At 69.8% G+C, this 56,124-nt stretch carries 53 protein-coding genes (2 of these 53 only partly in view); 23 read left to right on the top strand and 30 right to left on the bottom strand.

Annotated features, from left to right (window positions below):
• Window positions 1-1,426 carry the 5' portion of a sulfatase-like hydrolase/transferase gene (locus tag OWR29_RS23550; protein WP_267565354.1) on the bottom strand. 230 nt of this gene lie to the left of the window's left edge, so the window shows 1,426 of its 1,656 coding nt (coding positions 1-1,426); the start codon lies at window positions 1,424-1,426; its stop codon lies beyond the left edge, outside the window.
• A gap of 62 nt (window positions 1,427-1,488) precedes the next feature.
• Complete coding sequence (locus tag OWR29_RS23555) at window positions 1,489-2,940, bottom strand: aldehyde dehydrogenase family protein (RefSeq protein WP_267565355.1); 1,452 nt, start codon at window positions 2,938-2,940, stop codon at window positions 1,489-1,491.
• A gap of 34 nt (window positions 2,941-2,974) precedes the next feature.
• Here OWR29_RS23555 and OWR29_RS23560 point away from each other — a divergent pair, with 34 nt between their 5' ends.
• Both OWR29_RS23560 and OWR29_RS23565 read left to right on the top strand, forming a co-directional pair.
• Complete coding sequence (locus OWR29_RS23560) at window positions 2,975-3,757, top strand: IclR family transcriptional regulator (protein ID WP_267565356.1); 783 nt, start codon at window positions 2,975-2,977, stop codon at window positions 3,755-3,757.
• 45 nt (window positions 3,758-3,802) lie between these two features.
• Window positions 3,803-5,266 (top strand): benzaldehyde dehydrogenase, encoded by a 1,464-nt coding sequence (locus OWR29_RS23565; protein WP_267565357.1) that lies wholly within the window; start codon window positions 3,803-3,805, stop codon window positions 5,264-5,266.
• On the opposite strand, the gene OWR29_RS23570 is transcribed toward OWR29_RS23565, so the two are convergent.
• From OWR29_RS23570 to OWR29_RS23590, 5 genes are all read right to left on the bottom strand, one after another.
• Window positions 5,263-6,357, bottom strand: coding sequence for a hypothetical protein (locus tag OWR29_RS23570; protein ID WP_267565358.1), 1,095 nt, complete (start codon window positions 6,355-6,357; stop codon window positions 5,263-5,265). The genes OWR29_RS23565 and OWR29_RS23570 overlap by 4 nt on opposite strands.
• Before the next feature lie 374 nt (window positions 6,358-6,731).
• Window positions 6,732-7,847 carry a S1 family peptidase gene (locus OWR29_RS23575; RefSeq protein ID WP_267565359.1) on the bottom strand — a complete coding sequence of 372 codons (1,116 nt, stop codon included), beginning with the start codon at window positions 7,845-7,847 and terminating at the stop codon, window positions 6,732-6,734.
• 12 nt (window positions 7,848-7,859) lie between these two features.
• Window positions 7,860-8,189, bottom strand: a complete 330-nt coding sequence (locus tag OWR29_RS23580; RefSeq protein WP_267565360.1) for a CU044_2847 family protein — start codon at window positions 8,187-8,189, stop codon at window positions 7,860-7,862.
• 347 nt (window positions 8,190-8,536) lie between these two features.
• Window positions 8,537-8,905 (bottom strand): YciI family protein, encoded by a 369-nt coding sequence (locus OWR29_RS23585; RefSeq protein ID WP_267565361.1) that lies wholly within the window; start codon window positions 8,903-8,905, stop codon window positions 8,537-8,539.
• 90 nt (window positions 8,906-8,995) lie between these two features.
• On the bottom strand, window positions 8,996-9,802 hold the full coding sequence (locus OWR29_RS23590; RefSeq protein ID WP_267565362.1) for a helix-turn-helix domain-containing protein: 807 nt from the start codon (window positions 9,800-9,802) through the stop codon (window positions 8,996-8,998).
• Window positions 9,803-9,891: 89 nt separating this feature from the next.
• Between OWR29_RS23590 and OWR29_RS23595 the strand changes: the two genes are divergently transcribed.
• From OWR29_RS23595 to OWR29_RS23605, 3 genes are read left to right on the top strand one after another with little or no spacing between them, the layout of a single operon-like run.
• Window positions 9,892-10,620, top strand: coding sequence for an SDR family oxidoreductase (locus OWR29_RS23595; protein WP_267565363.1), 729 nt, complete (start codon window positions 9,892-9,894; stop codon window positions 10,618-10,620).
• A gap of 33 nt (window positions 10,621-10,653) precedes the next feature.
• Window positions 10,654-11,424 carry an RNA ligase family protein gene (locus tag OWR29_RS23600; protein ID WP_267565364.1) on the top strand — a complete coding sequence of 257 codons (771 nt, stop codon included), beginning with the start codon at window positions 10,654-10,656 and terminating at the stop codon, window positions 11,422-11,424.
• The gene (locus tag OWR29_RS23605) at window positions 11,414-12,541 is read left to right on the top strand and encodes an AAA family ATPase (RefSeq protein ID WP_267565365.1); all 1,128 of its coding nucleotides are present in this window, start codon (window positions 11,414-11,416) and stop codon (window positions 12,539-12,541) included. The genes OWR29_RS23600 and OWR29_RS23605 overlap by 11 nt, the downstream gene beginning before the upstream one ends.
• A gap of 4 nt (window positions 12,542-12,545) precedes the next feature.
• Here OWR29_RS23605 and OWR29_RS23610 read toward each other — a convergent pair whose 3' ends face one another.
• From OWR29_RS23610 to OWR29_RS23630, 5 genes are all read right to left on the bottom strand, one after another.
• Entirely contained in the window at window positions 12,546-13,205 is a 660-nt protein-coding gene (locus tag OWR29_RS23610) for an endonuclease V (RefSeq protein WP_267565366.1), read from the bottom strand.
• A gap of 72 nt (window positions 13,206-13,277) precedes the next feature.
• Window positions 13,278-15,254 carry a beta-galactosidase gene (locus OWR29_RS23615; protein WP_267565367.1) on the bottom strand — a complete coding sequence of 659 codons (1,977 nt, stop codon included), beginning with the start codon at window positions 15,252-15,254 and terminating at the stop codon, window positions 13,278-13,280.
• Between the two features lie 21 nt (window positions 15,255-15,275).
• On the bottom strand, window positions 15,276-16,619 hold the full coding sequence (locus OWR29_RS23620) for an ABC transporter substrate-binding protein (RefSeq protein ID WP_267565368.1): 1,344 nt from the start codon (window positions 16,617-16,619) through the stop codon (window positions 15,276-15,278).
• A 22-nt stretch (window positions 16,620-16,641) separates the two neighbouring features.
• Window positions 16,642-17,445, bottom strand: coding sequence for a carbohydrate ABC transporter permease (locus OWR29_RS23625; RefSeq protein WP_324291269.1), 804 nt, complete (start codon window positions 17,443-17,445; stop codon window positions 16,642-16,644).
• A 113-nt stretch (window positions 17,446-17,558) separates the two neighbouring features.
• Window positions 17,559-18,461: a carbohydrate ABC transporter permease gene (locus OWR29_RS23630; protein ID WP_267565370.1), complete on the bottom strand. Its 903-nt coding sequence runs from the start codon at window positions 18,459-18,461 to the stop codon at window positions 17,559-17,561.
• A gap of 188 nt (window positions 18,462-18,649) precedes the next feature.
• On the opposite strand from OWR29_RS23630, the gene OWR29_RS23635 reads away from it, so the two are divergent.
• From OWR29_RS23635 to OWR29_RS23655, 5 genes are all read left to right on the top strand, one after another.
• The gene (locus OWR29_RS23635; protein WP_267565633.1) at window positions 18,650-19,648 is read left to right on the top strand and encodes a LacI family DNA-binding transcriptional regulator; all 999 of its coding nucleotides are present in this window, start codon (window positions 18,650-18,652) and stop codon (window positions 19,646-19,648) included.
• A gap of 50 nt (window positions 19,649-19,698) precedes the next feature.
• The gene (locus OWR29_RS23640) at window positions 19,699-20,733 is read left to right on the top strand and encodes a toll/interleukin-1 receptor domain-containing protein (protein ID WP_267565371.1); all 1,035 of its coding nucleotides are present in this window, start codon (window positions 19,699-19,701) and stop codon (window positions 20,731-20,733) included.
• A 13-nt stretch (window positions 20,734-20,746) separates the two neighbouring features.
• Window positions 20,747-21,619: a GIY-YIG nuclease family protein gene (locus OWR29_RS23645; protein WP_267565372.1), complete on the top strand. Its 873-nt coding sequence runs from the start codon at window positions 20,747-20,749 to the stop codon at window positions 21,617-21,619.
• 5 nt (window positions 21,620-21,624) lie between these two features.
• On the top strand, window positions 21,625-23,070 hold the full coding sequence (locus tag OWR29_RS23650; RefSeq protein WP_267565373.1) for a hypothetical protein: 1,446 nt from the start codon (window positions 21,625-21,627) through the stop codon (window positions 23,068-23,070).
• A gap of 95 nt (window positions 23,071-23,165) precedes the next feature.
• Window positions 23,166-24,422 carry an RICIN domain-containing protein gene (locus tag OWR29_RS23655; RefSeq protein WP_267565374.1) on the top strand — a complete coding sequence of 419 codons (1,257 nt, stop codon included), beginning with the start codon at window positions 23,166-23,168 and terminating at the stop codon, window positions 24,420-24,422.
• Window positions 24,423-24,470: 48 nt separating this feature from the next.
• Here the strand turns inward: OWR29_RS23655 and OWR29_RS23660 are convergent, their stop codons facing one another.
• The 6 genes from OWR29_RS23660 to OWR29_RS23685 form a co-directional block, all read right to left on the bottom strand.
• A complete protein-coding gene (locus OWR29_RS23660; RefSeq protein WP_267565375.1) occupies window positions 24,471-25,067 on the bottom strand; it encodes a hypothetical protein in 597 nt (198 codons plus the stop codon).
• Complete coding sequence (locus OWR29_RS23665; protein ID WP_267565376.1) at window positions 25,067-26,716, bottom strand: hypothetical protein; 1,650 nt, start codon at window positions 26,714-26,716, stop codon at window positions 25,067-25,069. The genes OWR29_RS23660 and OWR29_RS23665 overlap by 1 nt, the downstream gene beginning before the upstream one ends.
• A gap of 61 nt (window positions 26,717-26,777) precedes the next feature.
• Window positions 26,778-27,140 (bottom strand): VOC family protein, encoded by a 363-nt coding sequence (locus OWR29_RS23670; RefSeq protein WP_267565377.1) that lies wholly within the window; start codon window positions 27,138-27,140, stop codon window positions 26,778-26,780.
• Window positions 27,141-27,149: 9 nt separating this feature from the next.
• Window positions 27,150-28,583, bottom strand: a complete 1,434-nt coding sequence (locus OWR29_RS23675; protein ID WP_267565378.1) for a flavin-containing monooxygenase — start codon at window positions 28,581-28,583, stop codon at window positions 27,150-27,152.
• Complete coding sequence (locus OWR29_RS23680) at window positions 28,580-30,160, bottom strand: AMP-dependent synthetase/ligase (protein ID WP_267565379.1); 1,581 nt, start codon at window positions 30,158-30,160, stop codon at window positions 28,580-28,582. Before OWR29_RS23680 ends, OWR29_RS23675 begins: the two co-directional genes overlap by 4 nt.
• Before the next feature lie 69 nt (window positions 30,161-30,229).
• Window positions 30,230-30,988: an alpha/beta fold hydrolase gene (locus tag OWR29_RS23685; protein ID WP_267565380.1), complete on the bottom strand. Its 759-nt coding sequence runs from the start codon at window positions 30,986-30,988 to the stop codon at window positions 30,230-30,232.
• Between the two features lie 52 nt (window positions 30,989-31,040).
• Here OWR29_RS23685 and OWR29_RS23690 point away from each other — a divergent pair, with 52 nt between their 5' ends.
• Window positions 31,041-32,681 (top strand): GMC oxidoreductase, encoded by a 1,641-nt coding sequence (locus tag OWR29_RS23690; protein ID WP_267565381.1) that lies wholly within the window; start codon window positions 31,041-31,043, stop codon window positions 32,679-32,681.
• Here OWR29_RS23690 and OWR29_RS23695 read toward each other — a convergent pair.
• Together OWR29_RS23695 and sigJ are read right to left on the bottom strand one after the other, a co-directional pair.
• A complete protein-coding gene (locus OWR29_RS23695; RefSeq protein WP_267565382.1) occupies window positions 32,606-33,745 on the bottom strand; it encodes an NAD(P)/FAD-dependent oxidoreductase in 1,140 nt (379 codons plus the stop codon). The genes OWR29_RS23690 and OWR29_RS23695 overlap by 76 nt on opposite strands.
• 64 nt (window positions 33,746-33,809) lie before the next feature.
• Window positions 33,810-34,742 carry an RNA polymerase sigma factor SigJ gene (sigJ, locus tag OWR29_RS23700; RefSeq protein ID WP_267565383.1) on the bottom strand — a complete coding sequence of 311 codons (933 nt, stop codon included), beginning with the start codon at window positions 34,740-34,742 and terminating at the stop codon, window positions 33,810-33,812.
• 56 nt (window positions 34,743-34,798) lie between these two features.
• Between sigJ and OWR29_RS23705 the strand changes: the two genes are divergently transcribed.
• Window positions 34,799-35,932 (top strand): HEAT repeat domain-containing protein, encoded by a 1,134-nt coding sequence (locus OWR29_RS23705; RefSeq protein WP_267565384.1) that lies wholly within the window; start codon window positions 34,799-34,801, stop codon window positions 35,930-35,932.
• On the opposite strand, the gene OWR29_RS23710 is transcribed toward OWR29_RS23705, so the two are convergent.
• Window positions 35,905-37,563: an alpha-amylase family glycosyl hydrolase gene (locus tag OWR29_RS23710; RefSeq protein ID WP_267565385.1), complete on the bottom strand. Its 1,659-nt coding sequence runs from the start codon at window positions 37,561-37,563 to the stop codon at window positions 35,905-35,907. The genes OWR29_RS23705 and OWR29_RS23710 overlap by 28 nt on opposite strands.
• A gap of 22 nt (window positions 37,564-37,585) precedes the next feature.
• Complete coding sequence (locus tag OWR29_RS23715) at window positions 37,586-38,440, bottom strand: NmrA family NAD(P)-binding protein (protein WP_267565386.1); 855 nt, start codon at window positions 38,438-38,440, stop codon at window positions 37,586-37,588.
• Between the two features lie 84 nt (window positions 38,441-38,524).
• Here OWR29_RS23715 and OWR29_RS23720 point away from each other — a divergent pair, with 84 nt between their 5' ends.
• Both OWR29_RS23720 and OWR29_RS23725 read left to right on the top strand, forming a co-directional pair.
• Window positions 38,525-39,238 (top strand): TetR/AcrR family transcriptional regulator, encoded by a 714-nt coding sequence (locus tag OWR29_RS23720; RefSeq protein WP_267565387.1) that lies wholly within the window; start codon window positions 38,525-38,527, stop codon window positions 39,236-39,238.
• Window positions 39,239-39,289: 51 nt separating this feature from the next.
• A complete protein-coding gene (locus tag OWR29_RS23725) occupies window positions 39,290-39,844 on the top strand; it encodes a nucleotidyltransferase family protein (protein ID WP_267565388.1) in 555 nt (184 codons plus the stop codon).
• A 150-nt stretch (window positions 39,845-39,994) separates the two neighbouring features.
• Here OWR29_RS23725 and OWR29_RS23730 read toward each other — a convergent pair whose 3' ends face one another.
• On the bottom strand, window positions 39,995-40,588 hold the full coding sequence (locus OWR29_RS23730; RefSeq protein ID WP_267565389.1) for a hypothetical protein: 594 nt from the start codon (window positions 40,586-40,588) through the stop codon (window positions 39,995-39,997).
• 179 nt (window positions 40,589-40,767) lie between these two features.
• On the opposite strand from OWR29_RS23730, the gene OWR29_RS23735 reads away from it, so the two are divergent.
• Both OWR29_RS23735 and OWR29_RS23740 read left to right on the top strand, forming a co-directional pair.
• Window positions 40,768-42,006, top strand: coding sequence for an acyl-CoA thioesterase/bile acid-CoA:amino acid N-acyltransferase family protein (locus OWR29_RS23735; protein WP_267565390.1), 1,239 nt, complete (start codon window positions 40,768-40,770; stop codon window positions 42,004-42,006).
• Window positions 42,007-42,081: 75 nt separating this feature from the next.
• Window positions 42,082-42,987: an alpha/beta fold hydrolase gene (locus tag OWR29_RS23740; protein WP_267565391.1), complete on the top strand. Its 906-nt coding sequence runs from the start codon at window positions 42,082-42,084 to the stop codon at window positions 42,985-42,987.
• Window positions 42,988-43,253: 266 nt separating this feature from the next.
• Here OWR29_RS23740 and mmsB read toward each other — a convergent pair whose 3' ends face one another.
• The 3 genes from mmsB to chvE are packed head-to-tail and all read right to left on the bottom strand — an operon-like array spanning window position 43,254 to window position 47,145.
• Entirely contained in the window at window positions 43,254-44,489 is a 1,236-nt protein-coding gene (gene mmsB, locus OWR29_RS23745; protein WP_267565392.1) for a multiple monosaccharide ABC transporter permease, read from the bottom strand.
• Entirely contained in the window at window positions 44,486-46,018 is a 1,533-nt protein-coding gene (gene mmsA, locus OWR29_RS23750; RefSeq protein ID WP_267565393.1) for a multiple monosaccharide ABC transporter ATP-binding protein, read from the bottom strand. Before mmsA ends, mmsB begins: the two co-directional genes overlap by 4 nt.
• Entirely contained in the window at window positions 46,018-47,145 is a 1,128-nt protein-coding gene (gene chvE, locus OWR29_RS23755; RefSeq protein ID WP_267565394.1) for a multiple monosaccharide ABC transporter substrate-binding protein, read from the bottom strand. Before chvE ends, mmsA begins: the two co-directional genes overlap by 1 nt.
• A gap of 202 nt (window positions 47,146-47,347) precedes the next feature.
• Here chvE and OWR29_RS23760 point away from each other — a divergent pair, with 202 nt between their 5' ends.
• The gene (locus tag OWR29_RS23760) at window positions 47,348-48,178 is read left to right on the top strand and encodes a class I SAM-dependent methyltransferase (protein WP_267565395.1); all 831 of its coding nucleotides are present in this window, start codon (window positions 47,348-47,350) and stop codon (window positions 48,176-48,178) included.
• A complete protein-coding gene (locus OWR29_RS23765) occupies window positions 48,175-48,579 on the top strand; it encodes a GNAT family N-acetyltransferase (protein WP_267565396.1) in 405 nt (134 codons plus the stop codon). The genes OWR29_RS23760 and OWR29_RS23765 overlap by 4 nt, the downstream gene beginning before the upstream one ends.
• Before the next feature lie 76 nt (window positions 48,580-48,655).
• On the opposite strand, the gene OWR29_RS23770 is transcribed toward OWR29_RS23765, so the two are convergent.
• Window positions 48,656-49,105 (bottom strand): hypothetical protein, encoded by a 450-nt coding sequence (locus tag OWR29_RS23770; RefSeq protein ID WP_267565635.1) that lies wholly within the window; start codon window positions 49,103-49,105, stop codon window positions 48,656-48,658.
• A 281-nt stretch (window positions 49,106-49,386) separates the two neighbouring features.
• On the opposite strand from OWR29_RS23770, the gene ybiA reads away from it, so the two are divergent.
• A complete protein-coding gene (gene ybiA / locus OWR29_RS23775; protein WP_267565397.1) occupies window positions 49,387-49,950 on the top strand; it encodes a riboflavin biosynthesis intermediates N-glycosidase in 564 nt (187 codons plus the stop codon).
• Between the two features lie 37 nt (window positions 49,951-49,987).
• Here the strand turns inward: ybiA and OWR29_RS23780 are convergent, their stop codons facing one another.
• Window positions 49,988-50,845: an MEDS domain-containing protein gene (locus OWR29_RS23780; RefSeq protein WP_267565398.1), complete on the bottom strand. Its 858-nt coding sequence runs from the start codon at window positions 50,843-50,845 to the stop codon at window positions 49,988-49,990.
• A 250-nt stretch (window positions 50,846-51,095) separates the two neighbouring features.
• On the opposite strand from OWR29_RS23780, the gene OWR29_RS23785 reads away from it, so the two are divergent.
• From OWR29_RS23785 to OWR29_RS23800, 4 genes are all read left to right on the top strand, one after another.
• Window positions 51,096-52,022, top strand: coding sequence for a glycosyltransferase family 2 protein (locus OWR29_RS23785; protein WP_267565399.1), 927 nt, complete (start codon window positions 51,096-51,098; stop codon window positions 52,020-52,022).
• On the top strand, window positions 52,015-53,106 hold the full coding sequence (locus OWR29_RS23790) for a glycosyltransferase (protein ID WP_267565400.1): 1,092 nt from the start codon (window positions 52,015-52,017) through the stop codon (window positions 53,104-53,106). The genes OWR29_RS23785 and OWR29_RS23790 overlap by 8 nt, the downstream gene beginning before the upstream one ends.
• Window positions 53,107-53,273: 167 nt before the next feature.
• Window positions 53,274-53,684, top strand: coding sequence for a hypothetical protein (locus OWR29_RS23795; protein ID WP_267565401.1), 411 nt, complete (start codon window positions 53,274-53,276; stop codon window positions 53,682-53,684).
• A 62-nt stretch (window positions 53,685-53,746) separates the two neighbouring features.
• Complete coding sequence (locus tag OWR29_RS23800) at window positions 53,747-54,181, top strand: hypothetical protein (protein WP_267565402.1); 435 nt, start codon at window positions 53,747-53,749, stop codon at window positions 54,179-54,181.
• A 194-nt stretch (window positions 54,182-54,375) separates the two neighbouring features.
• On the opposite strand, the gene OWR29_RS23805 is transcribed toward OWR29_RS23800, so the two are convergent.
• Together OWR29_RS23805 and OWR29_RS23810 are read right to left on the bottom strand one after the other, a co-directional pair.
• The gene (locus OWR29_RS23805) at window positions 54,376-55,821 is read right to left on the bottom strand and encodes a hypothetical protein (RefSeq protein ID WP_267565403.1); all 1,446 of its coding nucleotides are present in this window, start codon (window positions 55,819-55,821) and stop codon (window positions 54,376-54,378) included.
• Window positions 55,818-56,124, bottom strand: partial view of a hypothetical protein gene (locus OWR29_RS23810; RefSeq protein ID WP_267565404.1) — the 3' portion only. It continues 557 nt past the right edge of the window; the window shows 307 of its 864 coding nt (coding positions 558-864); its start codon lies beyond the right edge, outside the window — the gene reads right to left on this strand; its stop codon occupies window positions 55,818-55,820. Before OWR29_RS23810 ends, OWR29_RS23805 begins: the two co-directional genes overlap by 4 nt.

Genomic DNA, 56,124 nt, shown 5'->3' on the forward strand with positions numbered 1-56,124 from the left:
ACATGATGAGGACGGTGTTCTTGTCGCCGTGGTCGGCCGCCCACGAGGTGAGGCTGTCGACGGAGTAGGCGAGCGTTTTCGCGTACGCGGCCTGGGTCTTGACCGGGTCGGCCCAGAGCTCACTGCGCGGCGGCGCCCCGGCCACCTGCGCCTCGTACACCTTGCCGTCGCCGATCGCGTTCCACGGCAGCATCGACGGGATGTGCGTCCACGGCTCGTGGCTCGAGGTCAGCGTGATCTCGGCCATCAGCGGCTTGGTGGCCTTGGCGTACACGTCGCGCTGGAACTTGTCGAGCACGAACTGGTCGGGCATCCGCGACCAGCCGAAGTCGGGCCCCTTGTAGCCCATGTTCCGCGAGTCGTACACCTTGTCGTACCCGTAGAAACCGGCCTCCGGCCAGTCGGTGGTGTTGCCGGGTTCCATGCCCGCGGTCTGCCACCCGGCGTCCTTGAAGGCGCGGGTCAGCGTCAGCCGGTCGCCCTTGACCATCTCGTCGTACCGCCGCTGCGACGTGATCCACAGCCCGGACTGGAACGAGCCGTGGGCCAGCCAGCTGCCACCGCCGTAGGTCGACGACGTCAGCCAGCCCGTACGCGCGTGGAACCCCGCCTTCTCCAGCTTCGCGTTCGACGCGGCCAGGGCTGGGTTCACGATGGCCGACATGCCCGGGTCGGTCAGCGAGCTGTGTCCCAGGCTCTCGACCACGCCGATGATCACGTCTTTGCCCTGAAGACCGGAGACAAGGTCAAGGGCGGCAGTTCCCGCGTACGGGTCATGGCTCACAGCCGCAGCGAACTGCCGCTCGTCGCGGATCGTGACGGGGATCTGCCGCACTGTCGACTTGGCCAGCGTGAGGGCCGAGTCCGAGGCCACCGGCGCGTTGGGGAACAACGTCAGCCCGCTCAACGCCAGGGCGACCCAGGCCGCGCTCAGCCCGGCCAGCACCCGGCGCGCCGGAACCACGTGCCGCGTGCTCAGTCCGGCGAGGCGCACCGCCGACAGGACCAAGGCGGCGACCAGCCCGATCGTCAGCACGACAGCACCGATCACCGCGAGGTTCGCGTACGTGCGCCCATCCGTCTCGGTGAGCGCGTTGTACCCGTCGCGGAGCAGCGGCGTGTCGAGCACCGGGTCGAATTTGCGGCCGAGGACCGTACGGAAACCCGCATTGGCGATTTTGAGAACGACCAGCGCGGCGATACCGAGCCCGGCCACGACGGCGAACGGCTTGCGCCACCGGACGGGAAGAGCGAGCACGACAGCGCCGGCGAGGATCAGCTCGATCGGCAGACGCAGGAAAGCTCCCGGCAGGAACGCGCCCTCCTTGGCCCGGGCCACCGCGTCGGGCACGACCAGCGCGGCCACGATCAGCACGGCCGCGGCCACGGTCAGCAGGCCGCCGAGCAGGCGACGGATCTTCGGCAAAGCTGATCTCCCGGTTCGAGCGTGTGGCCTCGGTGGAGATACGGGCCGGAGCCGCTCAAGGTTCAGAACGGATAACCACGGCTTTTGTCGCGCATCGTGATCCATTGAAGATCGGTGAAGTCCTCGCTCGCGAACTGCAGCCCGAACCGGCCCCAGCCGCTGTCCTTGACCCCGCCGAACGGCATCTGCGGCTCGTCGTTGACGGTCTGGTCGTTGAGGTGCACGATGCCGACGTCGAGCCGCCGCGCGAGGTCGAGGCTGCCGTACGTGTCGGCCGAGATGATGCCGGCGGTGAGCCCGAAGCGCGAGGCGTTGGCCCGCTCCACCGCCTCGTCGCCGCCGGCCACCGTCTCGAGCAGCGCGACCGGCCCGAACGTCTCCTCGAAGGCGATCTCGGCGTCGGCCGGCACGCCGGTCAGCACCGTGGGCCGGTAGCAGGGCGGTTCGGCCACCCCACCGGTCAGCAGCCGGGCGCCCATCGCGACCGCCTCGTCGACCCGCCGCGCGACCAGGCTGAGCGCCCATTCGTTGATCAAAGGCCCGACCACCGTACGCGGGTCACCCGGGTCACCCACGGGCAGGGCGGCCACATTCGCCACGAACCGGGTGGTGAACTCCTCGGCCACCGGCGCCTCGACCAGGATGCGGCGGACGCACATGCAGATCTCGCCCTGGTGCACGAACGCGCCGTAGGTGGCGGCTTTGACGGCCAGATCGAGGTCCGCGTCGGCCCGCACAATGAGCGCGTTGTGCCCGCTGAGCTGCAGGATCGGCCGCTTGAGGTGCCGGGCCGCCAGTTCGGCCAGGCGTCGTCCGGTCACCGTCGAGCCGGTGAAACTGATACGCCGTACGAGCGGATGGGTCACCAGTTCCTCGGCGATCGCACCGGCGTCGCCCGGCGCGTGCGTGACCACGTTGACCGCGCCCGGCGGCAGCCCGGCCTCGGCGAACAGCTCCGCCCAGAGCACGCCCCCGGTGATCGGGGACTCCTCGGACGGCTTGAGCACCACCGTGTTGCCCAGCGCCAGGGGCCCGACGACCGCCCGCCCGGCCAGGCTCAGCGCCGCGTTCCAGGGGGCGATGGCCGCCACCACACCGACCGGCCGGCGCACGGCGAGCGCCCGGGTGCCCGGCACGTCGCTCGGCAGCAGTTGCCCGGTCGGCGCGTGCGCCAGGCCGGCCGCCTGCCGAAGCAGGGACAGGCAGAAATCCAGCTGCACCCGCCCGAAGTACGGCCCGCAGCCGGTCTCTGCCCTCAGGAGGTCGAGCACCTCGTCCTGCCTGTTTTCGAGGGCATCGGCTGCGCGCAGGAACACGTTCTGCCGCTCGCCCGGCGGCAGCTCGGCCCATCCCGGGAACGCGGCGTGGGCCGCCTCGATCGCGGCCCGCGCGTTGTCGGCATCCCCCGAGGCGACTTCGGCAATGACATCGCCGGTGTACGGGTCACGGTCCGCATGCCACCGGCCGTCGCTCACCGGGGCGCCGCCGATGTGATGCGAGACCTTGGCCGTCACGCCGGAAGCGTACTTCTGTGTTCGAATATTTGGAATGACGTCCCAGTCGCTCGAGCGCGGGCTGCGCATCCTCACCGAGTTCATCGAGAACGGCCCGGTCCTCGGCATCGCCGAGCTGTCCCGGGCGGTCGAGCTCAACCGCAGCACCACCCACCGGTACGTGGCGACGCTGGCCGGGCTGGGCTTCCTGCAGCAGGACCCGGACACCCGCAAGTACTCGCTGGGGCCGCGGGTGGTCGACCTCGGGTTCGCGGCGATCAGCTCGATGGAGATCACCGGGGTGGCCGCGGCTCATCTGCAGACACTGTCCGACGAGACCGGCTGCGCGGCGAGCATGGCGGTTCTCGACGGCGCCGACATCGTGTACGTCGAGCGAAGGCGCAGCCGGCGGCCGGCCGGGCTCGCCGTCGACCTGAACCTGCACGTCGGGTCGCGGCTGCCGGCGTACTGCACCTCGATGGGCAAGGTGCTGCTCGCCTACCGGGATCCCGTGTCGCTGCGGCCGCTGCTCGACCGCATGGACCTGGCCCGGCGCGGGCCGCGGACGATCACCGTACGCGAGCAGTTGGTCTCGGCCCTAGCTCAGGTGCGTCAGGCCGGGCTCGCGGTGAATGACGAAGAGCTCGCACCCGGGTTGCGGTCGCTGGCGGCGCCGATCCGCGACCGCTCGGGGCACGTCGTGGCGGCCATCAACCTCGCGGTGCAGCTGACGTCGTGGACCACCTCGGTCGACGCGGTGGTGGCCAAACTGTCCGAACCCTTGCTGCGTACGGCGGCCGAGATCTCGCACCAACTCGGCTACCGTTCGAACATGTGAAACACCGTATTGATCGGTGGGAAACGCGTGCTTAAAGTCGCGGCCATGGCGCTCCTGGACGAGAACCGATGGCACGACCTGATCTTCACCGACGGCGGGTGGCGAGCCGGCAGCGGCGAGACCATCGACGTCATCGAGCCGGCCACCGGCGGCGTATTGGGCCGAGTAGCCCTGGCCACCCCGGACGACGTGGCCGCGGCCGCCGATTCCGCAGCCGCAGCTCAGCGCGAGTGGGCCGCCAAGCCGCACTTCGAGCGGGCCGCCGTGCTGCGCCGGGCCGCCTCGCTCTGGGCCGAGCACGCTGAGGAAATTTCGTGGTGGAACATCCGCGAGGTCGGCGCCGTCCCGGGCATGGCCGGCTTCTCGGTGCACACCGCCGAGCAGGAGTGCTGGGAGGCGGCGTCGCTGCCCGGCCGCCCGTACGGTGAGCTGATCCCCTCGGGCGAGCCGCGACTGTCGATGACCCGGCGCTATCCGGTCGGCGTGGTGGGCGTGATCGCCCCGTTCAACGTGCCCATCATCCTGGCCATCCGGTCGGTCGCCCCCGCCCTGGCCCTGGGCAACGCCGTGCTTCTCAAACCCGATCCGCGTACGGCGGTGACCGGCGGCCTCGTTCTGGCGCGCATCTTCCAGGAGGCGGGCCTGCCCGACGGCCTGCTCCAGGTGCTGCCGGGCGGCCGGGACGTCGGCGAGGCCGTGGTCACCCACCCGCGCGTGCCGGTCATCTCGTTCACCGGCTCCACCACGGCCGGCCGCCGCGTGGGCGAGCTCGCCGGCAGCCACCTCAAGCGGGCCCACCTCGAACTCGGCGGCAACTCGGCCCTGGTCGTGCTGTCGGACGCCGACGTCGACACCGCGGTCAACCTGGCCGCGTGGGGCAGCTGGTTCCACCAGGGTCAGATCTGCATGACCACGGGCCGTCACCTCGTACACGAAAGCCTCTACGACGACTTCGTGGAGCGGCTGGCCGACAAGGCATCCAAGCTGCCGGTCGGCGACCCCGCCCGCGACGAGGTCGCGCTGGGCCCGGTCATCGACGCCGGCCAGCGCGACAAGATCCACGGTCTGGTCACCTCAAGCGTCGGCGGCGACGTGCGGCTGGCCGCCGGCGGCGAGTTCGACCAGCTCTTTTACCGCCCGACCGTGCTGGCCGGCGTGACCGCGTCGACGCCCGCCTTCGCCGAAGAGATCTTCGGACCGGTCGCGCCGGTGGCCCGCTTCGGCAGCCTGGACGAGGCGGTGGCCCTGGCCGGCGAGTCGGAGTACGGCCTGTCGCTGGGCATCGTCACCCGCGACGCCATGCGCGGCGTCGAACTGGCCGACCGCATCCCGACCGGGATCGTCCACATCAACGACCAGACGGTCAACGACGAGGCCAACGCGCCGTTCGGTGGCGTGGCCGCGTCCGGCACCGGTTCCCGCTTCGGCGGGGCCGAGGCCAACATCGAGGCCTTCACCGAGACCCGCTGGATCACCGTGCGCAGCCAGGCCGCCCAGTTCCCGTTCTAGGTTCTGATCTTCTGGATGCCGCGCTTGACCTTGCCGGCGGCGCGGCGGCGGAAGCGTTCGATCGGGCTCACGCGGGGCTCGGGCACCAGGCCGTGCAACTGCTCGGCGTGGCTGATCATGCCGATGATGGTCTCGATGGCCGTCTCGAGCAGCTGGTCGTGGCGCACCTGGCTCGGTGTGGGCTGCGGCTCGGGGTCGACCGGGCGCAGCTCGGCCAGGTCGCCGACCACCTCGCACGGGTAGTCGTCGAGGTCCTTGATCTGCTCCTCGGCCAGATCGAGGACCCACTCGGCGCGCTCCGGTCCGACGCCGAAGCGCAGCTGGTTCTCGCGGTTCTTGAGTACGGCGTCGACGAGGTGCCGTTGCACCGCGCGCTGGTAGGGCGCCCGGTGCGGGTAGCGGTCGCCCAGCGCCTGGTTGACCCGGCGCAGCACCTCGACCTCGGCCGCGCCCAGCGAGGTGTTCACGCCCATCGGCACGGTCAGGTCGCAGACGCCGTCCGGGATGCCGATGACCCCCGCGAACCGCCGCCACAACGTGTCCCGCGGCGCGCCCGGCCCCGGCACGGTGATCAGGTGCCGGTTCTCGGCGGGCACCAGGTCGCCCCACCGGCGCAGCATCCGGTTGGCCGTGTAGTGCTCCCAGAAGTCCTCGAACCGCCCCCGCTCCACGGCCGCGATGAAGTCGTCGAAGCTCCACACGCTGCGCGCCCGGATGCTCTGCTGCCACATCGACGGAAAGGTCCGCCACAGGTCCCGGGCCGCCACGATGATGTGCACCTCGGCCGGCTGCAGGCTGCGCACCGCCCGCGCCGCCTGCGCGCTGGTGGCCGCGCCCAGCCCCTCGTTGGTGATCACGACGTCCCCCGGCCACGACGCCGCCTTGGCCGTGAGCCGATCCCACGACCAGGCCGGCGTGGCGTGCCAGGGCAGTTCGCGCAGGTCGGCCATAGCCTCGTCGTGCGCTGAAAACTTGCCGGGCAGCAGGATGCCCGCACGCTGCAACGGCTCCACGTTGTTCCAGAGCACATTCTGGACGTAGGTACTACCCGTCTTGGGCGCCCCGATATGAACAAACACGCGTCGTGCCATGCCGCCCCCCAAAGCGCCGTCGTTCGCTTCAGCACAACGTGCGCGAACGCCCCAGGTGGCGGCTTTGAATGCATTGTGTAGAACCTGTGATCTTGCGCCTCCCCACAACCCAGCGACGCCCTTTGATCACAAGCCCACCACAGCCAGCGACCCCGCTCACGGCACACACCCAGCCGCCGCGCGGTCCTTCCTCCAACTTTCACCCACTCGGGTCGTACACACTCACGGCTCGACCAACTCGAGCAGCGCAACATTTCTCGGACGGCTTGGGCGTCGCAATCGACGTGGTCTTACTTATCGGCACCATGATCGCGGTGCTGTTCCAGTAACCCGCCCGCGGTATGTCGCAGTGCAACGCTTATTGCTCCCATCAGCTACGCAGAGGATTCCCTGGCGAAGAGGCCGCCGGAGGCCATGAGCGTGATGCGCCGAGCCGCATACTCGGCAATAGCAGGCCCGTTTCTTCGCGGATAGACGTGCGTCAACCAGACCGGCTTTTTACCCTTAGGCACGAGACGAAGGGATTCCGGGATGGGATAGACGCCGTGGGCACCGATAGGAGGCTTGTAAGTAACTCGGTGAAGGTCCTGATAGCGGTGATGACGGATGACCAGGCGCCCGAAGGGAATCTTGAAAACATACAGCAGGCGACGGTCGGACGCCGCGATCAGCCAAGGCACGAAGTCCCCTCCCGGCGTGAGCGCCGATGCCGCGGTAGCTAGAAATCGCACCAGCTCACCAGTCTCGAGTTCATTCGCCAGCGCCTCGAATGCGCCGGGTGCAACAGTCAACGAGGTGAACGTATCTGTGCGGTGCCGCTTGACTTCCGCTAACCGATCGGGATTGAAGGCTTCCACAAGATCGTCGACCGCGTGAGGTTGACTTTGCGAAGTCTTCGCTGCTTGAACAAGAGCAGCAGCGGGTATCAGGTAAGCAATCTGTCGATGCGGATCGCTATCCGCTGCCGCCGCAATTCCAACCGCAACCGCTCGTTGCGTGTCCCAAACCGGGGTCCCGCTGAAGCCAGGCCGAAACCAATATGCGGCAAGATTGCGTCCCTCAACCTGCACGTAGTTGTCCGTGCGAACTTCTCCCACAGTCCCAGACACCCATTGCCCCACTCCGCCACCCGAGCCGTCATGGGGAAAGCCAAGGGCGGCCACCTCAGACCCGAAGCGATGCACGCCGATGGATGCCCAGTCGTCGCTGCCAACGTTCGGCGACTCCAAAATCGCGATGTCGCCTCCAGATGTACCGTCACCCGGTATCCAGCCGACCACATCCGCGGCCATGCTGCCGCTATGTGGTGAGTCCCTGAACGGGAAGCGGATGGCGATGCTGGCGTTGGGACGTGCAACCTGCCCCCGGTGGCCGAGTGCGTAGGCGACCACATGCGCGCACGTGAATATCAGCCCGCCTTCGCAGAGTACCCCGGCGCCGACCACAGCCTGGTCCCCGCGGCGTAATACCTGGACGATCGCCGATCGCACTGTAACCTTCCTCTACCTCGACGTGGGCCGCACCCACTTGACTGCCACCTGAAACGTGGCCTCGCCAGTAGTTTTGGCAATGATTGCGCCCAGATCAGCGGAAAATTTGACGCCGAACGTCAGCTGAGTTTCGTCGGGATGCTGGGGGATTTCGCCGAGCTTTCGGATCGCAATCGTCGCTGCCGCCACCACTCGGTCGAGCGACTCGGCCAGGGATCTTTCAGCTCGCCGGGCTACCGTCCCGGGCTCGATACCGATCGGCACAACTCCAGCGTCGCGGCTGTCCACCTCGATCACCACAGCTCCGTCGTCATTCAGGTCAAAGCCGACCAGCGTGTCCATTCGCGCCTCCTTGGCTGCACCAGGAGACTAAGTTCCGAAAACTGAGCGAAGTGCCTCCTTTTTGTCTGCCCTTGTGTCAGATCAACGCGTCTGAACACCCAACCCGCCGTCAAGGTTTCCTAGACACAATGGCTCGGCGCTAAACGGCACGGCGATACAACGGCTTACCGGCCCGACGGCTTTCCGGTCCACGGTGCGCGCGAACCAGCGGTGGATGTCCGATCTTGGCTCGGCCAACGCAGAGTTCAGAGTGATCTTCGAGCAGTCCGCGATGGCGACCTCCAGCGACCGAGCACCCCCGTAAGACGAGGCCGGTCTGTCGCGTTTTCCAAGCCAGAGTGTGGCTGTCAGCCTTCGGCGCGGCGGAGTATTGCTTCCATCTCTGGGTCTGGCAGCAGTTCGCGCACTTCTTGGGGGCACTGGCAGGCGGCGGCGATCTTGGCTGCCCACTTCAGCGCCTCGTCGCGCGAAGGCACGTCTACGACTACCAGGCCGCCGATGACCTCCTTGGTTTCCGGGTATGGGCCGTCGGTTACCAGGCCGTCGGTGGCGACGATGCTCGCCCTTTGGCTTTCGAGGCCGGCGCCGAAGACGAAGACTCCTGCGGTCACGGCCTCGTCGATCACGGCGTGGGCGGTCTGGCCCACCTCGCCCAGGTCTTCGGGCTTGATGTGGTCCATGCCGCCGTCGTCGAACGTGATCAGGTACCGCGTCATGCCATGACTCCTTTGCCCCGGCGGCCTCGGCCGGCCGCCTCTCACCTGTTCCACGAACGAGCCACCGCGGACCCGACACCGCGCGACACATTAAACGGCGAGCGACGCCAGCAAGCGCAGCTTCTCGGCGCTTCCGCTGCCTTCGTCCGGGTAGTAGAGCACCAGCAGAACCTCGCCCACCGGCAGCTTGTCCCGGTTCAGCCGCAGCGCCCCCACCACCGGATGGTTGACCGTGATCGAGCCGCCCTCCAGTTCGCGGACGTCGTGCCGGGCCCACAGCCGCCGGAAGCGTTCGCTGGCCAGCGACAGCTCGCCGACCAGCTCGACCATTCGAGCGTCGTTGGCGCCGTCGCCGGCAGTTTTTCTGAAGGCGGCCACGAACCCGGCCGTCGCCGCCTCCCAGTTCTGGTGGAAGGCCCGCTCCTCGGGGTCCAGCAGCAGCGAGCGCAGCCGGTTCTCGCCCGGCCGCAGGCGTGGTGACAGTGCGACTGCCAGCGGGTTGGAGGCCAGCACGTCGAACGACCGGCCCTCGATGAACGCCGGCACCTCGACCGCCGCCAAGAGGTGACGCAGCCGGGCCGGCACCCTTTGCGGTGGGCGGCGGGGGCGGGGGCGGGCCGCGGTCAGGCCGAGCAGGTAGTCGCGTTCGACGTCGTCCAGTTCGAGCACCCGGGCCAGCGCCTCGAGGACCTGCGGGGACGGGTTCCGGTCGCGTCCTCGTTCCAGCCTCAGGTAGTAGTCGGGGCTGATGCCGGCCAGCAGCGCCACCTCTTCGCGGCGCAGGCCTTTGACCCGGCGGTTGGCGCCGGCCGGGATGCCCGCCCGTTCCGGCGTGACCAGTTCGCGCCGGGCTCGCAGGTACGCCCCGAGCCGGTTGGACGCGTCGTCGGCACTCACCAGGATCACGGTAGTCGTGGACGCTGTCCGGAGAGGGGGTCCCAGCAGGGCCTGCCCAGTGGCGCCGGTCCGGGTTGACGATCAACGGCATGGACATCACGAATCGCACTGTCTTCATCGCCGGCGGCACGTCGGGCATCGGGCTCGGGCTGGCCCGGCGCTTCGCGGCCGCCGGCAGCACCGTCGTCGTCGGCGGGCGCCGCACCGGCCCGATCGACGGCCTCACCACCGTCGAGGTCGACGTCACCGATCCCCAGTCGGTCGAAAAGGCCCGGGATCAGGTGCTCGCCGACCACCCCGGCCTGGACGTCGTGGTCACGATGGCCGGCGTCATGCTGACCGAGGATCTGCGCGACCCGGCCCACTTCGCCGCGGCCGAGACCACCATCTCGACGAACGTGCTCGGCACGATCCGGGTCATCGACGCCTTCACCGCGCACCTGATCGGGCGCGGCAACGGCGCCATCATCACGGTCTCGTCGGGCATCGGCTTCCTGCCCTTCCCCCTCATGCCGACGTACGCCGCCTCCAAGGCCGCCGTCCACGCGTACTCGGAAGCTCTTCGCGCCCAGCTCGACGGCACCGGCATCGAAGTGGCCGAGCTGGTTCCGCCCGCCGTGGCGACAACGCAGGCGAATTCGAACGCGCTGCCCCTCGACGACTTCCTCGACGAGGTGACCGGCTTGCTGTCCGAGCAGCCCACGCCGCACGAGATCCTGGTCAAGGGCGTGCTCATGCATCGCTGGGCCGAGCGCGACGGCACGTACGCCGACCTGGTCGCCCAACGCTCGAAGCCGTTGGCCAGCAGAATTAAGTAGCCCCGGGCCGTCGCACGCCGGTACAAACAGCGGGTGATCAGCAAGTACCCCCGGACGCCGCATCTGGCCGGCTCCCGCCTGCAACCGGGCGACGAAGACCTGTCGCAGGTGCCGTTCGCCGAGGTGCAGGGCCGGCACCTGGTCGTCGAGGAGAAGCTGGACGGCGCCAACGCGGCCATCAGCTTCACCGGCGACGGCAAGCTGCGGCTGCAGTCGCGGGGGCACTTCCTGTCCGGCGGGCCCCGCGAGCGCCAGTTCGCGCCGCTCAAGTCGTGGGCGAACCTGGTCGCGCCCCTGCTGTGGCCGATCCTCGGCGCGCGGTTCGTGCTCTACGGCGAGTGGCTGTACGCCAAGCACACGGTCTTCTACGACGCTCTGCCGCACTACTTCTGCGAGTTCGACATCCTCGACCGTGAGAACGGCACGTTCCTGGACACGCCGTCGCGGCAGACGATGCTGGCCGGCACTCCTGTTGTCAGCGTGCCGGTGCTGCGGTCCGGAGCCTTCGCGACGATCGGCGAGCTGACCGGGCTGATCGCGCCCTCGACCGTACGCACACCGGCCTGGCGCGAGTCGCTGAGCGCGGCCGCGGCCAAGGCGGGCGTGCGCGTTCCGCCGACCGACCCCAGCGACGACATGGAGGGCCTGTACGTCAAGGCCGAGTCGGACGGGCGGGTGACCGGCCGCTACAAGTGGGTGCGGGCCGGTTTCTCGCAGGCGATCCTGGAGTCCGGCGAGCACTGGGCCGACCGCCCGATCGTGCCCAACGGCCTGGCCGACCCGGCGGTGATGTATGCGATCTGACTGGACTGTGTTCGCCGAGCTGTGCCCGTCCGGGCCGTCCTGGACGGTTCCGTGGTCGCGCATCGAGGGCGAGTTCGCCTGGATCCGGCGCCTGCGCGGGGTGCCGCAGGACGCGGTGCACCACGCCGAGGGCGACGTCGCCACGCACACCCGGATGGCCGCCGAGGCGCTGGCCGCCCAGCCTTCCTGGCGCGAGCTGCCGGCCGGCGACCGGGTGCGGCTGTTCGCGGCGGTGCTGCTGCACGACGTGGCCAAGCCGGACTGCACGCGCACCGATCCCGACGGCCGCATCACGGCGCACGGCCACTCCCGCCGCGGCGATCTGGCCGTGCGCCGGATCCTGTGGGAGCTCGACGCCCCGCGGGCCTGGCGCGAGCACGTGGCCGCGCTCGTTCGGCACCACCAGGTGCCGTTCTGGGCGTTGGAGCGGAACGACCTGGAGCAGATCGTGCTGCGGGTGAGCCTGCTGGCCAGCAACCGTGATCTGGCGATGCTGGCCGACGCCGACATCACCGGCCGGATCTGCGGCGACCGGGACGAGGTGCTCGAGAACATCGAGCTGTTCCGCGAGTACTGCGCCGGCCTCGGCGTGCTCGATCAGCCGTGGCCGTTCGCCTCCGACCACGCCCGGTTCCAGTATTTCCGTACGCCGGGAAGGGATCCGGGGTATGCGGCGTACGACGACACCCGGCTCACCATGACCGTGCTGTCCGGCCTGCCCGGCGCGGGCAAGGACACCTGGGCCGACACGTACGCCGGCGACCGCCCGGTGATCAGCCTGGACGCGATCCGCACCCGCCTGGGCATCAAGCCGACCGACGGTCAGCGGGCCGTGGCCGCCGCCGCGCACGAGGAGGCCCGCGTGCAACTGCGCGCCCGCCGCGACTTCGTCTGGAACGCCACCAACATCTCGCGCCAGCATCGGGAGCTCTGCATCGGGCTGGGCGCGGCCTACCACGCGCGGGTCGAGATCGTGGCGCTGGAGGTCGGCCCGGACGCCCTGCGGCAGCAGAACTCGGGCCGCGAGGCGTCGGTGCCGGAGGCGGTCATCGGCCGGCTGATCGGCAAGTGGGAGGCGCCGGACGTGACCGAGGCCCATCGGGTCCGGCTCGGCTGAGCGGTCACAACGAGCGCAGGACGCTGCGCGACAGGATGTCGGCCTGGCGGGTCGGTTCGGGGATGCGGTAGCGGCCGCTGAGCCGCAGCGTCAGGTCGCTGCAGTCGTCCAGCCCGATGCGATGGCCGGCCGACACGTAGACGGGTTTCACCCCCGATTGCGTACGCACCACCCGCCCGACGATCTCGCCGGCATCCACCAGGTCGGCCGCGTCGCCCCGCGCGGGGCCCGGCGGGTCTGAGCTCCCGACGAAGGCGGTCTTCGCCACGCCGTACGAGGGAAGGTCGAGCAGGACGCCCAGGTGGCAAGCCAGCCCGAACCGCCGTGGATGGGCCAGCCCGTAGCCGTCGCAGATCAGCAACGACGGCGGCGTGGACAGGCGCTCGATCGCGGCCAGCAACAGGGGAACCTCGCGAAAGGCCAGCAGACCCGGCACGTACGGGAAACGGGCCTCGCCGGCGAAGGTGGCCACCTCGACGACCTCCAGGGTCGCCACCTCGACCACGACGGCCGCCGCCACCGACGGCTCCCCATAGGTGACGTCGAGCCCGACCACCGTACGCGGAAGCTCGACAGCCGACGCCGGGATGACCAGCCGCGACCGCAGCGAGTCCTGGATCAGCTCCGCCTCGGCCACGCTCGCGGGCTCGGTGAAGGGCAGCACCCTCAAGACGATACGAGGCAGCCCGGCGGCGAACGGATCGCCACCGGGCTGCCTCACGCGCCTGGCTGGGACTCAGGCGCGGAGCACCGCCACTCCCCTGGCGGTGAGAGTGCGGCCGGCCTCGCCCAGAGCGGCGAGATCGACCGGTTCCTCGGTGCGGTTGATCACGAAGGTGAAGGCGCCACGCACGGCCAGTTCGACCTTGCCGCGCAGCTCCTCGGGCAGGTCGGAGCTCACGCCGGCCCGGGCCAGCAGCTCGCCCAGCACCGGCACGAGACCGTCGGGGCCGAGGCGGGTCGACACGTACGCGGCCGAGCCGTCGCCCACCGGACGCCGGGTGATCGCCGGGCGGCCCGCCTGGTCGCCCGTCTTGTACGTGGCGAGAACCGCCGTTTCCTCGTCCGTGGCCGAGATGCGGTCGGTCCACAGCGTGCCGGTCAGCCCGTTGTCGAGTTCGGCCGTGTCGCCCTCCAGCAGCGGCCCGAACTCCTCGATCCGGATGCCGAGCAGGTCGCGCAGCGCGCCCGGGTAGCCGCCGAGCCAGATGTGGTCGTTCTCGTCGACGATCCCGGAGAAGTAGGTGCTCACCAGGTGGCCGCCGTTTTCCACGTACGAGGTGAGCTGCGCACCCAGCGAGGCGGGCACCACATGCAGGATGGGGGCCACCACGACGTCGTACCCGTCGAGCGACGCCCCGGCCGGAACCACGTCGGCCCGGACGCCCAGCTCGAGGAACGCCGTGTACCAGTCCAGGGCCTCCTGGCGGTAGCGCAGCTTCTCGGTCGGGTGCGAGTCCTGCTCGACGGCCCACCACGAGGTCCAGTCGAACAGGATGGCCGCCTTGGCCGGCGTGCGCGGGGTGCCGGCGAGGTCGGCCAGCGAGCGCAGCGTCTCGCCGAGCCCCACGACGTCGCGGAACAGCCGGCTGTCGGTGCCGGCGTGCGGGTACATGGCCGAGTGGTACTTCTCGGCGCCCGCCCGCGACTGCCGCCACTGGAAGTAGCAGACCGCGTCGGCGCCGTGCGCCACATGGGTGAGCGAGTCGCGCTCGAGCTCGCCCGGCTTCTTGGCCAGGTTGATCGGCTGCCAGTTCACGGCCGACGTCGAGTGCTCCATGAGGAACCACGGCTTGCCGCCGGCCAGGTTGCCGGTGAGGTTGGCCGAGAACGACAGCTCGTCCAGGGTCTGCCGGCCGGGCAGCCGGTAGTGGTCGTTGCTGACGAAGTCGACCTCGCCCGCCCAGTCGGCGTAGTCCATGCCTTTGGTCTCGCCCATGACCATGAAGTTGGTGGTCACCGGGATGTCCGGGGTGATCTCGCGCAGCAGGTCACGCTCGGCCCGCAGGTAGTCCTTGAGCGCGTCCGACGAGAACCGCTTGAAGTCCAGCTGCTGGGTCGGGTTGGGGTGGGTGGCCGCCTGCCGCGGGGGCAGGATCTGCTCGAAGTCGGTGTACCACTGCGACCAGAACGCCGTGCCCCACGCCTCGTTGAGCTCGTCGATCGACGCGTAGCGGGCCCGCAGCCAGGTGCGGAACGCCGCCGCCGCGTCGTCCGAGAAGTCGTACACGTTGTGGCAGCCCAGCTCGTTGCTGACGTGCCAGGCCACCACGGCCGGGTGGTTGCCGTAGCGCTCGGCCATCGTCCTGACCAACCGCAACGCGTGGGAACGGAAGATCGGCGAGGTGGGCCGCCACTGCTGACGGCCGCCGGGCCAGATCGTGTTACCGCGAACGTCCACCGGCAGGACGGAAGGGTAGGCGGTGGTCAGCCACGGCGGCGGCGAGGCCGTCGCCGTGGCCAGATCGACCGAGATCCCGTTGGCGTGCAACAGGTCGATCGCCTCGTCGAGCCAGCCGAAGTCGTACTCGCCTTCGGCCGTTTCGAGGCGCGCCCACGAGAAGATGGCGAGCGAGACGACGGTGACGCCGGCCTCGCGCATCGCGCGAACGTCCTCGTCCCACGTCTCACGGGGCCACTGCTCGGGGTTGTAGTCCGCGCCGTACTCGATCCGGGGGTCTCCCGACCGGCGCAACCAACGGGGGTGTGACACGAAATCTCCCAGTGGAGCTAGTTACTTGACGGTGAAGCCCTGCTCGTTGCCGTACTTGGCGCTCTGGTCCTGCCAGGCCTTCAGCCCGTCGGCGAGCGTGGTGTTGGAGACGTAGGCCTTGCCCGCGGTGTCGTTGAAGACGCTGTTCGAGTAGACCTGGAACGGCAGGTACGACCAGCCGGTGACGACGTTCTGGGCCGACTTGGCGAAGATCTCGTTGGCCTTCTGGCCGCCGAAGTACTCGAACTCGTCGCCCAGCCACTTCGGGTCGGCCAGGGTCTTGCTGGTGGCCGGGAAGGCGCCGCCGTCGACGCGGATCTGCACGCCGTCACCGTCGTTGGCGTACTTCAGGAAGCCGTAGGCCAGCTCCTTGTTGGCGCCCTTGTCCATGATCGAGAGGGCGCTGCCGCCGTTCTCGGCGCTGGCGTTCTGACCGGCCTGCCACTGGGGCAGCTCGGCCGCGCGCCACTTGCCCTTACCGGCCGGGGCGCTGGTCACGAAGTTGGCCGGCATCCAGGCGCCGGTGGCGACGGTGGCGATCGAGCCGTTGCCCATGCCCTGGAACCACTGGTCGCTCCAGGAGCTGATCGGGGCGAGCAGCTTCTCGCTGATCAGCGTCTGCCACACCTTGACGAACTCCTGCGAGCCCGCGTCCTGGAAGTTGATCGTGACGTTGGTGCCGTCGACCTGGTACGGCTTGCCGCCGGCCTGCCAGATGAGGCTGGTCGTCAGGCCCGCGTCGCCGGTGTCGTTGGTGATGTAGACCTTCGGGTCGGCCTTGTGCAGCTTGCGCGCGGCCTCCAGGTACTCGGTCCAGGTCTTGGGGACCTCGATCTTGTACTTGTCGAAGACTTCCTTGTTGTAGTACAGCGCCATCGGACCCGAGTCCATGGGCAGGCCGTAGACGCCGCCGCTGTTGTTGACCGAGTTCCACGGGCCGGGGTTGAAGTCGGCCTTGAGGGACTCGGCGCCGTACGAGTTGAGGTTGGTCAGCGCCTTGCCGATCGCGAACTGCGGCAGCGCGTAGTACTCGATCTGACCGACGTCCGGCACACCCTTGCCGGCCGCGATCGCGTTCTGCAGGGCGGTGTACTGCTTGTCGCCGGTGCCGGCGTTGACCAGGTCGACCTTGACGTTCGGGTACTTGGCCTGGAACTTCGTGACGACGTCCTTGAGGGTGGGCTCCCAGGCCCACACGGTCAGGGTGCCGCCCTTCTGCAGGGCGTCCTCGACCTGAGCGTCGGTGACGGTCGCGCCGCCGCCGGAGGAGCCGGAGGACGACGAGTCGTCCCCGCCGCCGCCACAGGCGGCCAGGGCCAGGACGGCAGCCGACGCAGCGGCCGCCACCTTGATGAATCGGGACATGTGAGGCGGGTCCTTTCGGTGGTTATTCCTTGACGGAGCCGGCGGCCAGGCCGGACTGCCAGTAGCGCTGCAGCGAGAGGAACGCTGCGAGGAGCAGGACGACGGTGATGAGCGAACCGGTGATGACCAGGTTGAAGACGGCCTCGCCACCAGCGGTCGCGGCCTGCGCGTTCCACGAGTTGAGGCCGACGGTCAGCGGGTACCAGTCCGGGTTCTTGAGCATGATCAGCGGCAGGAAGTAGTTGTTCATCGTCGCGACCATGGTGAAGAGCAGGGTCGTGATGATGCCGGGCATGAGCAGCGGCACGCTGAGGCGGAACAGCGTGCGGAACTCGCCGGCCCCGTCGACCCGGGCCGCCTCGAGCATCTCGGTCGGCACCGCCTGGGCAGCGAAGGTCCACATCAGGTACAGGCCGAACGGCGAGATCAGGGACGGGATGATCACGGCCCACGGGGTGTTGGTGAGGCCCATCTTGCTGAACATGAGGAACGTCGGGACGGCCAGCGCGGTCGGCGGCACGGCCACGGCGCCGATGACGATCGCGAAGACCGCCTTCTTGCCCACGAAGTCGAACTTGGCCAGCCCGTAGCCCGCCAGCAGAGCCAGGAACGTCGCCCCGCCCGCGCCGACCAGCACGTACAGGGCGGTGTTGCCGAGCCAGCGCAGGAAGATGCCGTCGTTGTAGGTGAACGTGTCGGCGATGTTGCTGAAGAACGCGAACTTGCCGTCGTCGAACCACAGGCCGAACGACGAGAACAGCCCCTCCTGGCTCTTGGTCGAGTTGATCAGCAACCAGGCCAGCGGGAACAGCGAGTAGACGGCCATGATCGCGGTGAGCACGGTCAGCAGCACGCTGCCCTTGCGGCGCGGCTTCTTCGAGGACAGGGTCACCGGCTTCGACGTACGGGTTTCGGTCCGCGCGGGAGTCGTCGTTGTCATCAGAGGTCCTTCGTCCCGCGCAGCTGCACCACATAGGCGACGACCATGGTGATCAGCGCCATCACGACCGCGACGGCCGCGGAGTAGTTGATCTGCTGGCCCGAGAAGGTCAGGGAGTAGGCGTAGAAGTTCGGCGTGAAGTACGTGGTGATCGCGTTCGGAGCCAGGTTGCGCAGGATGGCCGGCTCGTTGAACAGCTGGAAGCTGCCGATGATCGAGAAGATCGTGGCGATGACGAGCGCGCCCCGGATGGCCGGCAGCTTGATCGAGCGGATGATCCGCACCTGGCCGGCGCCGTCGATGGCGGCCGACTCGTAGAGCGACTTCGGCACGACCTGCAGGGCCGAATAGAAGATCAGCATGTTGTAGCCGACGAACTGCCAGGTCGAGATGTTGCCGATCGAGGCCAGGATGAGGCTGGGCTTGAGCGGGTCGGGCAGCGTGATGCCGAGCGCGTCGTTCAGGTTGCCGATCAGGCCGAACTGCGAGCCGTAGATGAAGCCCCACATGAGCGCGGCCACGACGGCCGGCACCGCGTACGGCAGGAAGATCGACACCCGGAAGAAGCTCTTGCCGTAGAGGCGGCCGCTGTCCAGGGCGAGGGCGACCAGCAGGGCCAGGAACAGCATGATCGGCACCTGGACGACCAGGAACAGCCCGACCCGGCCGACGCCCGACCAGAACTGCGGGTCCTGCAGCGCCTGGGTGTAGTTGTCGAGGCCGACGAACGCGTTGCCGCCGATGAGCCGGTTGCGGTACAGGCTCAGGTAGATGGCGTAGACGATCGGGGCCAGGAAGACGAGGGCGAAGACGATCATGAAGGGGCCGACGAACTGCCAGCCCCGGTAGGAGCGCCGCACGCGCCTGGTCGCCGGCGGCGCTGCCGCGATTGGAACTGCCATCTGCCTCATCCCGTCCTGCCCGGAGGGCCGTCCTGCCCGGATCACCCTGATGTTTACGCAAACATGACGCGCCGCGAGCCGTTCGACAATGTTTCTTTCAGTTCACTGCTGTGATGTTTGCGTAAACATGCGGGTGATAGTTTCACCGAGTGCAGCGAACGTCAAGCAACCGTCGTCGCGGCGTCTCGATGGCCGACGTGGCGCGTCTAGCTGGGGTGTCCGCCCAGACGGTCAGCCGGGTCTCGACCGGTCATCCCGGCGTGCTCGAGTCGACGCGTCGCGAGGTACTGAACGCGATGCAACAACTTGGCTATCGACCCAATAGTGCCGCGCGTGCGTTGAAACGCGGGGAATTTCGCACGATTGGTGTCATCTTGTTCACACTCGCGACCACCGGCAACAGCCGCACGGTCGAGGCGATCGCCGCGCACGCCGCCCGCGAGGGCTACGCGATCACGCTCATCCCGGTCGCCGTGCCGACCCAGGACGGGGTGCTCGGCGCCTTCACCCGCCTCGGCGAGCTGGCCGTCGACGGCATCGTCGTGATCATGGAAGTGCACCTGCTCGACGCGGCCGACCTGACGCTGCCGCCGGGCGTGCCGGTCGTGGTGGTCGACTCCGACGCCGGCGACCGCTACCCGGTCGTCGACGCCGACCAGGCCGAGGGCGCTCGCCAGGCGGTCCGCCACCTGCTCAAGCTCGGTCACGAGACGGTCTGGCACGTCACCGGCCCGGACGAGTCGTTCTCCAGTGCCCGCCGGGCCCAGGCCTGGCAAGAGGTGCTGGAAGAGGCCGGCCGCCCGGTGCCCCCGTGCGAGCACGGCGACTGGTCGGCCGAGTCGGGCTATCGCGCCGGGCTCAAGCTGGCCGCCAGGCCCGAATGCACGGCGATCTTCGCGGCCAACGACCAGATGGCCCTGGGCGTGCTGCGCGCCCTGCACGAGGCCGGCCGCCGCGTGCCCGAGGACGTCAGCGTGGTCGGCTTCGACGACATCCCCGACGCCGGCTCGTTCACGCCCCCGCTGACCACGATCCACCAGGACTGGGCCGAGATCGGCCGGCGCTGCGTCCAGGGCCTGCTCGAGCAGATCAACCGGCACACCCTGCGACCGGGCACGGTCCTGATCCCGACGGCGCTGATCGAACGCGAGAGCGCCGCGCCGCCGCCAGCGGATCAACGACAGTAACTTGCTTCGGCGACCGCCGAGCGGCTTGGATGCTGCCTCGGGAGGTCGACATGGGCAGCGTTCAACTGGTGCACGGCGACATGTTCACGCGGCCGTGCGACCTCATCGTCCTGCCCTGCTCGACGGTCGGCAGCGCGACAAGGTTCGTGGCGCAGCGGCTGCGGGAACACGACATCGCCTGGCCCACCCCGGCCCAGCTGGGCACGGTCAAGATCAGCCGGTTCGACGGCGCCCAGAACCTCGCCCAGCAGGTGGCCTGGGCGACCTCGGTCAAGGGCGGCGGCAGTGACCTGCGCATGATCGAGAAGATCGGCCGCCGCCTGGGCGAGGCCACGACCGAGGCGCCCTACCCGCAGAAGATCGCGGCGCCGCTGCTCGGTACCGGAGCCGGCCATCTGGCGCCGGAGGACGTGCTCGACCGGCTCACCGCCGGCTTCCTGGCCACCGCCTCGCGGGAGGCCACGCTCCGGATCTTCGTGCTGGCCCGTGAGACGTACGACGACCTGGTGCGCCACCGCGACGGGCTCCCGGCCTCGGACCAGCCCTCCCCTGCCGTACGGAAAGCCCTGCCCGACGCCCGTGATCGAGAAGCGCAGCGGGTGCACACCTCGGCGGAACCGGTGCGGGTCTTCATCAGCTACACCGCCGACACGCCCGCGGTGAAGACGTGGGTGCGTGACCTCGGCGCCTTCCTGCGGGCCAGCGGCGTCAACGCGCGCCTCGACATCTGGCACCTGATGGTCGGCATGAACCTGCAGCAGTGGATGCAGAACGAGATCACGCAGGCCGACCGGGTCGTGCTGGTCTGCACCGAGGCGTACGCGAAAAGGGCCGACGACCTCGACGGCGGCCTGGCCTACGAGATCAAGCAGATCCAGGAGGACATCGGCGCCAAGAACGAGCAGCTCAAATACCTGCCGCTGGTGTGGTCGGCCGACGTGACGAAGGCGCTGCCGATCTTCCTCAAGCCGTACCTGTACGTCCACTGGCCTCCCACCGGCGACGACACCGAGGCCCGGCGCCGGCTTCTCGAGGCGATCCTCAGCCGCCAGGAGGAGGCTCCCCCGATCGGCGCCTACATCTGAGTAGTCTGCGGCCATGAAGAACCTGCCGGCCGCGCCGGGCGTCTACCGGTTCCGCGACGCCGGCGGCCGCGTGCTCTACGTCGGACGGGCGACGCATCTGCGCAGCCGGGTCGCCTCCTACTGGGGCGATCTGCGCGACCGGCGGCATCTGCGGCGCATGGTTCCCCAGGTGGCACGGGTCGAGGCGGTGGCCTGCGACTCGGTGCACGAGGCGGCCTGGCTCGAACGCAACCTGCTCGAGCGCTCGAAGCCGCGGTGGAACCGGATCCGCGGCGGCATGGAGGCGCCGTTCTGCATCCGCATGTCGCCGTCGAAGATCGAGCTCGTGCACTGGCGGCCCGGCGTGGTGGCCGATTTCGGTCCGTACCTGGGTGGCACGCAGGCCCGGCTGGCGGTGTCGGGGCTCGAGCGGGTGCTGCCGTTGCGCTACACGGGCGACCGGCTGGACGGCGGGTTGCGCGATCTGGCCCGCCTGCGCGGCGTGCGCCCCGAGGACCGCGACGCGATCTCGGCGCGTCTGACGGCCGTGCTGCGGCGTGAGGTCGCGGCGCTTTCCCACGTACGAGATGAGTTGGCCCGGTGGCGCGACCGGGCCTCGGCGAACACGGCGTTCGAGCTGGCCGGCCGCATCCAGCAAGAGATCGAGGCGGTCGAGTGGATCGTGGCCGAGCAGAAGGTCACGATGCTGACGCCCGGTTCCGACGCCGAGATCTATGGGTACGCCGACGGGGTGCTCGTGAAGTTCCAGGTGCGCGCCGGACGGCTCGACCGGTGGGAGCAGCGGGCGTGCGCACCGGCCGCCGCGAAGCGCTTCCTCGCCCGTACGCCGCCGGAATGGTCCGAATTCGCGGCCCGCAACGCGGAACTGGCGCGCTCCCTAAACTGACCGATGTGGATACGGTCGGGACCCTCCTGACCCAGCTGGTCGGGCAGCGCGGGCTGCTCGGGGTGGCCCTGCGCGCCCGCCTCACCCCGTGGCAGCTGCGGCAATACCTGTCGGGCGCCGCCCTGCCGCCGACCACCGCGCCCCTGGAGGCCATCGGCAACGCCTGCGGCGCCGACGAGCCGCGGCTGGAGGCGCTGGTCGAGGCTTGGTATCAGCAGACGCACCCGCCCATCAAGGTGGAGCACCAGGGCTACCTGTTCCGCGACGACCGCCGCGGCTCGCCCGGCCTGCCGCCGCAGGGCCTGTACTACCGGGTTCTGCACGCGGTGTGGCTGCGGACGGGCAAGCTGCGGCCGATCCCGGGTCAGGAACCCGGGGCCGAGGTGGCGCTGCGCGAGTGGCATTTGGATCGGCTGCAGTCCGACGCCGACCTCCGCGCGTCGGTCCGGGCCCAGCTCGCACCCGGCGTGGACGACCGCGCGTGGCGGGCCGACGGGCCACCCGATCCGGACGCGCTGGAACGGCGCGTCGCCGCGGCCGGGCTGGACGTGCTCGGCGCCGGGCTGCTGCACCCGGACGAGGCGATGCGGAACCGGGCCCGGGCGATCGCGTCGCGGCCCGGTCGCCCGCCGCAAGCTTCCCGGCACTGGGAGGCCGCCCTGGCCTGGCGTCCGTGGGAGGCGCCACCGGCCGCGCCGGCCTGGCTCACGAAGGTGGAGACGGCGGCCGAGATCCTGGCCGAGGTCCCCGTACGGGCCGACCCGCGGTGGCTCGAGTGGGCCTGGCGGACGGCGCCGGCCGACCGGGAAACGGCGGAGGCGGGAATCAGGGCCTGTTACCGGCTCGACGGACTGGCCGAGCCCGCGACGATTGTGTGGGCCGACTCGCCGTACACCGCGGTCATGCTGCGCCGGTTGGCCGCGCCGCTCTATGACGGCGATCCCCCGCTCCGGGACCCGGCCCTCCGCATGACGAGGGAGCTGCGGACGCTGCTGGGCGTGGCCGAGGTGACGTGCGCCCGGCCGACCATCCCGATCGACGTGAACAACCATCTCGAACTCACCGGCCGGAACGCGGTCATGGCGACCGACCCGCTGCGCGCCCGCGCAGCCCTGGAGGAGGCGGCCCGGCACCTGCCCCGTCCGCGGCCACGCCTGGGCCCGGGAGTGCCGCCCCCGGCCGAGCCGAACGACCGCTACCACCACCTGCCCGGGCAGAGCCTGGCCCCGTGGCTCGACATGGCGACCCGGCTGGTCGAGACGGTGGCGGCCACCGGCCATCCGCTGGGCGAGCTGCCGCAGCGGCTGGCCGCGTACGCCGCCGCCAACTCGGCCGGGCCGTGGTGGCCGGGGCGGCGCGTGGTGATCGTGGCCGAGCGGCCGGTCGCGGTCGAGGCCGGGCCCGTGCTCCGGTGGTCGGACGGAACCGCGTACGAGCCTTTTGGAAATTAGATTAACTATTGCTTGTATCAAGCCCTGTCGATGCCTCAGGATGGGGACGCGGCGCCGCATCCCCATCCCCCGCATTCATCCCCTGAGGTATCGCCATGCGTCTGCTCCAACGCGCCCTAGCGGCGGCCGCCCTACTGCTCGCCTCGCTGGCTTTCCCCGGCCCGCCCGCGCACGCCGCCGACCCGTTCAAGGTGCTCGCGTTCTACAACGGAACGTGGGACGCCGCGCACATCGACTTCGACAAGGAAGCCCGCGAGTGGTTCCCGCAGGCGGCCGCCCAGAACGGCTTCACCTGGGAGGCCACCACGGACTGGAGCCGGCTTAGTGCCTCGGGTCTGGCCGGCTACAAGGTCATCATGTTCCTGGACGACGCGCCGCCCGCGAACCGCCGGGCCGCGTTCCAGCAGTACATGGAGAACGGCGGCGGCTTCCTCGGCTTCCACGTCAGCGCGTTCACCACGAACGCCGGCGACTGGAGCTGGTACTACAACACCTTCCTGGGCTCGGGGAACTTCGCCACCAACACGTGGGGCCCGACCGCCGAGACGCTGCGGCTGGGCACCCACCCGACCACGGCCGGCCTGCCCGCGACCATCCAGTCCTCGGTCAGCGAGTGGTACTCGTGGAGCCGCGACCTGCGCCAGAACCCCGACATCGACATCCTGGCCTCGATCGACGCGTCCAGCTTCCCGGTCGGCACCGACCCCAATCAGCAGTGGCGCAGCGGCTACTACCCGCTGATCTGGTCCAACCGCAACTACAAGATGATCTACACGAACTTCGGCCACAACGGCATGAACTACGAGACCAACACGCGTACGTCGTCCACCTTCGCCAGCGCCCAGCAGAACACCTGGCTGATCAACGCCATCAAGTGGCTGGCCACCGGCACCACGACGCCGCCGCCCACCGACCAGCCCATCGACCCCGCGGCGTGGTACCCGGTCGTCAACAAGAACAGCAACAAGTGCGTCGACGCCCGCGCGGCCGGAACGGTCAACGGAACCGCCATCCAGCAGTACGCCTGCAACAACAGCACCGCCCAGCAGTACCAGTTCGCCCCCACCAGCAACGGCTACGTCCGCATCAACCAGCGCGGCAACGCCGCCCAGGCCCTGGACGTCACCAACGTCTCCACCGCCGACAACGCCCCCATCCAGACCTGGACCTACAGCGGGGGCGCCAACCAGCAGTGGCAGCCCGTCGCCGAAGGCGGCGGCTACTACCACTTCGTGAACCGCAACAGCGGCAAGTGCCTGGACGTCCCGGCGGCCTCTCAGGCCGACAGCGTCCAGTTGGTTCAGTACGCCTGCAACGGGACCGCCGCCCAAAGCTTCCGCCTCACCCGCTGACACCCCGGCCCCGCGACTCTCGGGTCGCGGGGCCTTTCGAGGGCAGACTCACTTGAGAGTGATGCGGAACCTCGAGCTTCCGGCCGGTCGGACCTTGATGATGTCGCCGTCGCCCTGATCGAGCAGACCAGCTCGCCGCAGCGAGTCGAGGAAGTCGGCGAACTCGAGCCGCGAGAGCTGCTCGCGAATCTCGGGTGACAGCGCCGCATACAGCTCGTCGGGGGTCTTGCCGTCGGCGATCTCGGCGTTGCCGGTCAGATCGGCGAGGATCTCTTGTTCGCTGGCCTTGAGCTGAACCCGGCGGATCTCGAACAACATCGGCAGGACCGCGGCCGCCACGGCCGCCGGCAGCTGCGCGGTGCCGAGCACCGCGAGGAGCCCACCCAGAAAGGCCGACGCCACCACGGTCTTCGTCGCCGCGCGGGTCAGATCGACCTCCCAGCCGCCGGGCCGGAACTCGAGCTCGGCGCCCGGTCGCCCACCCGGTGTCAGGCCCTCCTCGACCGACCGCAGGAACACCGAACGTCCTTGCCGGGCGGCGTAGGTGTCGGGCAGCAGTGACGTCCACAGTTCGTCGAGATCGTCGCGGGTCGCCCGCGTCGCCGCGGGATCAAGACGCGCGACGACGAAGTTCTCCAGGTCCATCAAACGTCCTTCGGGTAGGCGGCCAGGTCGAACGAGGTTTCCTCGGTGATCAAGTGGCTGATGGTCCGTCCGATCAAGTCGGCGCCGGCGGTGAGGATGCTCGGATCCTCCCTGGCCGTCCCGGCGTGCTGACGCAGGTAGCGCAGCAACACATCGCCGGTCACCGCCGAGCAGAGCAACAGGATGGGCAGATCGTTTGCGCCGACCCGGAACGCCAGGACATCGGCCGGCGAGCTGTCCTTGTCACGGATGCTCCCGATGGCGAACGAGAACGTGTCGTTCTCTTGTGCCCAGAGGTCGAACTGCTGGAACGGCGAAAGGTCGAAGAGCGCGGTCAACCTCGTGCGCGTCAGGGCCCGCGACCACCGTCGCCGCCACTCGTCGTCGCCGAAGCACCGCAGGGACACGTTCGTGAGCACCTTGACCTGGTCGGGCCGGCCGGCGGCCACCGTGGCCAGTTGGTCCGGCTCGCTGAACACCACCATGTCCAGTTCCCCGGCGGTGTCACCACTGCGGGCCGCCACGACCGGCCGTGCCCCCAGGCCGGCGAGCCAGGCCGCATCGGCATCCGCGAACCGGAACTGGTCGAGCATGCGGAAAGCCGGGCGCACGGCGCAGAAGACGTAGGTCTCGGTGGGTGACGCCGACAGCAGCCGCAGATGATCGGAACCACGCAGATCCTCTAGCCGGGCCAGCCGCACCGGCCGGGGAGCGTCGCGAACCACGAGGCGTTCACGCCGCCACATCTCGTAGGACTCCTCCTCGACCGTCCGCTCGTCGGTGGAAGGGAGGAGGAGCCCGGCCGTGTGGGGAGCGCGACGCTCCACCACGCCGATCACCTCGCCGATCAGATCCCGATGGCCGTCGTACGCCAGCGTGGGCGCCCGCGAACCGAGCAGGCCGGCCAGCCGGTGGTGCAGAACCTCGGAGCAGACCTGCCAGTCGGACGAGTAGACACCGTCGTACGTCTCCGGCCGTAGGGCCGGATCCTCCAGGGCAGCCCGCACCGCAGCCAGGCCGGCCGAATCGCCCAGAGCCGCTTCACAGTCGGCCCAGGCGCTGCGCCAGAAGTCCTCGTCGACCAGTCCGTGCAGCCGGCCGAAGCGGCTGTCGGGCCGATCGGCGGGCTCCACCCGTCGCCACGCGTCCGGCGCGAACTGCGCCCCGAGGAGCGTCTCGACGGCGTGCGACTGCATGCACACCCGCACCACCGCCTCCAGCATCAGCTCCTTGCGGCGGTCGTGGTCGGCCAGGTGTGGCACGAGGTCGGCCGCGTCCTGATACCAGCCCCGATAGTCGGGATAGCCCGCGAGGAGGGCGAGGTCGCCCGACCCGACCAGCCAGATGCTGCCGAAGGTGGCGAACGACTCGTGTGTCCCCCGACAGGCATCAACCAATTTGCGAAGTGCGGAAAGGTGGTCTTCCTCGGTATGCCGGCTGAGCACCGCGTACGCCGCGAGCGCCATCCCGTAGCCGGTCGTGTCGTTGAGGACGGAGTGCAGAGCCTCGTGAGCGGTGACGAGCCGGCCACCGGGCGAATCGGCGTCGGTACCACGCAGATTCGTCGACCAGGCGTCGAAGTTGTTGTACCCGCCCTCTCCCGCCTCGGCGGCGCCCGCGAGAAGCAGCTGGACCAAGTGGTCGGGCACCGTCACCTCCGGTAGCGCGCTTCCGCAAACCGTACTGAACGCCGGCCCCTCCGGCGAGCCGTCACCCGGTCGAGTGCGGGGGCTGGAGGACGCAGAACTCGTTGCCGTCGGGGTCAGCCAGGATGTGCCAGGTCCAGCCGTGCTCTTTGATGGGGTCGGTCGTTAGGCGGCGGGCGCCCAGGGACTCGACCCGGGCGGTTTCCGCTGCGAGGTCGGGCACTCGCAGGTCGAGGTGCATGCGGTTCTTGGTGGACTTGGGCTCGGGCACCCGTTGGAGCAGCAGTTCGAAGCCGTTGCCGTCGGGTGGTAGCAGCTGGCGGTACCGGCCCGACTCACTTGGTGAAGTCTCGTAGCCGAGCACGCCGCACCAGAAGGTTGCGGACCGGGGAAGGTCGGAGCAGTCGAGAACCACTACCAGTTCCATGACGGCACGCTACGACGAAGGCCCGTAGTCCGACGGGTTCAGGCGGGCGACGCGCCGACGGTATTCGGCGGCCATTCCCGGCCAGTTGGTGACGATGCGGCCGGCGGCGTTGCGGTACCAGCTTCGGCAGCTCGTCCAGACGCTTCGGGCCAGGCGTGCCTGGATCTCTTGGTCGAAGGCGGCCGCTACCGATCGGCGCACTTCCAGCACGCCGGCGCCCGCGGACAGGCGGCGCACGGCCTGGACGATGTAGGCGGCCTGGTGCTCCATGAAATAGAGCACCGACGTATTCCCCGTGTTGGTGTTCGGGCCGTACATCAGGAACAGGTTGGGGAAGCCGGGAACGGCGATTCCCAGATGCGCGTACGCGCCGGTCGCCCATTCCTTGGCCAGCGGACGGCCGTCGCGGCCGGTGACGGTGATGCCGGCCAGGAAGTCGGTGGCGGCGAAACCGGTGGCGTAGACGAGCAGGTCGCACTGGTGCACCACGCCGTCTGCCGTTCGTACGCCGGAAGGGGTTGTCTCGACGATTTTCTCGGTGATCAGGGAGACGTCGGGCCGGCTGAGTGCGGGCAGCCACCGATTGGTGAACAGCACGCGTTTGCAGCCCATCGGCTCGTCCGGCGTGACCTGCGCTCGCAAGGCGGCATCACGGACCTGCAGCCGGCGTTGAGCCCGCGAAACCGTACGCACGAAAGCACCCGCGACTCGGCCGCCCGTGAGGGCTCGGCCGGTCACGACGGTCATGGCCCACACGCCGGCTCGGGGCAGCCGCATCAGGGCCGGCACCCGGCCGTACGCGAAATGACGGCCCGCGCCGTAGCGGCGATCAGGCCGCGGGAGCGTCCACGGCGGCGTCCGCTGAAACACAGTGATATGCGCGGCCCGCCCGGCGATCGTCGGGACCAACTGAATGGCGCTCGCCCCGGTGCCGATCACGCCGATCCGAGCCCCGTCGATCGGCAGATCGTCCCGCCAGCGCGCGGTGTGCACAGCCGGCCCTTCGAAGGTGCCGGGAATGGGCGGCAGCACCGGATTGCCGAGCTGACCGACGGCGGGAACGAGCACGTCCGCCTCGAGAACGGAACCGTCGCGGATCGTCACGATCCAGCGCCCGCCGGTCCACTCGGCCGAGACGACATCCGCATTCACGCGCACTCGCGAGGACACGCCGAGCGCCGAGGCCGTCGACCGCAGATAGGCCAGGATCTCGTCGTGCGCCGGAAAGCGCCGGCTCCACGCCGGATTGGGCGCGAACGAATACGAATACAGCGGAGCCGGAACATCGCAGGCGCAGCCCGGATAGGTGTTGTCGCGCCACACGCCACCGATCGACGACGCCTTCTCGAGCAGCACGACGTCGTCGAAGCCGGCCTTGAGAAGGGCGGCCGCCGCCGCGATGCCGCCGAATCCGGCGCCGATGATGACGATCCGCGGGTTCACCGCGCGTACAGCTCTTCCACCTCGGCCGCGTACCGCTGCAGCACCGCGTGGCGGCGCACCTTCATCGTCGGGGTGACCAGCTCGCCGCCGGGCGGCCACTGGTCGGGCAGGATTTCGTACGCCTTGATCTGCTCCGGGCGCGACAGGGTGGCGTTGGCCTGGGCCACCCCGGCCGCCACGGTCTGCCCCACCACGGGGTCGAGCGGGTCGGGCGCGATCTCGGGGTCGACCACGATGAGGGCGGTCAGGTAGTCGCGGGCGTCGCCGATGATCACCGCATGGGCGATGAGCGGGCACGCCGTACGCAAAGCAAGCTCGACCCCCGCCGGGGCGACGTTCTTGCCGCCGTTGGTGATGATCAGCTCTTTCTTGCGGTCGATCAGCCGGAGGTAGCCGTCGTCGTCCCGGGTCGCGACGTCACCGGTGTGCAGCCAGCCGTCCTCGTCGACGACGGGGATGCCCTCGCGGTAGCGGCGCGCGACCATCGGCCCCCGCACCAGCAGTTCGCCGTCGTCGAGCAGCCGCGTCTCGAGCCCGGGCACCGGCAACCCGATCGTGCCCGACCGCACCTGCCCCGGCGGCACCAGCGTGCCCAGGCCCGACACCTCCGACATGCCCCAGCCCTCGACCAGCGGCACGCCGATCGCGTTGACGAACTCGATGATCGCGGGCGGCGTCGGGGCGGCGGCCGTGATGGCCAGGCGCACCTGATCGAGCCCGACCTGGGCCCGCAGCTGCGCGAACTGCTCGGCCGGCACCGGGTGACCCGAGCGGACCATCTGCACGCCCTGTTCGACACCCGGCACGCGTCGGAGGCCGGCCACGAGCCGTTGCCACACCTGCGGGACGCCGCCGAACAGGGTGGGCCGCACCTCGACCAGCGCGGCCAGGATCCGCCGGTGGTCGTCGAGGGTGGTCAGCTCGGTGCCGCACCACAGGTTCATGTAGTGCGAGCCCCAGCGGTCGGCGATGTGCGCGGCCGGCAGGAACGAGATGGCGCGGTCACCGGGCTGCACGCCGACGAGCGGGGCGGTGGCCTCGAGCATGGCGACCATGTGGGCGTGGGTGATCTCCACACCCTTGGGCCGGCCGGTCGTGCCCGAGGTGTAGACGAGCGTCAGCAGGTCGTTCGGCGCCACATTCGCGGTCTCTAAGTCAAAATCGGTTCCCGCCGGTACGGTGTCCGGCTCGTCGATGACGACGAGGTGCCGCAGCTTGCTGATCGCGAAGGCCGCCCGGAACTGCCGTTCGGTGACCGCCACCTCGGCCCCCGACGCGGCGACCAGGTATTCGACCTGTTCCGGCGACGACGAGTTGTAGCACGAGAACGGGACGGCGCCGAGGTGCTGGGCGGCGGTGTCGTAGAAGTGGAACTCGGGCCGATTGGTGAGCAGCAGGGCGACAGTGTCGCCTTTCCGGACGCCGGCAGCGGTCAGCGCTCCGGCCGCTGCCGCCACTTGAGCCGCATAAGCAGACCAGGTGTAGGAGGGGCCGCCACCGGCCACGCGGAGCGCGATCTCGGTGGGCCGGTCGGCGACCGTACGCCGGAAAGCTTCGACCATTGTGGAGTGGCTCATGGCAGACCGCCTTAGCCGTCGAGGATGTGCCCAGAAACTAGCAGCCTGTTGGCGGTGTGCCAATAGGCTTCAGCCCGCCTCCACCAGCAGTCGCGCGCACGTCGCCGGATCGTCGCTGAACGGCAGGTGACCGCAACCCTTGAGCCGTACGTGTCGAGCGTGTGGCAGCAGGCCCCGGGCGCGCCGGGCCTGGCGGTAGGGCAGCACCAGATCGCGCGTCCCCCACGCGATCGTCGTCGGCACGCCGCCCGCCCCGGCGAACCGCCACCGCCCCAACTCGCGGCGGGCGTCGGCGAACCCGGTCGCGGCGACCAGCGCCCGGGCATCGGCCACGGCGTCGTCGGCAGCCAGGTTCAGGGGGCGCGCATAGAAGATCCCGCACAGCGCGGCCCGCCCGGCTCGGGTCCGCAGCAAAGCGGGCAGAACCGGCCCGAGCAATGAGCCGCCACCACGCGCCGCGCTCACCGTTCCCTGGCACCACCGAGCCCCGAACGAACCGTAGAAACCGACCGGCGCGAAAGCCGTCACCGCCCGGGCCGAACCGCGCCGGCCCATTTCCAGGGCCACTCCCCCGCCCAGCGAACTGCCGCCCACCGCTGGCCGCACAATGCCGAGCGAGTCGAGCAATGCGGTGACGCAGTCGGCGTAATGCGGCACGTCGCCCCGCCCGCCGTCGACCGGTGACGTGCCGAAGCCCGGCAGGTCGACCGCGATGACGTCGAATTGCGCGGCGAGGGCAGGCAGAAGAGGCCTCCACACCTGCCACCGGCTGCCGATTCCGTGGATGAGGACGAGCGGACGGCCGGCGCCTTCGCGGTGATACTGCACGCCGCCCACTCTCCTTATTGACAGGCCGTCAACAACGGTGTCACCGTACGCCATGGCGTACGACTACGACGTCCTCGTCGTCGGATCGGGCTTCGGCGGAAGCGTCACCGCGCTGCGCCTGACCGAGAAGGGCTATCGGGTGGGCGTGCTCGAGGCCGGCCGCCGCTTCGCCGACGACGAGCTTCCGCGCACCTCGTGGCGGCTGCGGAGCTATCTGTTCGCGCCCGCGCTGCGCTGCTTCGGCATCCTGCGGCTGACCCTTCTCGACAATGTGCTGATCATGTCGGGCGCGGGCGTCGGCGGCGGATCGCTCGGCTACGCCAACACGCTCTACGAGCCGCCCGACCGGTTCTTCGACGACCCGCGGTGGTCAAAGGTGACCGACTGGAAGGCGGAATTGGCGCCGGCCTACGACCAGGCCAAGCGCATGCTCGGCGTGGCCGTCAATCCGCGCGAGAGCGCGTCCGATCGGGTGCTGCGCGAGGTGGCCACTCAGATGGGCGTGGAAAAGACTTTCCGTCGTACGCCGGTGGGTGTGCATTTCGGGCCGGCCCGACCCGATCCGTATTTCGGCGGCGCCGGACCGGCCCGCGAATCCTGCACCTTCTGCGGCTCCTGCATGACAGGCTGCCGGGTCGGCGCGAAGAACACCCTTGTGAAGAACTACCTGTATCTCGCTGAAAAGGCGGGCGCCACCGTTCACGCATTGACGACCGTCACCGACGTACACGCCCGAGCTGCCGGCGGGTTCACCGTGCGCACCCACCGCACCGGCGGCGTCGGCGGCCGCACGTTCACCGCCGGGCAGGTCGTGTTCGCTGCGGGCGCACTCGGCACCCAGCGCCTGCTGCACCGCCTGCGCGACCGCGGCCGCCTACCGAACTTGTCACCGCGACTGGGCGAGCTCAGCCGCACCAACTCGGAGTCGATCCTGGGTGCCCGCACCCGCCGCCGCGACACCGACTACAGCCGCGGCATCGCCATCACATCGTCCATCCACGTCGACGCCGACACGCACGTCGAGCCGGTGCGCTACGGCCGCGGCAGCAACCTGCTGGCGCTGCTGTCGACGGTCCTGATCGATGACACGGCCGGGCGGAACCGGCTGGCGGCCGGGCTGCGCGAGCTGATCCGCGACCGGCGGAACCTGCGGCTGCTGGCCTGGCCGCGGCACTGGTCGGAGCAGACCGTGGTGCTGCTGGCCATGCAGTCGCTGGACAACTCCATCACCGTGCACCGCAAGCGGGGCCGGCTGCGCACCCGCCAAGGTATCGGCGCGCCCAACCCCGACTGGGTGCCGGCCGCCCACGACGTCGCCCGGCGCGCGGCCGAACAGGTCGACGGCGTGCCGCTGGGCGCCATCACCGAGCTGGCCGGACGTCCGGTCACCGGTCATTTCCTGGGCGGCTGCGCGATCGGCACGACGCCCGACGAGGGTGTCATCGACCCCTACCACCGCGTCTTCGGCCATCCCGGCCTGCACGTCGTCGACGGCTCGGCGGTGGCCGCCAACCTGGGCGTGAACCCGTCGCTGACGATCACCGCGATGGCCGAGCGCGCCCTGTCGCTGTGGCCGAACGCGGGCGAGCCCGATCCGCGGCCACCGCTCGGTGCGCCCTACCGCCGGCTGCCGGCGGTTTCCCCCGTACGACCGGTCGTGCCGCCCGATGCATTCGGAGCACTACGGATCTGACGGCTCCGGCTCGGCAGCCGCATGGTCGGGTTCGAGACCGACCACGCCGCGCCGGAGCAGACCCGCTCCTTGATCCACGCCGCCCGCCGCCCGGTGATGACGGTCGACGTGGGCCGGTCGTCGGCCGTGGTGATCTGCAGGATGCCGTCGTTGCGGCCCAGGCTGATGCACTGCCCGTAGTAGCGCAGCGGGAAGTCGGTGGGCCGGCGCCCGGTCAGGCGCTCGGTGATCGCGTCGGCGGCGCGCCAGGCCATCGGAACCGCCGAGGCGCAGCACATCCGCATCGGGTCGCCGCCCGGGCCCTCGGCCGAGGCGGCATCCCCCACGGCGTACACCTCGGGGTGGGAAACCGACCGCATGGTGCGGTCGACGACGATGCGCCCCGCCTCGGACACCGTCAGCGCCGAGCCGGCCGCGATGGAGGTGGCGGTGAATCCCGTCGTCCAGACGGTCACCGCGGCGTCCTGCGGAGGTTCGGCAACCTCGGTGATGTTCAGGCGGCGCAGAGTCGCCTGCAGGTGGGTCTGCGCCTTGTCGCTGAGCCAGGTGCCGATGCCCTGCCGTGCCGTCACCTGTACGCGCAGGTCGGGGCGCGCCTCGGCGATCTCGGTCGAGGCCTCGATGGCGGTCAGGCCCCCGCCCACGACCAGCACGGTCTCACCCGCGCCGAGCTGAGCCAGCCGCTCCCGCAGGCGCAGGGCGGCGGGCCGGGTCGACACGTGATGCCGTCCCTCCTCGACGACGGTGCTGCTGCCCAAGGCAACAACCAAGGTGTCGTACGGGATCTCGCGCTCGCCCAGGACGACGGTCCTCCGGTCGGCGTCGATGCCCGACACCCAGGCCGGCACCAGCTCGACGTGAGTGCCCGCGAAGACGTCCCGCAGCGGGCGGTGCGGCAGGTCCTGCCCGGCCGCCAGCTGGTGCAGGCGGATCCGTTCGACGAAGTCGGGGTCGGCGTTGACCAGCTTGATCTCGGTGCCGCCGGGGTGCAGCCGCCGGGCCAGACGACCAGCGGCGTGCGCTCCGGCGTATCCGGCTCCGAGGACGACGATGCGGTGCTTCATGTCAGGACGCTCCTGTTCGTTCGGCGTACCTCCTGAACCGGACAGCGCCCGCTTTCCTGACAGGTCAGCCGATGACCTGGATCACATCGTCGTCGCGGGCCACCCAGCGCTCGGCCAGGCGCCCGAGCTTGGCCGGGTTGGCCTGGATGTGCAGGGCTGCGATGCCGTCGGCGGCCATGCTGATCGAGATGACCCCGAGAACGCGTACGCCGGTCGCGACCACCACGGCCGGGCCCTCGTTGACGATCGCCGTGTAGAAGGCGATCGGCACGTCACCGGTGAACCGCTGGATGGTGTCCGCGTTCAGGACGCCGCGCAGCACCCGCGCGATGGCCAGAGCACCGGCGATCGGCGTGCTGCGGGCCGGAACCTGGCCGCCGCCGTCGGCCACGCCGGTGGCGTCGTCGGTCAGCAGCCGCACGAGGGGCTCGACCTCGCCGCTGAGCGCCGCGGCCAGGAACTCCTCGACGATCTTGCGGGTGGCCGCGGCGTCGACCGCCATCTTCACGCGCTCGGTGGAGAGATGCTGCCGCGCCCGCCGCAGCAGCTGCTGGCTGTTGGCCTCGCTGATCTCCAGGATCTGGGCGATCTCGCCGTGCGGGTAGCCGAACGCCTCGCGCAGCACGTAGACGGCGCGCTCGGTCGCCGGCAGCCGTTCCATCAGCGCCAGCATCGCGATCGACACGGACTCGCGCTGCTCCACCGTCTCGGCCGGGCCGAGCATGCGGTCGCCGTCGAGCACCGGCTCGGGCAGCCACTGTCCCACGTAGCTCTCCCGCCGGTGGCGCGCCGAGCTCAGCTGGGTCAGGCAGACGTTGGTCACCGCCTTGGTGAGCCAGGCTTCCGGCGTACGGATGAATTGCCTGTCCGCCCCCTGCCACCGCAGGAACGTGTCCTGAACGGCGTCCTCGGCGTCCTGCGCGGACCCCAGCAACCGATAGGCGATCGCCTCCAGCCGCCCCCGCGACCGCTCGAACACGTCCTCCGCACCCGGCATCGTTCCACCCTGCCACGCCGCGCAAAATTGTCGTAGGTCCGCAGTAGGGTCTCGCCGTGCTCGAAAAGCTGGATGACGTGCCCTGGTCCACCCTTCACCACGCCTACGGCCCGGCCGCCGATGTGCCTGCTCAGCTGCGGGCGCTGGCGTCCGGCGACGCCGCTGCGCGCGAGGAATCACTGCGCATTCTGTTCCGCACCATCTTCCATCAAGGCACGCGGTACGAAGCGAGCGCGCCTGCCGTGCCGTTCCTTCTCGAGCTGCTGGCCGCGCCCGGCACGCTGTCGAAAGAGGAGCTGATCGAGCTGCTCGTCGCGCTGGCGATCGGCTACGACGAGTCTCATCTGCCCGGCGGCTTCCCGCTGGCAGAGCTGCGGGCCGCCGCCGTCGGCGGTGCCGAGCTGCTGCGCGACGGCGGCGGCAGCTGGGACCGTCTCAAGTCCCTGGACGAGTCCGACCAGAATCGACTGCAGGCGTACCTGGAGCTGAGCGCCTACGAGGCCGTCGCCGCCGCGGTCCCGTTGTTCGTGTCGCTGATGACGTCCGAAGACCCCGCGGTGCGCCGAATGGCGGCGTACGCCCTGGGCTGGTTCGCCCCGTCGTCGGCGCCCGTTCTCCAGGTGGCGCTCGGCGACGAGGACGCGTCGGTGGCGGCGACGGCAGCCCTCTCGCTGGGGTTGCTCGGGGTCGCTCCGCCGCTGACCGACGATCGTGCGATGGTGCGAGGCGCCGCCGCCATCGCGCAGGCGAAAGTGCACGGACGGGCGGCCTCGCGGGCCGTGGTCGACGAGTTGCTGCGCTGGGCGGGCCGCGAGGAGCAGACGGATCTGCCTTTCCTCGGTGGCGACCTGCCGGGTTACGCCGCCCGCTCGTTGCGGCTGGTGCTTCCCGACGACGACGAGCGGGCGCTCGACGTCCTGTTGGGTCGCCTGCCCATGGTGTCGGGTGTGGAGGCGCTGCCCGTGGTCGGCGAGGCGTTGCGACGTGTCTTCCCGGCCTCGGCTCCCGCGCCGTTCGACGACCTCACCGAGCGCCAGAAACGGGTGGTCCGGGCGCTGGCCGCGTCGCCCTCGTCCTGGCTCTTCCGGGAGAGGGCGTACGGCGAGTTCGCGTGGTTGCTCGGTAGTTACGGGCTGCCGCGGGACGCCGAGTCGATGCGGGCCTACGCCGGGACGGTGAAGATGCCGTAGCCGAAGCCGTCCACCCGCAGCTCGCCCGGCCGCACCTCCACGCCGGAGGCCCACACCGGGGCCTCGACGTCGAAGGCCAGCGTGGCCGGTTCGCGGCGCGGGTTGACCACGACGAGGTGGGTGCCGCCACGGACGTACGCCAAGGGGTAGCCCTCCGAGACGACCCGCGTCGACGCCCGCGTGCCGAGGGCCGGCGTGGCCTGCCGCAGCGCGATCAGCCGCCGCACGAAGTTGAGCGTCGACTCCGGATCGTCCTGCTGCGCGGCCACGGTCGGGCGGTCCGGCTCGGGGTCGATCGGCAGGTACAGCTTGGACGCCTCGGCGGTCGAGAAGCCGGCGTTCGGGCTGTCGTCCCACTGCATCGGGGTGCGGCAGCCGGCCCGGTTGTAGCCGGGGTCGCAGATCGAGCCCTCGACGTTGGGCAGCCCGGGCAGATACCGCATGCCGATCTCGTCGCCGTAGTACAGGCAGGGCACGCTGCCCCAGGTGAACAGGAAGATCAGGGCGGCGCCCAGTTGCTCGGGCTCGCGCGGTCCGCAGCGCAGCCGGTCGAAGTCGTGGTCGGCGGTGGCCAGGATGATCGACCGGTCGGGGTGGTCGGCGCGGGCCTCGGCCCAGGCGTCGAGGAAAGGCCGCGTGCTGCCCCGCCCCTCGGCGTCGAAGAACGCCTCGCGCGGCGCCTGGAACGGCAGCCGGCCCGCGTACTGGTTGTTGAACAGGCTGGCGTGCGCGTCCTTGATGACCAGGAAGAAGTCGGCGTCGAAGGCCAGCGGGCCGCCGACCCGCGGCTCGCCTCCTTCGGGGATCAGCACGGCGTCCGGGTGGTCCGCCTCCAGCCACTCCCTGATCTCCCGCCACAGTTCGACCGTCTCGGCGTACCCCCGGGTCAGTTCCTCGTCTTTGACCAGCGAGAACGCCATGTCGACGCGGAAGCCGGCGACGCCCAGGTCGAGCCAGTGGCCGATGATGTCCTTGAGCGCCTGCCGGTTCCGGCGCGGCCCCGGCCCGTCCACCGGATCCCGCCAGGGGCGCGCGATCCGCACGTCCTCCGGCCGGTCGGTCTCGTCCTGCAACGGCACTTCATCGGTCGCCGGCTCGGCGCGGTCGACCCAGCCGAAGTTCAGGGCGGGCTGCTCGTCGTAGAAGTTCTTGAGGTAGTAGCCCGGACGCGGGCCCGGCGAGGGCACCCAGGCCGGGGTGCCCGGCTGCTCGCGGGTCCACGTGCGCTCGGGCCGCTCCTCGGCCCAGATGTAGCGGTCGCCCTCCGGATCGGGCCCGTCGGCGTTCAGCTCTTTCTGGAACCAGGGGTGCTCGATCGACGTGTGCCCCGCGACCAGGTCGAGCAGGATGCGGATGCCGCGCTCGCGGGCCTTGACGACCAGCTCGGCCATGTCCTCGTTGGTGCCGTAGCGCGGCGCGATCGTCAGGTAGTCCGAGACGTCGTAGCCCGCGTCGACGAACGGCGAGGCGAAGCACGGGTTGAACCAGATGACGTTCACGCCGAGCGAGGCGATGTGGTCGAGCTTGTCGATGACGCCGCGCAGATCACCCACGCCGTCGCCGTTGGAGTCGGCGAACGACTGCGGGTAGATCTCGTACAGCACGGCGTCGGCCAGCCATTCGCGCCCCATGACGGCCATGCTGCCAGGAAAGTCAGAGTCCCGCAGCGAGCTGCTCGCGCACCGTGCGGGCGGGGCGGCCGAGCAGCTTCTCGAGGGTCGGGTCGGTCACGGCGAACTCGCCCCGGCGCGCGGCCCGGAACATGCCGAGCGTGAAGTCGGCCGCGAACTCGGGCATGCCGCCGGCCACGGCAGCGGCCTTCCACTCGTCGTCGCCGGCCATTACCCGCTTGATCGTGCGGCCGGTGAGGTCGCTCAGGATGGCCGCGACCGCCTCGAAGTCCAGCAGCTCGGGGGCGGTCAGCGGCGGGGTGACGCCGTCGAGCACACCGTCGTCGGCCAGGGCGATCGCGGCCGCCTCGGCCAGGTCGTCGTGGGCCGTCCACGAGAACGGGCCGTCCTCGGGAACGACCAGCTCACCGGTCTCGCGGGCCGCGCCCAGGTAGTAGCCGAGCGTGCTGGCGTAGAAGCCGTTCCGCAGCGCGGTGAAGGGGACGCCGAGGCCGGCCAGGTAGTCCTCGGTGGCGGCGTGGGTGAGCTGCGGCGCGAACAGCGAGTCGGCCGAGGCGGCCTGGTGGCTCGTGTAGAGGATCCGCTGCGCCCCGGCGGCCCGGGCGGCGTCGATGGCGGCCAGGTTGGCCGCGACGGCGCCGGCGCCCCGGATGGACGCGGAGATGATCAGGACGCGGTCGGCGCCCTCGAAGGCGTGGGCCAGGCCGGCCGGCTCGGTGAAGTCTCCGGACCGGACCCGTACGCCGCGGTCGGCCAGCGAGGCGGCCTGGGTGACGTCGCGGACGCTGACCCCGACCTCGGTGGCGGGCACGCGGTCGAGCACGCGCTCGACGATGCGGGATCCGAGCTGTCCGGTGGCCCCGGTAATGACGATCATGACGACTCCCTCGTTTCCATGGGTACGCCGTTGACGTTAGCACCGATACGGTGCCCGCTAACAAGTCGCTGTTACCATCGCTACATGAGCCAGGTCGAGGACGGCACCAGCCGCACGAGGATCGTCGAGGCCGCCGCCCACCTGCTGCGTACGCAGGGAGTGCGCGCCGTGACGACGCGGGCCGTCTCGCAGGCGGCCGGGGTGCAGGCGCCGACCATCTACCGGCAGTTCGGGGACAAGGACGGCCTGATCGACGCGGTCGCCGAGCACGTCATGGCGACGTACGTGGCCGCCAAGACCGAAACGGCCGCGACCGAGGACGGCGACCCGGTGGCCGATCTGCGCGCCGCCTGGCAGGCCCACATCGACTTCGGCCTGGCCAACCCCGGCCTGTACGGGTTGCTGTCGACCCCCGATCGGGCCGAGCGCTCCCCCGCGACCGCCAAGGGCATCGAGGTTCTTCAGGCCCGCGTCCGCCGGGTGGCCACCGCCGGCCTTCTGCGCGTGGACGAGGCCCGTGCCGTCGCCATGATCCACGCCGCCGGCACCGGAGCCGTCCTGGCCCTGCTGGGCATGCCCGCCGAGGACCGCGACACCGGCCTGCCCGATGCCATGTTCGACGCGGTGGCCGCTGCCATCCTGACCACCGCTCCCGTTACCCCCGACCCGGGCGTGGCCGCGACGGCTGTCACCTTCGGCACTGTCCTGCCCGGGCTGCCGGCCCTCACCGATGCCGAGCGAACCCTCATGGCCGAGTGGCTGACCCGATCCTTGACCGCCCTGCGCGCCGCCCGCTGAGAGTCCGCTCGGTCACTGCAGCTGCGGGGGCCCACGGTTTAGGGTCCCTGGATGGTCAGTAGCGCTCAGGACGTCGTAGCCGTGATCGAGTCGGACCCCGGAGCGATGCGCATTCTCCGGGCCGCGGCCGGACTCGGCCTGCCGGACTGGTGGATCGGCGCCGGCTTCGTCCGCGGCCGTGTCTGGGACGCGATCAGCAACCTTCCACCCTCGCCGGACCGCGACGTGGACCTCGCCTACTTCGACCCGCGGCATACGGATCCGGCCGAGGAAGCACGCGCCGAAGCCCAGGCCTCGGCCGTTCTGCCCGGGACGCCGTGGGAGATCCGCAACCAGGCACGAATGCATCTGCGCAACGGCGACGAGCCGTACGCCTCCACGCTGGAAGCCATCGCGCGCTGGCCGGAGACGGCGACCTGCGTGGCCGTGACAATTCGAGATGACGCTGTTCGCTTGGTGGCCTGCCACGGGTTGGACGACCTGGTGAACATGGTGGTCCGCCCGTCCCCCGCGTTCGCCGACGAGGCGGGCCGGGCGAAGATCCACCGCCGGCTCGAGTCCAAGGGCTGGCTGACCCGCTGGCCCGGCCTGCGACTCGAGGTCTGACGCCTTCCTCAGCGCACCCGCCGGCGCCTTCACCGGGCTCCCGCGGCTCGAGGTCTGACGCCTCCCCCGGCGCGGCCGTCGGCGCCTTCACCGGCCCGCGCGGCCCAGCGCGGCGCCTCCACCACAACGACCGAACCTCGACCGCGCGGCTCAGCGCGGGGTTCCGTCCCATCGCCACGATGCCCGGACGTCGAGGCCGGGCAGGGTGGTGCGGCCGGTGGCCCAGAGAAGAGTCGGCCAGGGGTCGCCGGCGGTGGTGGGGACGTCGGGGAACAGCCGGGCGAGCGCGCCGGCGCAGAGGTCGGCCGGCGGGTTCCACGACAGGTCCAGCGCGGCCGCCACGTCGTGCATGTGGACCAGCACCTCGACCACGCCCATCGCGGCGAAGCCGGAGGCGTCTGAGGCGCCGTAGGTGTGGAACGAGCGGCGATCCGGCGGCACGGCGTCGACCATGACGGCGAGCATCGCGCCGCAGGCCTCCAGTGTCTGAACGAGACCGGCCTGGCCGGCAGCCGGGTCGGCGTAGATCGTCAGGGCCGGGCCACCCTCGCGGTGCCGCCGCCAGCCGATGGGCACATGGGTGGTGGTGGACGGCCGGGCCGGGGCCAACTGCGCGGCATAGGCGAACAGATCGTCGGCCATGTGCTCGACCGTCTCCCAGCAGGTCCACTCCAGCCCGGCCGCCGGCAGCTGCCAGTCCCGCTCGGCGGCGGCAGTCAGGGTCTCGCATGCGAGGTCGCACACGCGCGTCACGTCTTTGCCGATCATCCAACGATTACGGCCTCAGCCGCGTCCGCACGCAACCGATTTCCACCACGCACCGAGCGGCGCCCCATGACGCTCAGCGCCGTCCGGTCCGCGAGGCGGGTGCCACCGCCGTCGGGTCTGGTTAACTGATCTCCGACTCGCCACGGGGAGGCGACATGCGTCGATGGTTGGCCGTAGCCGCGGCCGGGCTGCTGATCGCGTCGGGATGCGGCAGTCCGGCCGCTGACCACGTCAAGATCACGGTGGCGGCGCCGGACGCGCTGTTCGACGCGCCGCTCGGCATCACCGTCACCGGAGCGCCACCGGGCCGGCTGATCACCCTCACCGCGTCCGCGACCGACAGTCACGGGGGCCTGTGGCGATCGAGCGCCACGTTCCGTCCCGACTCGTCCGGTCGGATCGACCCGGCCCGGACGGCCCCGGTCACCGGCGACTACACCGGCGCGCACGACGCCGGACTTCTGTGGTCGATGACCGATCCCGGCGTCGGCAACCTCGTCGCCCCGGTGATCACCGTCCACCTGACCGCCGCGCTGGACGGCCGATCGGTGGCGACCGCGTCGCTGACCCGCGAGTGGGCACCGGCCTCGGTCACCGAGCGGGAGACGAGCGTGGCGCGCGAAGGCTTCGCGGGAACGCTGTTCAGCCCGCACGACACCACGGTCCGCCGGCCGGCCGTGCTCGCCTTCGGCGGCTCCGAGGGCGGAACGGCCAACGGAGCCCTCGTCGCCCGGGCCCTGGCTGCGAAGGGCTACCAGGCTCTGGGCATCGGCTACTTCCACGTTCCCGGGCAGCCGGAGGCTCTGGAGAACATTCCGCTGGAATACTTCGCCACCGCCGCACGGTGGCTGGCCCGTCAACCCGGAGTGGACCCCCACCGGATCGAGGTCTACGGCTTCTCCCGCGGCACGGAGGCCGCGCTCCTGCTCGCCGTCGACTTTCCCGACCTGGTCGACGGGGTCATCGCCGGCTCCCCCAGCTCGGTCGTCCACGCCAGCTTCCCCGACGGCAGCAAACCGGCCTGGACCTTGCACGGCCGGCCGGTCCCGTACGTCGATCGCCCCGAGGACAACAACCCGCGACCGGCCGACGACCGAGCGCGGATCCCGGTGGAACGCATACGCGGCCCGGTGTTCCTGCTCTGCGGTCAGGACGACGCGGTCTGGGCGAGCTGCCCGTTCACCCAGGCGATCGCCGAGCGGCTGCGCACTCGGCCCTACGCCGACCTGCAGGAGCAGGACGCCGGCCACAACGCCGGAATCCCGGTCGCCGGAGGCGTCAACACGCCCGACGGCGACCTCGGCGGCACCCAGCAGGCAGACGCCCTCGCCCGCCTGAACGCCTGGCCCAAGCTCCTCGCCTTTCTCACGGCCCGGACAGAACCCGCCCGCTGACAGCCCGGCCCGACCAGACCCCGAGGTCGCGCTCCGATGCTGCTTGATCGAGATTCGCTGGGTAAGAGAACCGTCATGTTCGAGGGGTTCGTGGACGAGCGTGTGGACGTCGGTGGAGTGACGCTGCGGGTGCGGCACGGCGGCGCCGGGCCGGCTGTTCTGTTGATTCATGGCCATCCGCGCACGGGGTCGACCTGGCACGCGGTCGCGCCCCGGCTCGTCGAGGCGGGGTTGAGCGTTGTCTGCCCGGACATGCGCGGCTATGGCCGTTCGAGCAAGGCGACGGTCAGAAACGACCACTCGCAACAGTCGAAACGTGCAGTAGCGAACGACTTCGTGCAACTTATGCGCGCACTCGGTCATGAGCGTTTCGCCGTGGCGGGACACGACCGGGGTTGCTACGTGGCGCTCCGGCTGGCACTTGATCATCCAGATGCAGTCACCAGGCTGGCCGTCATGGACGGCGTGCCGATCAGCGAAGCCCTGGCGCGCTGCGATGCACGGTTCGCGGCGGAGTGGTGGCACTGGTTCTTCTTCGCTCAGCCCGAGAAGCCGGAGCGGGCGATCCTGGCCGACCCGGACGCCTGGTACCAGGGCACGCCCGAGCAGATGGGCCGCGAGAACTACGAGGAGTTCCGCGCCGCCACTCGCGACCCGGACACCGTACGGGCCATGCTCGAGGACTATCGCGCGGGACTGACCGTCGACCGCGAGCACGAACTGACCGGCCCGCGGTCGACCACGTGCCCGACCCTGTTCCTGTGGTCGACCCGCGACGACATGGAAGACCTGTACGGCGACCCGCTCGCGATCTGGCGCGAGTGGGCCGCCGACGTCCGCGGCGTCCCGATCGAGTCCGGCCACCACATGGCCGAGGAGAACCCCGAAGCGGTCGCCCAAGCCCTCATCGACCACTTCACCGTTCTGCGCCCACCAACATCGGCCGAACCCGGCATCGACCGACGGCGTCCGCCAAGCTGAGCGACCAACGACCAACGACAGCCACCACGCCGGCGCCGTAACGAACAACAACAACCACCCGCGGCCACCACGCCGAGCGCAGCAACGAACAACAACTGGCGGGGTGGGCACTCAAGCGACAGGTAAACGACGGCAAACGACGATCCGCGCATTCGGACGAGCGCCGAACGACAGGAACCGCCAACCAAACCGCCGAAACGAGCGCCGGCCGCCGGGGCGGATGGCCCGGGCGGCCGTCGATCGGTTCGCTGTAGGTGCGGCTTGGGTCAGCGGGACGCGCCGGCGCGGCGCTTTGTCCAGACGTCGAAGGCGACCGCGGCCAGCAGCACCGCGCCCTTGACGAGCATTACCTGTTCGCTGGGGGCGCCGATCAGGCTCATGCCGTTGTTGATCACGCCCATGATCAGGCCGCCGGTGATGGCGCCGACCACCTTGCCGACTCCGCCCTGCACCGCCGCGCCGCCGATGAAGGCGGCGGCGATCGCGTCCAGTTCGAACTGGTCGCCGCCGGTCGGGTTGGCCTGGTTGAGCCGGCCCGCGAAGATGATGCCGGCCAGCGCGGCCAGCACGCCCATGTTCACGAAGATCCAGAACACGACGGCCTTGGTCTTCACGCCCGACAGCGTCGCCGCCTGCAGGTTGCCGCCGACCGCGTAGATCTGCCGGCCGAAGACCGCCCGGTTGGTCAGCAGCGAGTAGCCCAGCACGAGCGCCGCCAGCAGCACGAGCACCCACGGCAGGTTGCGGAACCGGGCCAGCTGCACGATCACGAACATGACGGCCACCGCGGCCACCACGATCTTGGCCACGAACAGCGGGAACGGCTCGACCACCTGGCCGTAGCGGACCCGCCCGGCCCGCGAGCGCCACTGCGTGACCACGATGCCGGCCACCGCCACGACGCCGATCAGCAGGCTGAACAGGTCGGCCCCGCCGAGCGCGCCCAACCCGATGTTGCCCAGATAGCCGTTGGTGAAGCCGTTGGACAGCGTCCGCACCGCCTCGGGGAACGGGCCGATGCCCCGGTTGCCGAGGATGTTGTACGTGACCGCCCGGAACAGCAGCATGCCGGCCAGCGTGACGATGAAGGCCGGGATCCCGAAGTACGCCACCCAGTAGCCCTGCCAGGCCCCGATGAGCCCGCCCACCACCAGCGTGATCAGCAGCGCGAGCGGCCACGGCACGTCGTGGTTGACCATCAGCACGGCCGCGACCGCGCCGGTGGCGGCCACGATCGAGCCCACCGACAGGTCGATGTGCCCGGCGATGATCACCAGGATCATGCCGATGGCCAGGATCAGGATGTACGAGTTCTGGACGATGATGTTGCTGATGTTCTGCGGGGCGAGCATGTCGCCGCCGGTGAGGATCGTGAACAGCAGCACGATCGCCACGAACGCGATGTAGATGCCGCTCTGCCGCAGGTTGATCGAGAAGCGCCGGCCGCCGCCCGTCGGGGCATCGGGGATCGACGTCTTCGCCACGTTGAGGTCGAGGCTCATCGGGGTGCCCCCTGTCCAAGAGTCATCAGGGTCATGAGCCCTTCCTGGGTGGCCTCGGCCCGCGGCACCTCACCGGTGATCCGCCCGGCCGAGAGGGTGTAGATGCGGTCGCACAGCCCGAGCAGTTCGGGCAGCTCGCTCGAGATCAGCAGGATCGCCTTGCCGTCCTCGGCCAGCTTGTTGATGATCGTGTAGATCTCGTACTTGGCGCCGACGTCGATCCCCCGGGTCGGCTCGTCCAGGATCAGCACGTCGGGGTCGGTGAAGATCCACTTCGAAAGGACGACCTTCTGCTGGTTGCCGCCCGACAGCTTGCCCGTGATGCTGGAGACGCTCGGCGCCTTGATGTTCAGGCTCTTCCGGTACGAGTCGGCGACCTGGTATTCCTCGTTGTCGTCGACCCACCCGCGCCGGGCGAGCTTGCGCAGCCCGGCCGCGGAGACGTTGCGCTTGATGTCCTCGATCAGGTTCAGCCCGTACCGTTTGCGATCCTCCGTCGCGTACGCGATCCCGTGCTTGATCGCCTCGCCGACCGACCGCAACCGGATCTCCCGGCCGTCCTTGTAGATCCGCCCGCTGATCCCGGTGCCGTAGGCACGACCGAAAATGCTCATCGCCAGTTCCGTACGCCCGGCGCCCATCAGCCCGGCCAGGCCGACGATCTCGCCCCGTCGCAGGTTGAAGCTGGCGTCCGCCACGAGCAGACGGCCGTGCTGGGTCGGGCTGTGCACCGTCCAGTTCTCGACCCGGAACACCTCGTCGCCGATCACCGGCTCGCGCGGCGGGAACCGGTGGTCGAGGTCCCGGCCGACCATCCCGCTGATGATCCTGTCCTCGGTGAGGCCGTCGGCGTCCAGCGTGGTGATCGTCCTGCCGTCGCGCAGAATCGTCACCCGGTCGGCGATGGCCAGCACCTCGTTGAGCTTGTGCGAGATGATCACGCAGGTGATGCCCTCGTCCCGCAGGCCGCGCAGCAGGTCGAGCAGGTGGGCCGAGTCGTCGTCGTTGAGCGCCGCCGTGGGCTCGTCGAGGATCAGCAGCCGCACCTGCTTGGACAGCGCCTTGGCGATCTCGACCAGCTGCTGCTTGCCGACGCCCAGGTCGAGCACCTGGGTCACCGGGTTCTCGTCGAGCCCGACCCGCCGCATCAGCTCGGCCGCGGCCGCGTTGGTCCGGTTCCAGTCGATCAGACCGCGCCTGGACTGCTCATTGCCGAGGAAGATGTTCTCGGCGATGGACAGGTTCGAGGCGAGCGCGAGCTCCTGGTGGATGATGACGATGCCGCGGTGCTCGCTGTCGCGGATGCCGCCGAACCGGCATTCCTGACCGTCGTACGTAATCTCGCCCTGGTAATCGCCGTGCGGGTAGACGCCGGAGAGCACCTTCATGAGGGTGCTCTTGCCGGCGCCGTTCTCCCCGCAGATCGCGTGGATCTCGCCGCGGAGCACCTCCAGGTTGACGTCGTCGAGCGCGCGGACGCCCGGGAACGTCTTGGAGATGCCCCGCATGCGGAGGATGACGTCGCTCATTACTTCAGCTGAGCCTCGGTGTAGTAACCGGTGTCGACGAGTTCCTTCTTGTAGTTCGCCTTGTCGACGATCACGGACTCGAGCAGCTGCGACGGGACGACCTTGACGCCGTTGTCGTAGTCGGTCGTGTTGTTGGTTTTCGGCGTCTGGCCCTTGAGCACGGCGTCGGCCATCTCGACGGTGGTCTTGGCCAGCTCGCGGGTGTCCTTGTAGATCGTCGAGTACTGCTCGTTGCGCAGGATCGACTTGACCGAGGCCTGCTCGGCGTCCTGACCGGTGACGATCGGGTAGGGCTGAGCGGATGTTCCGTACCCGTTGCTCTTGAGGGCCGAAAGAATACCGATCGAGAGACCGTCGTACGGGGAAAGGACGCCGTCGACCTTGGCCCCGCTCCGGTAAGTGGAGGTGAGCAGGTTCTCCATCCGGTCCTGGGCGGTCTTGGCCTGCCAGCGCAGGATGGCCACGGTCTTGAAGTCGGTCTGCTTGCTCTTCACGACCAGGGTGCCGTCGTCGATCTTCGGCTTGAGCACGCTCATGGCGCCGTTGAAGAAGAACGTGGCGTTGTTGTCGTCGGGCGAGCCGGCGAACAGCTCGATGTTGAACGGGCCCTTGGCGTCGCCCGCCGAACCGTCCGGCTTCAGCACCTTCAGGCCCGTGAGCAGCGAGGTCGCCTGCTGCACGCCGACCTTGAAGTTGTCGAACGTCGCGTAGTAGTCGACGTTGGGGCTGTTGCGGATCAGCCGGTCGTAGGCGATGACCGGAATCTTGTTGGCCTTCGCGTTCTCGAGCTGCGTGGTGATCGCGGTGCCGTCGATCGAGGCGATGATCAGCAGCTTGGCGCCCTTGGTGATCTGGTTGTCGAGCTGCTGGGTCTGGGTCGGGATCTTGTCCTCGGCGTATTGGAGGTCGACCTGGTAGCCGAGCGCCTCGAGCTGCTTCTTGAGGTTGTCGCCGTCGCTGATCCAGCGCTCGGACGAGCGGGTCGGCATGGTGACACCGATCAGAGCGCCCTGCGCGTCGCCGGCGCCGGCTTCCTTGTCGACGGTCTTCTCACTTGAACCACATGCGGCCAGGGAGGTCGCGAGCACGGCGGCGGACACCACCGCACCCATCCTGGACAGTCTCATGCGGTACTCCTTCTTCAGGTTCGTCGGAGCGGGCGGGGTGGCAGTGAGTGTGAACGGTCACACGAAGACGTGTCAACCGCTCAAAGCAACGTTGCCGACATTTGAGCGTAACTTTGTTATCGATAACAGGACGGTCTCAGCGGCCCGTACGCTCGTCGATGCGTCATGACCAGGCTGGATCCACGATCTTCTTTGTGGCTGGATGGACGTCATGGATTTCGACGCGGCGACCCGGCAGCGGATGGCGGCCATCGAGGCGAACTGGGACGAGCGCGTTCCCATCCACGACGCGAGCCGGTTCTACGCCCGAGAGGCCAGAAGCTGGTTTCCCGCGTACGAGTGGGAAGACCTCGGCGACCCGGCCGGCCGCGACGTGGTGCACCTGCAATGTCACCTGGGCACAGAGACGCTGGCTTTCGCGCAGGGGGGCGCCCGGACGGTCGTCGGCCTCGACCTGTCCGCCGCCTCCTGCGAAGCGGCCCGCCGCCGAGCCGCCGCGGCGGGCGCCGAGATCGAATACGTGCAGGCGAACGTCTACGACGCGGCCGAGGCGCTGGGCGGCCGCAAGTTCGACATCGTCTACACCGGCAAGGGCGCGCTGGTCTACCTGCCCGACCTGACCGGCTGGGCCGAGCAGGTGGCCGCCCTGCTGCGCCCCGGCGGCATCGCCTACATCGTCGAGTTCCACCCGGTCTTCCACGCGCTGGGCGTCATGCCCGGCGGCGACACCCTCCTGCTGCGCCACGACTACCTGGCCGGCCGCGGCCCGCACGAGAAAGACGCGACCTACACGTACACGGACGGCCCGCCCCTGACCAACGCGACGACGAGCTATGAGTGGTCGCACGGCCTCGGCGAGGTCATCAACGCCCTCGTCAGCGCCGGCCTCACGATCACATCCCTGCGCGAGAGCGACGAGATCCCGTGGCCCAACTGGCCCGACATGGAGCAGACGCCCGAAGGCTTCTTCCGCCGGCCCACCTCGGTCCCTCGCATCCCGCTGCTCTACGCCCTGCGGGCAGCCGCCGCATGAGCGTCTCGCTGGTCGTCAGGTTCCCGGTCGACGACGCGGAGCTGAGCGCCTTGCACGCGCGAGCCTTCGGCGGAGGCCCGGACCCGGTGGTGGTGCCGTGGGCCGAACGCCTCGAACGGCACGCGCTCACGTGGGTCGGCGCGTTCGAGGACGGCCGGCTGATCGGATTCGTGCAGGTCTGCTGGGACGGAGGCGCTCATGCCTTCCTGCTCGACACGGCCGTCGATCCCGGCTCGCAGCACGCCGGGTTGGGCACAGCCCTCGTCCACGCGGCGACCGAGGAGGCGAAGGCCGCCGGCTGCTCCTGGGTGCACGTCGACTTCGAGCCGCACCTGCGCCACTTCTACGTGGACCGGTGCGGCTTCCGCCCCACCGACGCCGGCCTGATCCGCCTCACCTGAGCCGCCCGCGCCGTCACCACCGCACTCGCGCCGCCACCACCGCACTTGCGTCTCGCGAGTGCGGCGGCGGGCGACGTCACGGAACTAGTGGCTCGATCGACCCCTCCTCCAATGCCCGCCTGATCTTCTCCATCCCGGTGCGGACCAGCCGCCCGTAGTCGTCGTCCGGGAGCAGGTCGATGTCGGCCTGGGCCAGCGCCACGTGGTGCCACGCCTCGGAAACGTGGCCGAGCCGCCGGTGGGCGTCGGCCAAGTTGAGGTGCAGCGACGGCTTGAACGCTCGCACCTGGAACGACTTGTCGTACTGCTGGGCCCGCTCGTCGGTCAACTCGGCCACAACCGCGAGCGCCCGCTCGTCCCACGACAGCTCGTCGGCCACCGATTCCTGCAGGTCGGCCACGAAGTGCGCGATGGTGACCCGGTGCAGCGCATCGCCGGTCTGGCCCCACAGCCGTTCCAGCTCGTCGCGCGCGCCGGCCCGATCACCCGCGTGACCACGCTGGATCGCCGCGGTGATGGCCACCATCGTCTCGTCGGTCGCCGGTTCCGGCACAGCCCACTCCCCCAGGTATGTCGCATCAAGACCCCGCGATGCTGCACCCTCGACCCACACGAGAGTCAAGGGCTCACGGCGACGCCGCCGCGGCAGCTCGCAGCCGTGCCCGGCGGAGCCAACGTGCGCGCGAAGCGGCCGACAGCCGCGCCGATTATGCGGAAGCGCTCGATGTTCATGGGACGAACGTAGGGGTCGGGTATGACAGAAAATCCGGTCGGCGCGTCCCCCTGATGTGAGGCAGACTCGCGGGCATGTCTGTCATGGTCCGCAGCGTCGACGAGCTCACCTCGTACGTGTCTCAGAAGAACCGCGTGAAATACCTGTTCTTCTGGGGCCACCAGCCGGAACGCGACGGCAGCACCGGTGCCGGCTGCCTCAGCCAGTGGTGGCCGGCCGTATTCGGGGCCGACGACCAGCGGTTCGCCAGTGCCGAGCACTACATGATGTGGCGCAAGGCGAAGCTGTTCGGCGACGACGCCATGGCCGAGCGGATCCTGGCCGCGCCGCACCCCAAGGTGGCCAAGACCCTGGGCGGCCGGGTCGCCGACTTCGACCAAGCATCCTGGGACGAGCACCGCTTCGAGATCGTCGTCTCCGGCAACCGGGCCAAGTTCGGCCAGCACGACGAACTGCGCGACTACCTGCTGACCACCGGCGACCGCATCCTGGTCGAGGCCAGCCCGCTCGACCGGGTCTGGGGCATCGGCCTGGGCCGCGACGACCCGGCCGCCGCCGACCCGCGCCGCTGGCGGGGCACCAACCTGCTCGGCTTCGCGCTCATGGAGGTCCGCGACCAGCTGCGCGCTCAGGGATAGCCGGCGGTAACGACCGGGTCCGCGACCAGCTGCGCGTTCAGGGATAGCCGGCCGTCACGACCAGGTCCGCTATCGCGGCGGCGCCGTGGAAGGTCAGCAGGCGCAGCATCACCGGCGAGCAGCCGACTATGTGGGCCGGGCCGTGCCGGGCCGCGTCGAGCAGCACCCGGGCCGCCGCGATGTCGGCGAAGCCCAGGGCGGTCACGTCGATCGTCACCAGCGTTCCGGGGTCCCGGGTCACGAAGATCTCTTCCACCATCGCCGCCAGCGCGTGCCGGTTGGACATGTCTGCTTCGCCCGCGAGCCACAGCCCGTACGGCTCCTCGGTCCGGCGAATGCGGAGCGACGTGTCCGGGTCGAAGGGCAGCAGCGGGCCGGCCGCACCCGGGTGGGCCAGCGCCAGCCGCCTGAGGGTCAGCGGATCGAAGACCCGTCGGTCGTACGCGCAAATGCCCATCACGAAGCCGTCGGCGAACACCTTGTTGCACCGGGCCTCGTACCATTCGAGGCTTTCGGTGCCCGGCACCGGCCGCCGCGCCCAGGTCATGTCCCCGACCACCCGCATGCCGCGATAGCCCTCGGCGCGAGCCCGGGTCTTCTCGACGCTCCAGTGCGCGAGCGTGCCCTCGGCGTCGAACAAGCCGCCGGCCAGATAGCTGTCCTCGGGCGTCGTGGCGGTCAACTGACCGGATTGGATCAGCGGCCGGGTTGCCACTCCCCGGCGGGCCAGCCCGGCCAGCACCACGCCGGGCTCGTCGCCGGAATAGATGACCTTGTGGCTGGCGCCGATCCCGGCCCGCAGGACGTCGACGATCGCGTTTCGCCGGACCTCGTCGTCGTCGACGGTCCAGCACACGTGGTCGCCGAGTTCGAGGCGATCGAGCAGCCCCGCCACCGGCACTCTCCCTCTTCCGCTCGGCAAGGTGCGGTTCACCGTACGCTTCGAAACGCTTCCGTCGCGTTACCTCGGTCGAGTGATGTCGGCTCTCGAAACCACCTGCTCAGGTGTGTGCGCTTCGCGCGGGGCCTGATCCGGGGACATGCGGGCTTCGTGTCGGCGCCTCTTCTCATTAACCGTACGGACGCCGGGCGCGCCTACTCTCCCGGACAAACCGCCCCGGCAGCCTGAAGCAGGTAACCAAGACATGGACGTCAGCGTCGTCATCCCGACGTGCAACCGACCGGAACTGGCCACGCGCGCGGTCCGCAGCGCCCTGGGCCAGACCCACCGTGACCTCGAGGTCATCGTCGTGATCGACGGCCCCGACGACGACACGGTGACGGCGCTGAAAGAGATCGGCGACGACCGGCTGCGGGTGATCGTGCTGCCCGAGCGGGGCAAGGCGCCCAACGCGCGCAACCAGGGCGTCAAGGCGGCCGAGGGCAGGTACGTGGCCCTGCTCGACGACGACGACGAGTGGATGCCCGACAAGATCGAGCGGCAGCTCGCCCTGGCTGCGACGGCCACCAAGGCCTCCCCCATCGTCGCCACCCGCATGATCAGCCGGACGCCGCGGGCCGACACCGTCATGCCCCGCCGCCTGCCCGAGCCCGGCGAGCCGCTGAGCGAATATCTTCTCGTACGCCGTGGCCTCTTCTACGGCGACGGCTTCATCCAGACCTCGACGATCATGGCGCCGACCGAGCTGCTGCGCCGGGTGCCGTTCACCGTCGGCCTGCGCCGCCAGCAAGAGCTCGACTGGACGCTGCGCGCGCTGCAGCACGACGACGTCGAGCTGTTGTACGCGCCTGAGCCGCTTGTGCTGTGGCACCAGGACGAGAACCGCGAGCGCATCAGCCTGCAGAACCCGTGGGAGGAGCAGCTGGCCTGGGCGCGCGCCAGCCGCCACCTCTTCACTCCCCGCGCGTACGCTGCCGTGACGATGAGTGTGATCAGTTCGATGGCGGCGCCGACCCGCGATCCCAAGGTCTTCCGCCAGTTGCTGTCCGAGGCGCGCACGAACGGCCGTCCGGGAGCGCTCGAATACGTCACGTTCCTGCAGATCTGGGCCCTGCCGCCGGCGGTGCGTCACCGCGTACGCGACTTGGTTGTCGGTCGTAAGAATGCCTAAGGTCCTCATCTGGCGCAGTGCGATGCTGCTGGGCTCCGAGACCTTCGTCCGCACCCAGGCCGACGCGCTGACCCGCTGGGAGCCCGTCTACGCCGGCGCCACGAAGATCGACTCGCCGCTGTCGCGCGACACCGACCTCATCGCCTATCCGAGCGAGGCCGATCGTCGGGCGTTCCTGCGCCTGCGGCTGACCGGCACGTCGCCTCACCTGCAAAAGACAATTGCGGCCGTACGTCCTGAGCTGGTGCACGCCCATTTCGGTGGCGACGGCTGGTTGATCAGCGCGTCCGCCGCCCGGGCCCGGCTGCCGCTGATCGTCACACTGCACGGGCACGACGTGACCCGCCAGCCGTCCAGCACCGGCCCCAAGGGCGTCCGCTACCGCCGCAACCTGCGCACGGTCTTCCAGCGCGCGAAGGTGCTGATCGCCGTCTCCGAGGTGATCCGCGAACGCGCGATCCACTGGGGCGCCGACCCGGCCAAGGTCCGCGTCCACTACAACGGCGTGCCCATCCCGACGGAAGTCCCCGACGTCCCGAAGCAGTACGACGTCGCCTTCGTCGGCCGCTTCGTCGAGAAGAAGGGCGCCGACGACCTGATCGCCGCCCTGGCCACAGTGAAGGCGAAGGCCCTGTTCATCGGCGACGGCCCCCGCTTCGCCGAGATGCAGGGCTACGCCCGCAGCCTGAACGTGGACGCCACCTTCCTGGGCGCCCGCCCCGCCGACGAGGTCTACCGCCTGCTGGCCCAGTCCCGCCTGCTGGCCGCCCCCTCCCGAACCGCCGCCGACGGCGACAGCGAGGGCCTACCCACCACAGTCGTCGAGGCAATGGCCTTGGGCCTGCCGGTCGTCTCCACCCACCACAGCGGCATCCCCGAGGCAGTGACCGACGGCGTGACCGGCCTGCTGGGCCCCGAAGGCGACCGCGAAGCCCTGACGGCCAACCTGCGCAAGCTCCTGGACGACCCCGCCCTGCAAGCGAGCATGGGCAAGGCCGCCCGAGCCCGAGCCGAAGCCGACTTCGACGCCGCCAAGCAAAGCAGCCGCCTCGAGGACATCTACGACGAGGCCCGCAACACCTGACCGCCGAGCGCTCCCCGAATTGCGCGAGCAACCGGGCGGGGGTCGGCAAAGGCGAACAGCCGCTGCTCGAACGCCGGCGACCGAAAGCCCGCGAACGAAGCTCAGGTCGGCACGAGCCGTTCCGATGGTGCGGGGTGTCTCGTCGTCGTGCCTTCAGGAGTCATTCGATGCGCTTCAACCGACTGGCGGCTGCCATCGCATGCGCGATCACGGCCGGCAGTTCTCTCGTCGCCGCGCCCGCGTCGGCGGCGGCCAAGCCGGGTGTGGTCGTCAACTACTGGTCCACGCCCGTCGTCGTGAAGGTCAAGCCGAAGAAGATCGAGCCGTTCAAAGACCTGTACTACACCAACATCAAATGGACGAAGCTGACCAGCAGTACGGGTTACGCGACGAGCATCCGGCACATCAACAGCTGTGAACCCTCATGTGCCGACGCTAATTACGTGACGCAGAAGGTCAGCATGAAGTTCACCCGAGTGCGAACCACATCGACCAAACGCCGCGTCTTCACACAGGTTCGCGTGACAGTTTTGAAAACACACAAAACAGAAACGCACGCTCTTCCCCTCAAAGGCTAATGGGAGTAGCGGCAATCCGGCCGGGCTCGCCGGCATGGATCTGGCATCGCTAGGCTCCGTCGGTGCCTCGCCATCCTGGGTATCCGTTCGAGCCGAAATCCATGGCCCACATTCGGCCCGGGGACTTCTGGGGCATCCCGACCCGGCGCGGCGGGTGGTGTTGCTGCGGGCAGGTGCTCGGCTTCTACGAGTGGACGACGCCGCGCTCTCTTGTTGTCGGGCTGCTGGACTGGTGCGAACCGCAGCCGCCTACCGCTGAGGCGATCTCGGGCGCGGCGGTGCTTCGTTCCGGTAACGCGCACTTCAAGACTGTGCGGAAGACCGGCGGCATGCTTCTCGGGAGTGCTGAACCGCCGGCGGTGGCGGGCATCGACGACCCGAATCTTGTTACTTGGGGCTACAAAGTGATCGAAGGATTGGCGCACGAGCATTTCGGGCGCCATTTCCCGGAATCCCCCGTGCCGGCGATCGAACGGCCCGCCGGTTTCGCCAGCTGAGTGCTGCCGGTCGCGCAGCCCGATTCCGAGCCGTCCCGGCTGATCAGTCGAACGGCCCGCCGGTATCGCGGGCTGAGTACCAACGGCCGCGGCCGCGAGCTCCGAGCCGTCCCGGCTGGTCAATCGAACGGCCCGCCGGTGTCGCCGGCTGAATGCGACCGGCCGCGGCCCCGAGCTCCGAGCCGGCCCGGCTGTCAGTTGCCTCGGGTTCGGCGGACTACCGATCGCATGGCGCGCTTTCCTGCTCTCAGGCCGCCGACCAGGCTGGTGGCTGCTTTGCCGGGGATGGTGGCCGACAAGAGGGCGTTCATCTGGCGTACGCGCTTCAGTTCGGCCTCCCGGCGGAACAGCATCTGCTCGTACCACTCGTGTTTGGCTTTGGCCTCGGACAGTTCGCGGGTCAGGCGGTCGCGGTCGGCCAGCAGGTCGGCCACGGCGTGAGCGGGGGGCTCGTCGGCGGGCGGGACGTCGGACGGCTCCAGTTCGCGGCCGGTCATGCCGGCCAGGACGGCGGTGAGCTCGGCTTCGTCAGCCGGGATGGGCCACAGGTGGGCGTAGCCGCCGGCGATGGCCTCGCGGGCGAACGCTCGGAGCGCACTCAATGGCTCGCCGGCCGGCGCAAGAGCAGTCAGGTCACCGTCGGCGGTCACGACGATCTGGCCCGCGGGTACGCCGGCGGCGGGGGCCGACTGCCAGGTGCTCAGCAGGTCGCGCATGGTGGGCAGGTCGCGGCGCTGGGCGGCGGCCAGCAGGTGATCCTGCAGGGTACGGCCGCGCGGCAGGGCGACATCAGGAAGCCGGAATTCCGCACCGTTGATCACCGCGTCGGCGGCCTCGCCACGCACAGAAGGAAGAGCGCCGGCAGCGCGGCGGGCAATCACGAACCAGGCGGGAGCCAGCTCGGCCGCCAAGCCGTTCCGCACGGCGGCGGTGGCCAGGCGAGCGGGATCGGTCAGGACGTTGGTCGAAGGCTGGACGGCGGTGACCACCGCCGCCTCCAGGGTGCCGGACAGATCGGGCGACGCCAGGATCTCACGGCTCAGCAGCACCGTGGGCGACGACAGTGAGGGGTACGCCGCGTAGTCACGCTCGACCTGGAGCCCACGAACAGTCAGATGAGCGAGCAACCCCGCGTGTCCGGCGGGCCGAGCCGGATCGTGATCGTCGGGGACCTCCCACTCGGCGTCGGTGGGGGCGGCCGGCAGGGCCACCAACCGGTCGACGCCGAACAGGTTCTGCACGCCCAGCAGCAGGCGACCGCCCGGCTTCAGCACGGCCAGCAGCAGATCGAGCGTCTCGCTCCACGAGTGCGGCTCGGCCTCGGCCGACAGCAGGCGATCGAGCCCGTCCAGAGCGATCACCGTGTCGTACTCCGGCGAGGCGGCCAGCTTCTCCAGGCTTCCGCACAGAACCGCAACGCCCGAAGACGAAAGCAATGCAGCGTCGGCGTCGCCACGGACCAGCACCGTCGGCTGAGCCAGTCTGCCGATGAGCTCCGGGTCGTGCGGCCCGGCCACCAACGTACGGCCGGAAGCCTGAGACAACAGCGACCGCAACGTGGCACCGGAGTCGGGCGGGCGGCCGTGGCTGCCGTCGAGGTCGGACCAGAGGAGCATTTCCCCGCCGATCAGGGTGGTCATCGGGTCAGCACTCCGGTCAGCTCGATGTCGGGATCTTCACGCAGGGACGGCCAGCCGAGCACGCGCCGCAGCTCGGCCGGCGGCAGCAGACGGTCGGCGCCCAGCTCGGCGACGGCTATCCGGCGCGCTGCCTCGAGGTTCAGCGACGCACCGTGCATCTCTGCCCATTCCCGTACGATCCTCGCCTGACCGCCGAAGGCCGATTTCTCGCGCTCCAGCTGCATGGGGTCACCGTAGACGGCAGGCTCACAGCCGGCGAGGGTGCCGTACATGATGGCGCTGCTCAACCGGTTCGAGGCCACG

Origin of the sequence: Paractinoplanes pyxinae, from assembly GCF_026626335.1 — a bacterium.
Taxonomy (GTDB): Bacteria; Actinomycetota; Actinomycetes; order Mycobacteriales; family Micromonosporaceae; genus Actinoplanes; species Actinoplanes pyxinae.

Excerpts from the sequence above, each read along its gene's own strand:
- OWR29_RS23560 (WP_267565356.1), top strand. The coding sequence starts at position 2,975 with ATGACGTCCCAGTCGCTCGAGCGCGGGCTGCGCATCCTCACCGAGTTC.
- OWR29_RS23565 (WP_267565357.1), top strand. The coding sequence starts at position 3,803 with ATGGCGCTCCTGGACGAGAACCGATGGCACGACCTGATCTTCACCGAC.
- OWR29_RS23570 (WP_267565358.1), bottom strand. The coding sequence starts at position 6,357 with ATGGCACGACGCGTGTTTGTTCATATCGGGGCGCCCAAGACGGGTAGT.
- OWR29_RS23580 (WP_267565360.1), bottom strand. The coding sequence starts at position 8,189 with ATGGACACGCTGGTCGGCTTTGACCTGAATGACGACGGAGCTGTGGTG.
- OWR29_RS23585 (WP_267565361.1), bottom strand. The coding sequence starts at position 8,905 with ATGACGCGGTACCTGATCACGTTCGACGACGGCGGCATGGACCACATC.
- OWR29_RS23595 (WP_267565363.1), top strand. The coding sequence starts at position 9,892 with ATGGACATCACGAATCGCACTGTCTTCATCGCCGGCGGCACGTCGGGC.
- OWR29_RS23605 (WP_267565365.1), top strand. The coding sequence starts at position 11,414 with ATGCGATCTGACTGGACTGTGTTCGCCGAGCTGTGCCCGTCCGGGCCG.
- OWR29_RS23620 (WP_267565368.1), bottom strand. The coding sequence starts at position 16,619 with ATGTCCCGATTCATCAAGGTGGCGGCCGCTGCGTCGGCTGCCGTCCTG.
- OWR29_RS23625 (WP_324291269.1), bottom strand. The coding sequence starts at position 17,445 with ATGGCCGTCTACTCGCTGTTCCCGCTGGCCTGGTTGCTGATCAACTCG.
- OWR29_RS23630 (WP_267565370.1), bottom strand. The coding sequence starts at position 18,461 with ATGGCAGTTCCAATCGCGGCAGCGCCGCCGGCGACCAGGCGCGTGCGG.
- OWR29_RS23635 (WP_267565633.1), top strand. The coding sequence starts at position 18,650 with ATGGCCGACGTGGCGCGTCTAGCTGGGGTGTCCGCCCAGACGGTCAGC.
- OWR29_RS23640 (WP_267565371.1), top strand. The coding sequence starts at position 19,699 with ATGGGCAGCGTTCAACTGGTGCACGGCGACATGTTCACGCGGCCGTGC.
- OWR29_RS23645 (WP_267565372.1), top strand. The coding sequence starts at position 20,747 with ATGAAGAACCTGCCGGCCGCGCCGGGCGTCTACCGGTTCCGCGACGCC.
- OWR29_RS23655 (WP_267565374.1), top strand. The coding sequence starts at position 23,166 with ATGCGTCTGCTCCAACGCGCCCTAGCGGCGGCCGCCCTACTGCTCGCC.
- OWR29_RS23660 (WP_267565375.1), bottom strand. The coding sequence starts at position 25,067 with ATGGACCTGGAGAACTTCGTCGTCGCGCGTCTTGATCCCGCGGCGACG.
- OWR29_RS23670 (WP_267565377.1), bottom strand. The coding sequence starts at position 27,140 with ATGGAACTGGTAGTGGTTCTCGACTGCTCCGACCTTCCCCGGTCCGCA.
- OWR29_RS23680 (WP_267565379.1), bottom strand. The coding sequence starts at position 30,160 with ATGAGCCACTCCACAATGGTCGAAGCTTTCCGGCGTACGGTCGCCGAC.
- OWR29_RS23690 (WP_267565381.1), top strand. The coding sequence starts at position 31,041 with ATGGCGTACGACTACGACGTCCTCGTCGTCGGATCGGGCTTCGGCGGA.
- OWR29_RS23695 (WP_267565382.1), bottom strand. The coding sequence starts at position 33,745 with ATGAAGCACCGCATCGTCGTCCTCGGAGCCGGATACGCCGGAGCGCAC.
- sigJ (WP_267565383.1), bottom strand. The coding sequence starts at position 34,742 with ATGCCGGGTGCGGAGGACGTGTTCGAGCGGTCGCGGGGGCGGCTGGAG.
- OWR29_RS23710 (WP_267565385.1), bottom strand. The coding sequence starts at position 37,563 with ATGGGGCGCGAATGGCTGGCCGACGCCGTGCTGTACGAGATCTACCCG.
- OWR29_RS23715 (WP_267565386.1), bottom strand. The coding sequence starts at position 38,440 with ATGATCGTCATTACCGGGGCCACCGGACAGCTCGGATCCCGCATCGTC.
- OWR29_RS23720 (WP_267565387.1), top strand. The coding sequence starts at position 38,525 with ATGAGCCAGGTCGAGGACGGCACCAGCCGCACGAGGATCGTCGAGGCC.
- OWR29_RS23725 (WP_267565388.1), top strand. The coding sequence starts at position 39,290 with ATGGTCAGTAGCGCTCAGGACGTCGTAGCCGTGATCGAGTCGGACCCC.
- OWR29_RS23735 (WP_267565390.1), top strand. The coding sequence starts at position 40,768 with ATGCGTCGATGGTTGGCCGTAGCCGCGGCCGGGCTGCTGATCGCGTCG.
- OWR29_RS23740 (WP_267565391.1), top strand. The coding sequence starts at position 42,082 with ATGTTCGAGGGGTTCGTGGACGAGCGTGTGGACGTCGGTGGAGTGACG.
- mmsB (WP_267565392.1), bottom strand. The coding sequence starts at position 44,489 with ATGAGCCTCGACCTCAACGTGGCGAAGACGTCGATCCCCGATGCCCCG.
- mmsA (WP_267565393.1), bottom strand. The coding sequence starts at position 46,018 with ATGAGCGACGTCATCCTCCGCATGCGGGGCATCTCCAAGACGTTCCCG.
- chvE (WP_267565394.1), bottom strand. The coding sequence starts at position 47,145 with ATGAGACTGTCCAGGATGGGTGCGGTGGTGTCCGCCGCCGTGCTCGCG.
- OWR29_RS23760 (WP_267565395.1), top strand. The coding sequence starts at position 47,348 with ATGGACGTCATGGATTTCGACGCGGCGACCCGGCAGCGGATGGCGGCC.
- OWR29_RS23765 (WP_267565396.1), top strand. The coding sequence starts at position 48,175 with ATGAGCGTCTCGCTGGTCGTCAGGTTCCCGGTCGACGACGCGGAGCTG.
- OWR29_RS23770 (WP_267565635.1), bottom strand. The coding sequence starts at position 49,105 with ATGGTGGCCATCACCGCGGCGATCCAGCGTGGTCACGCGGGTGATCGG.
- ybiA (WP_267565397.1), top strand. The coding sequence starts at position 49,387 with ATGTCTGTCATGGTCCGCAGCGTCGACGAGCTCACCTCGTACGTGTCT.
- OWR29_RS23785 (WP_267565399.1), top strand. The coding sequence starts at position 51,096 with ATGGACGTCAGCGTCGTCATCCCGACGTGCAACCGACCGGAACTGGCC.
- OWR29_RS23790 (WP_267565400.1), top strand. The coding sequence starts at position 52,015 with ATGCCTAAGGTCCTCATCTGGCGCAGTGCGATGCTGCTGGGCTCCGAG.
- OWR29_RS23795 (WP_267565401.1), top strand. The coding sequence starts at position 53,274 with ATGCGCTTCAACCGACTGGCGGCTGCCATCGCATGCGCGATCACGGCC.
- OWR29_RS23805 (WP_267565403.1), bottom strand. The coding sequence starts at position 55,821 with ATGACCACCCTGATCGGCGGGGAAATGCTCCTCTGGTCCGACCTCGAC.